The 56378-nt window shown below is 68.2% G+C and carries 52 protein-coding genes and 1 pseudogene (2 of these 53 cut by a window edge); 24 read left to right on the top strand and 29 right to left on the bottom strand.

All coding sequences use genetic code 11. The features are described from left to right. Positions 1–553 carry the 5' portion of a DNA primase gene (gene dnaG, locus M9945_RS15870; RefSeq protein ID WP_367945376.1) on the bottom strand. Its footprint begins 1397 nt before the window's first position, so 553 of the gene's 1950 nt are visible here — the first part of the coding sequence; it begins with the start codon at positions 551–553; its stop codon lies beyond the left edge, outside the window. Between the two features lie 297 nt (positions 554–850). On the opposite strand from dnaG, the gene M9945_RS15865 reads away from it, so the two are divergent. Then, positions 851–2515, top strand: coding sequence for a Na/Pi cotransporter family protein (locus tag M9945_RS15865; RefSeq protein ID WP_367945375.1), 1665 nt, complete (start codon positions 851–853; stop codon positions 2513–2515). A 149-nt stretch (positions 2516–2664) separates the two neighbouring features. On the opposite strand, the gene M9945_RS15860 is transcribed toward M9945_RS15865, so the two are convergent. Continuing rightward, entirely contained in the window at positions 2665–3117 is a 453-nt protein-coding gene (locus M9945_RS15860; RefSeq protein WP_367930673.1) for a GatB/YqeY domain-containing protein, read from the bottom strand. A gap of 187 nt (positions 3118–3304) precedes the next feature. Between M9945_RS15860 and carA the strand changes: the two genes are divergently transcribed. Further along, on the top strand, positions 3305–4513 hold the full coding sequence (carA, locus tag M9945_RS15855) for a glutamine-hydrolyzing carbamoyl-phosphate synthase small subunit (RefSeq protein ID WP_367945374.1): 1209 nt from the start codon (positions 3305–3307) through the stop codon (positions 4511–4513). A gap of 190 nt (positions 4514–4703) precedes the next feature. On the opposite strand, the gene M9945_RS15850 is transcribed toward carA, so the two are convergent. After that, positions 4704–5603 (bottom strand): neutral zinc metallopeptidase, encoded by a 900-nt coding sequence (locus tag M9945_RS15850; protein ID WP_367945373.1) that lies wholly within the window; start codon positions 5601–5603, stop codon positions 4704–4706. Positions 5604–5788: 185 nt separating this feature from the next. Between M9945_RS15850 and M9945_RS15845 the strand changes: the two genes are divergently transcribed. After that, entirely contained in the window at positions 5789–6055 is a 267-nt protein-coding gene (locus M9945_RS15845) for a hypothetical protein (protein ID WP_367945372.1), read from the top strand. 10 nt (positions 6056–6065) lie between these two features. Here M9945_RS15845 and M9945_RS15840 read toward each other — a convergent pair whose 3' ends face one another. The 4 genes from M9945_RS15840 to M9945_RS15825 all read right to left on the bottom strand — a co-directional run bounded on the left by M9945_RS15840 (position 6066) and on the right by M9945_RS15825 (position 10241). After that, positions 6066–6830 carry an enoyl-CoA hydratase/isomerase family protein gene (locus M9945_RS15840; protein WP_367930669.1) on the bottom strand — a complete coding sequence of 255 codons (765 nt, stop codon included), beginning with the start codon at positions 6828–6830 and terminating at the stop codon, positions 6066–6068. Beyond that, the gene (locus M9945_RS15835; protein WP_367945371.1) at positions 6827–8143 is read right to left on the bottom strand and encodes a phenylacetate--CoA ligase family protein; all 1317 of its coding nucleotides are present in this window, start codon (positions 8141–8143) and stop codon (positions 6827–6829) included. The genes M9945_RS15840 and M9945_RS15835 overlap by 4 nt, the downstream gene beginning before the upstream one ends. Next, positions 8140–8811 carry a TetR/AcrR family transcriptional regulator gene (locus M9945_RS15830; protein ID WP_367945370.1) on the bottom strand — a complete coding sequence of 224 codons (672 nt, stop codon included), beginning with the start codon at positions 8809–8811 and terminating at the stop codon, positions 8140–8142. The genes M9945_RS15835 and M9945_RS15830 overlap by 4 nt, the downstream gene beginning before the upstream one ends. 986 nt (positions 8812–9797) lie before the next feature. Beyond that, a complete protein-coding gene (locus tag M9945_RS15825) occupies positions 9798–10241 on the bottom strand; it encodes a MarR family winged helix-turn-helix transcriptional regulator (RefSeq protein ID WP_367945369.1) in 444 nt (147 codons plus the stop codon). Positions 10242–10311: 70 nt separating this feature from the next. Here M9945_RS15825 and M9945_RS15820 point away from each other — a divergent pair, with 70 nt between their 5' ends. The 3 genes from M9945_RS15820 to M9945_RS15810 all read left to right on the top strand — a co-directional run bounded on the left by M9945_RS15820 (position 10312) and on the right by M9945_RS15810 (position 14908). Then, entirely contained in the window at positions 10312–10851 is a 540-nt protein-coding gene (locus M9945_RS15820; RefSeq protein WP_367930664.1) for a cytochrome b, read from the top strand. Positions 10852–11078: 227 nt separating this feature from the next. Further along, positions 11079–14573, top strand: coding sequence for a carbamoyl-phosphate synthase large subunit (carB, locus tag M9945_RS15815; RefSeq protein WP_367945368.1), 3495 nt, complete (start codon positions 11079–11081; stop codon positions 14571–14573). Beyond that, the gene (locus M9945_RS15810) at positions 14570–14908 is read left to right on the top strand and encodes a hypothetical protein (protein WP_367945599.1); all 339 of its coding nucleotides are present in this window, start codon (positions 14570–14572) and stop codon (positions 14906–14908) included. Before carB ends, M9945_RS15810 begins: the two co-directional genes overlap by 4 nt. A gap of 20 nt (positions 14909–14928) precedes the next feature. On the opposite strand, the gene M9945_RS15805 is transcribed toward M9945_RS15810, so the two are convergent. Both M9945_RS15805 and M9945_RS15800 read right to left on the bottom strand, forming a co-directional pair. Beyond that, positions 14929–15309 carry a DoxX family protein gene (locus M9945_RS15805; RefSeq protein ID WP_367945367.1) on the bottom strand — a complete coding sequence of 127 codons (381 nt, stop codon included), beginning with the start codon at positions 15307–15309 and terminating at the stop codon, positions 14929–14931. Between the two features lie 40 nt (positions 15310–15349). Then, a complete protein-coding gene (locus M9945_RS15800) occupies positions 15350–16033 on the bottom strand; it encodes a transglycosylase SLT domain-containing protein (protein WP_367945366.1) in 684 nt (227 codons plus the stop codon). 262 nt (positions 16034–16295) lie between these two features. Here M9945_RS15800 and M9945_RS15795 point away from each other — a divergent pair, with 262 nt between their 5' ends. Further along, entirely contained in the window at positions 16296–16511 is a 216-nt protein-coding gene (locus tag M9945_RS15795) for a hypothetical protein (RefSeq protein WP_367945365.1), read from the top strand. A gap of 13 nt (positions 16512–16524) precedes the next feature. On the opposite strand, the gene M9945_RS15790 is transcribed toward M9945_RS15795, so the two are convergent. Next, entirely contained in the window at positions 16525–17460 is a 936-nt protein-coding gene (locus M9945_RS15790; RefSeq protein WP_367945364.1) for an EAL domain-containing protein, read from the bottom strand. A gap of 217 nt (positions 17461–17677) precedes the next feature. On the opposite strand from M9945_RS15790, the gene M9945_RS15785 reads away from it, so the two are divergent. From M9945_RS15785 to M9945_RS15775, 3 genes are all read left to right on the top strand, one after another. Beyond that, positions 17678–18880: a pyridoxal phosphate-dependent aminotransferase gene (locus M9945_RS15785; RefSeq protein WP_367945363.1), complete on the top strand. Its 1203-nt coding sequence runs from the start codon at positions 17678–17680 to the stop codon at positions 18878–18880. Between the two features lie 128 nt (positions 18881–19008). Further along, positions 19009–20535 carry a putative bifunctional diguanylate cyclase/phosphodiesterase gene (locus M9945_RS15780; RefSeq protein ID WP_367945362.1) on the top strand — a complete coding sequence of 509 codons (1527 nt, stop codon included), beginning with the start codon at positions 19009–19011 and terminating at the stop codon, positions 20533–20535. Positions 20536–20734: 199 nt separating this feature from the next. Next, positions 20735–22780 (top strand): elongation factor G, encoded by a 2046-nt coding sequence (locus tag M9945_RS15775; protein ID WP_367945361.1) that lies wholly within the window; start codon positions 20735–20737, stop codon positions 22778–22780. 401 nt (positions 22781–23181) lie between these two features. Here the strand turns inward: M9945_RS15775 and M9945_RS15770 are convergent, their stop codons facing one another. Both M9945_RS15770 and trxB read right to left on the bottom strand, forming a co-directional pair. Beyond that, entirely contained in the window at positions 23182–24078 is an 897-nt protein-coding gene (locus tag M9945_RS15770) for a LysR family transcriptional regulator (RefSeq protein ID WP_367945360.1), read from the bottom strand. Between the two features lie 146 nt (positions 24079–24224). Further along, positions 24225–25199, bottom strand: coding sequence for a thioredoxin-disulfide reductase (trxB, locus tag M9945_RS15765; protein WP_367945359.1), 975 nt, complete (start codon positions 25197–25199; stop codon positions 24225–24227). Positions 25200–25445: 246 nt separating this feature from the next. On the opposite strand from trxB, the gene M9945_RS15760 reads away from it, so the two are divergent. Beyond that, on the top strand, positions 25446–25916 hold the full coding sequence (locus M9945_RS15760) for an Lrp/AsnC family transcriptional regulator (RefSeq protein WP_367930653.1): 471 nt from the start codon (positions 25446–25448) through the stop codon (positions 25914–25916). 18 nt (positions 25917–25934) lie between these two features. Here M9945_RS15760 and M9945_RS15755 read toward each other — a convergent pair whose 3' ends face one another. Together M9945_RS15755 and M9945_RS15750 are read right to left on the bottom strand one after the other, a co-directional pair. Then, on the bottom strand, positions 25935–27512 hold the full coding sequence (locus M9945_RS15755) for an ABC-F family ATP-binding cassette domain-containing protein (RefSeq protein ID WP_367945358.1): 1578 nt from the start codon (positions 27510–27512) through the stop codon (positions 25935–25937). Positions 27513–27655: 143 nt separating this feature from the next. Next, positions 27656–28528, bottom strand: a complete 873-nt coding sequence (locus M9945_RS15750) for a helix-turn-helix transcriptional regulator (RefSeq protein WP_367930651.1) — start codon at positions 28526–28528, stop codon at positions 27656–27658. Between the two features lie 200 nt (positions 28529–28728). On the opposite strand from M9945_RS15750, the gene M9945_RS15745 reads away from it, so the two are divergent. The 7 genes from M9945_RS15745 to M9945_RS15715 all read left to right on the top strand — a co-directional run bounded on the left by M9945_RS15745 (position 28729) and on the right by M9945_RS15715 (position 34357). Then, positions 28729–29940, top strand: a complete 1212-nt coding sequence (locus tag M9945_RS15745) for an MFS transporter (RefSeq protein ID WP_367945357.1) — start codon at positions 28729–28731, stop codon at positions 29938–29940. A gap of 159 nt (positions 29941–30099) precedes the next feature. After that, positions 30100–30714 (top strand): 50S ribosomal protein L25/general stress protein Ctc, encoded by a 615-nt coding sequence (locus tag M9945_RS15740; protein ID WP_367945356.1) that lies wholly within the window; start codon positions 30100–30102, stop codon positions 30712–30714. Positions 30715–30739: 25 nt separating this feature from the next. After that, positions 30740–31462 carry an aminoacyl-tRNA hydrolase gene (pth, locus tag M9945_RS15735; RefSeq protein WP_367931090.1) on the top strand — a complete coding sequence of 241 codons (723 nt, stop codon included), beginning with the start codon at positions 30740–30742 and terminating at the stop codon, positions 31460–31462. Positions 31463–31544: 82 nt separating this feature from the next. Further along, positions 31545–32135: an exopolysaccharide biosynthesis protein gene (locus M9945_RS15730; RefSeq protein WP_367945355.1), complete on the top strand. Its 591-nt coding sequence runs from the start codon at positions 31545–31547 to the stop codon at positions 32133–32135. 78 nt (positions 32136–32213) lie between these two features. Beyond that, a complete protein-coding gene (ychF, locus tag M9945_RS15725) occupies positions 32214–33317 on the top strand; it encodes a redox-regulated ATPase YchF (protein WP_367945354.1) in 1104 nt (367 codons plus the stop codon). Between the two features lie 108 nt (positions 33318–33425). Then, entirely contained in the window at positions 33426–33887 is a 462-nt protein-coding gene (locus M9945_RS15720) for a MaoC family dehydratase (RefSeq protein ID WP_367945353.1), read from the top strand. Beyond that, the gene (locus M9945_RS15715) at positions 33884–34357 is read left to right on the top strand and encodes a MaoC family dehydratase (RefSeq protein ID WP_367945352.1); all 474 of its coding nucleotides are present in this window, start codon (positions 33884–33886) and stop codon (positions 34355–34357) included. Before M9945_RS15720 ends, M9945_RS15715 begins: the two co-directional genes overlap by 4 nt. 336 nt (positions 34358–34693) lie before the next feature. On the opposite strand, the gene M9945_RS15710 is transcribed toward M9945_RS15715, so the two are convergent. After that, positions 34694–34927: a DUF1289 domain-containing protein gene (locus tag M9945_RS15710; RefSeq protein WP_367945351.1), complete on the bottom strand. Its 234-nt coding sequence runs from the start codon at positions 34925–34927 to the stop codon at positions 34694–34696. A gap of 205 nt (positions 34928–35132) precedes the next feature. Here M9945_RS15710 and M9945_RS15705 point away from each other — a divergent pair, with 205 nt between their 5' ends. The 3 genes from M9945_RS15705 to M9945_RS15695 all read left to right on the top strand — a co-directional run bounded on the left by M9945_RS15705 (position 35133) and on the right by M9945_RS15695 (position 38056). Continuing rightward, positions 35133–36077 carry a nicotinate-nucleotide--dimethylbenzimidazole phosphoribosyltransferase gene (locus tag M9945_RS15705; protein ID WP_367945350.1) on the top strand — a complete coding sequence of 315 codons (945 nt, stop codon included), beginning with the start codon at positions 35133–35135 and terminating at the stop codon, positions 36075–36077. A 188-nt stretch (positions 36078–36265) separates the two neighbouring features. Then, positions 36266–37480: a mechanosensitive ion channel family protein gene (locus M9945_RS15700; protein WP_367945349.1), complete on the top strand. Its 1215-nt coding sequence runs from the start codon at positions 36266–36268 to the stop codon at positions 37478–37480. 102 nt (positions 37481–37582) lie between these two features. Beyond that, positions 37583–38056 carry an Lrp/AsnC family transcriptional regulator gene (locus M9945_RS15695; protein WP_367931098.1) on the top strand — a complete coding sequence of 158 codons (474 nt, stop codon included), beginning with the start codon at positions 37583–37585 and terminating at the stop codon, positions 38054–38056. Between the two features lie 171 nt (positions 38057–38227). On the opposite strand, the gene M9945_RS15690 is transcribed toward M9945_RS15695, so the two are convergent. The 9 genes from M9945_RS15690 to ilvA all read right to left on the bottom strand — a co-directional run bounded on the left by M9945_RS15690 (position 38228) and on the right by ilvA (position 47286). After that, entirely contained in the window at positions 38228–38707 is a 480-nt protein-coding gene (locus M9945_RS15690; RefSeq protein WP_367945598.1) for an OmpA family protein, read from the bottom strand. 270 nt (positions 38708–38977) lie between these two features. Beyond that, positions 38978–39538, bottom strand: a complete 561-nt coding sequence (locus M9945_RS15685; RefSeq protein ID WP_367931099.1) for a GNAT family N-acetyltransferase — start codon at positions 39536–39538, stop codon at positions 38978–38980. Beyond that, positions 39531–40382 (bottom strand): 3-mercaptopyruvate sulfurtransferase, encoded by an 852-nt coding sequence (gene sseA, locus M9945_RS15680; protein WP_367945348.1) that lies wholly within the window; start codon positions 40380–40382, stop codon positions 39531–39533. The genes M9945_RS15685 and sseA overlap by 8 nt, the downstream gene beginning before the upstream one ends. Continuing rightward, the gene (locus M9945_RS15675) at positions 40379–41134 is read right to left on the bottom strand and encodes an alanyl-tRNA editing protein (RefSeq protein WP_367945347.1); all 756 of its coding nucleotides are present in this window, start codon (positions 41132–41134) and stop codon (positions 40379–40381) included. The genes sseA and M9945_RS15675 overlap by 4 nt, the downstream gene beginning before the upstream one ends. After that, positions 41134–42168 (bottom strand): cysteine synthase A, encoded by a 1035-nt coding sequence (locus M9945_RS15670; protein ID WP_367945346.1) that lies wholly within the window; start codon positions 42166–42168, stop codon positions 41134–41136. Before M9945_RS15670 ends, M9945_RS15675 begins: the two co-directional genes overlap by 1 nt. Before the next feature lie 88 nt (positions 42169–42256). Further along, positions 42257–43453, bottom strand: a complete 1197-nt coding sequence (locus M9945_RS15665) for an MFS transporter (RefSeq protein ID WP_367945345.1) — start codon at positions 43451–43453, stop codon at positions 42257–42259. A gap of 279 nt (positions 43454–43732) precedes the next feature. Then, positions 43733–45175 carry a DEAD/DEAH box helicase gene (locus M9945_RS15660; protein WP_367945344.1) on the bottom strand — a complete coding sequence of 481 codons (1443 nt, stop codon included), beginning with the start codon at positions 45173–45175 and terminating at the stop codon, positions 43733–43735. Positions 45176–45449: 274 nt separating this feature from the next. Beyond that, positions 45450–45995 carry a DUF1697 domain-containing protein gene (locus M9945_RS15655; protein WP_367945343.1) on the bottom strand — a complete coding sequence of 182 codons (546 nt, stop codon included), beginning with the start codon at positions 45993–45995 and terminating at the stop codon, positions 45450–45452. 22 nt (positions 45996–46017) lie between these two features. Then, the gene (ilvA, locus tag M9945_RS15650) at positions 46018–47286 is read right to left on the bottom strand and encodes a threonine ammonia-lyase IlvA (protein WP_367945342.1); all 1269 of its coding nucleotides are present in this window, start codon (positions 47284–47286) and stop codon (positions 46018–46020) included. Positions 47287–47376: 90 nt separating this feature from the next. Here ilvA and M9945_RS15645 point away from each other — a divergent pair, with 90 nt between their 5' ends. Beyond that, complete coding sequence (locus M9945_RS15645) at positions 47377–48837, top strand: TrkH family potassium uptake protein (RefSeq protein ID WP_367945341.1); 1461 nt, start codon at positions 47377–47379, stop codon at positions 48835–48837. A gap of 126 nt (positions 48838–48963) precedes the next feature. Beyond that, on the top strand, positions 48964–50136 hold the full coding sequence (locus tag M9945_RS15640) for an alpha/beta hydrolase (protein WP_367945340.1): 1173 nt from the start codon (positions 48964–48966) through the stop codon (positions 50134–50136). Here M9945_RS15640 and ade read toward each other — a convergent pair whose 3' ends face one another. Continuing rightward, positions 50137–51954 carry an adenine deaminase gene (gene ade / locus M9945_RS15635; protein ID WP_367945339.1) on the bottom strand — a complete coding sequence of 606 codons (1818 nt, stop codon included), beginning with the start codon at positions 51952–51954 and terminating at the stop codon, positions 50137–50139. It abuts the gene before it with no gap. A gap of 59 nt (positions 51955–52013) precedes the next feature. Continuing rightward, complete coding sequence (locus tag M9945_RS15630; RefSeq protein WP_367945338.1) at positions 52014–52433, bottom strand: Lrp/AsnC family transcriptional regulator; 420 nt, start codon at positions 52431–52433, stop codon at positions 52014–52016. A gap of 129 nt (positions 52434–52562) precedes the next feature. Here M9945_RS15630 and M9945_RS15625 point away from each other — a divergent pair, with 129 nt between their 5' ends. Then, a complete protein-coding gene (locus M9945_RS15625; RefSeq protein WP_367945337.1) occupies positions 52563–53678 on the top strand; it encodes a saccharopine dehydrogenase C-terminal domain-containing protein in 1116 nt (371 codons plus the stop codon). 10 nt (positions 53679–53688) lie between these two features. Here the strand turns inward: M9945_RS15625 and M9945_RS15620 are convergent. From M9945_RS15620 to M9945_RS15610, 3 genes and pseudogenes are all read right to left on the bottom strand, one after another. Further along, a pseudogene (locus M9945_RS15620) lies at positions 53689–54940 on the bottom strand (TRAP transporter large permease). A gap of 60 nt (positions 54941–55000) precedes the next feature. After that, positions 55001–55519 carry a TRAP transporter small permease gene (locus tag M9945_RS15615; protein WP_367931114.1) on the bottom strand — a complete coding sequence of 173 codons (519 nt, stop codon included), beginning with the start codon at positions 55517–55519 and terminating at the stop codon, positions 55001–55003. 115 nt (positions 55520–55634) lie between these two features. Next, a protein-coding gene (locus M9945_RS15610; protein WP_367945336.1) for a TRAP transporter substrate-binding protein crosses the window boundary here: on the bottom strand, positions 55635–56378 show its 3' portion. Its footprint extends 252 nt past the window's final position; only the last 744 of its 996 coding nucleotides appear in the window; its start codon lies off the right edge, out of view; it ends in the stop codon at positions 55635–55637.

Genomic DNA, 56378 nt, shown 5'->3' with positions numbered 1-56378 from the left:
CCTCGATCTGGTCCTTGCCGACGCCCTTGGAGGCGAGGAACTCCTTCAGGATATTGCGCCCGTCCGGCGCGTAGCCGAGGCGGAACGCCTGCTGCGTCGGCGAGGACAGCCCGCGCTCGCGCAGGTAAGCGCGCGCCTTCGCCCCGTCCGCCGCCTGCAGCCGCTCCTGGAAGAAGCGCGTCGCCAGCTCCATCACGTCGGTCAGGCTGGCGCGCTGCTTCTCGCGCCGCTCGGCCGCCTCGTCGCGCGCCGGCATGGCGACCCCCGCCATCTCGGCCACGCGCTCGACCGCCTCGGGAAAGCTCAACCCGTCGAGCTCTGTCAGGAACTTGAAATGGTCGCCCGAGACCCCGCAGCCGAAGCAGTGATAGCGGCCCTTCCTGTCCTCGCAGTGGAAGGACGGCGTCTTCTCGCCATGGAACGGGCAGCAGCCCCAGAAATCGCCGCGCTGGGCGTTGGTCTTCTTCCTGTCCCACGCCACGCGCGTGCCGATGATCGCGGAAATCGGCACCCGGTCGCGGATCTCGTCAAGGAAGGAAGGGGAAAAGCGCATCGCCCGGTTTCGTCCCCGCTTTCATCCAGGGCCTTTCGTTGAGGCTCCTATATAGGAGCCCGCCCGCCCGCGCGCGACCGCAATCTATCTGCATGCCCGCAATTCACAGCCGGCGGAACCGGCAAGCCCGCCCGCCGTTGGGGAAAGGACCGCCGCCGCCGTTTGACCGCCACGATTATCCGGCTAATCTGTCCGAGTAGAAAACCGCCCTTTTTTCCGTGACTTGCGGACCGATTCGTCGACCATGAACCTCACTTCCCAGTCTTCCCGCCGCGCGCGGGTCCCGGTTCGCAGGCCATGACCGGCTCGCTCGTCCTGCTGCACCTTGCCGGGGCGGTGGCGCTGCTGCTGTGGGCCACCCACATGGTGCGCACCAGCGTCGAGGACGCGTGGGGCGACACGCTGCGGATGCGGCTGCGCCACACGCTGAAGAACCCGGTGCTGGCGGTTGCCGCCGGCGGCGCGCTCGCTGTCGCCTTCCAGAGCGCGACGGCCGTGTCGCTGCTCGTCGCCTCCTTCGCCGGCTCGGGCATCGTCTCGGGCACCGCGGGGCTGCTCGCCGTGCTCGGGGCCGATCTCGGCTCGGCCTTCGTCGTCAAGCTCCTGAGCCACGACCTGTCGGCGCTGGTCCCGGTCGCGGTCCTGACCGGCACGGTGATCTTCCTGTCGGCGGAGCGCGGCGCGTGGCGCAATTTCGGCTCGATCCTCGTCGGCATCGGCCTGATGATCCTGTCGCTGCGGCTGATCGGCGAGGCCTCGGAACCCTTGCGCGAAAGCCGCATCCTGCCGGTGATCATCAACTACCTGTCGGGCGACCCGATCACCGCCTTCCTCATCGCCGCCGTCACCACCTGGCTGTTCCATTCCTCCGTCGCCTTCATCCTGCTGATCGCCGCGCTGGCGGCGCGCGGCCTCGTGCCGGCAGAGCTCGGCGTCGTCATGGTGCTGGGCGCCAATCTCGGCGGCGGCCTCGTCGCGGCCGGCCTTGCGCGCGCCATGCCGCCGGCCAGCCGCGCCGTTCCCTTCGGCAACCTCGCCTTGCGCGGCGCGGGCGCGGTGCTGGCGCTCATCGGCCTGATCGTGGTCTCCCCGCCGCTCGACGCGCTGGGGCAGACCGCGGCGCTTCAGGTGGTCCACGCCCACATCGTCTTCAACGCCGCGCTCGTCGTCCTCGGCCTGCCGCTCGCCGGCGTCGTGAGCCGCGCCATTGAAAAACTCTTCGCCTCGGCGGGCGGGAAGCCGCGCCCGGCGCTGGAGGACAGGGAGGCGAGCGCGCTCGATCCCGACGCGCTCGGCAGCCCCTCGCGGGCGCTCGCCAATGTCAGCCGCGCCGTGGTCGGCATGTGCGAGACCGTCGAGGTGATGCTGAAGACGATCATGGAGCTCTACGAGGACGCGGACCCGGCGCGGATGGAGGCGCTCGCCGCGCTCGACGACCGGGTCGACCGCAAGCACGCGGCGATCAAGCTCTACCTCGCCAAGATCAGCACCAAGGGCATGAGCGACGACGAGGCGCGCCGCACGCAGGAGCTGCTGGACGGCTGCGTCAAGCTGGAGCAGGTCGGCGACATCGTCGTGCGCAACATGCTCGTCCATGTCCGCAAGAAGCTCGACCGGCACCTCACCTTCACGCCCGAGGGCTGGCGCGAATTGTCGGACCTCCACGCCATGGTGCTGGCCAATGCACGCCTCGCCTTCAACGTGCTGATCTCGCGCGACCCGGAGACCGCGTTCCAGCTCGTGCAGGAGAAGGACCGGCTGCGCGAGCTCGAGCGCCAGACCAGCCAGCGCCATTTCGAGCGCCTGCGCGAGGGCACGGCCAAGAGCATCGAGACGAGCGCGGTCCACCTCGACACGATCCGCGACCTGAAGCAGATCAACTCGCTCCTCGCCTCGATCGCCTATCCGGTGCTGGAAGAGCACGGCCTGATCGCCCGCACCCGCCTGCGCGCTGCCGAATAGGCGAAACCCAAGCGACACGGCAGTGGTGCGGCCCATAAGCGAAAAACAACAGCCGCAGGCTGCAAGCCCGACGGGCGTCGGGCCCTATGGCCCGCCCCCGCGGAGGGCCAGCCGCCGCAGGCGGCGGTGCGGCCCGTGAGCGAAAGAAACTACCCCAGCAGTTCCTTGACCAGCGCGCTGGCCTTGCCGAAGTCGAGGCGGCCGGGATAGCGCTCCTTCAGCACCGCCATGACGCGGCCCATGTCGCGCAGCCCCTGCGCGCCGGTCTCGGCGATCGCGCCTTGCGCGGCGGCGCGCACCTCGTCGGCGCCCATCTGCGCCGGCAGGAAGTCCTTGACGATGGCGATCTCGGCCCGTTCCTGCGCCGCGAGCTCGGGCCTTGCGCCATCCTCGAACGCCTTGGCCGATTCCTCGCGCTGCTTGACCATCTTGGTCAGGATCTGGAGGATCTCGTCGTCGTTGACCGGGTCCTTGCCCGCGCCCCGATTGGCGATGTCGCGGTCCTGGATCGCGGCGTTGACGAGCCGGAGCGTGCCGGTCCGCAGCTTGTCCTTGTTCTTCAGCGCTGTCTTCAGCGCCTCGGCAATGGTCTCGCGCATCATCTGGGCTTCTCCTTGCTTGACGGCGCACGGCAATCGTTGACCGCGGCCGCGCCTTCTTCTATGCACCGGACGATACTATATCCAGCATCTTGAGGCCGCTCATGGCCCCGCCCGTGTCACCGCCGCGCGATATGTCCTGCCGGCGGCGCGAAAGCAAGCGCGGACGGTTCGAAAACGGAGAGCCGCAATGGCCGATACGACGGACGCCGCCACCTCGCCCTGGACCGAGACGAAGCCGACCGCGCTTCTCGTCCTCGCCGACGGCACGGTGATCGAGGGCAAGGGGCTGGGCGCGACGGGCAGCGTCGCCGCCGAGGTCTGCTTCAACACCGCGCTGACCGGCTACCAGGAAATCCTGACCGACCCGTCCTATGCCGGGCAGATCGTCACCTTCACCTTCCCGCATATCGGCAATATCGGCACCAATGCCGAGGACGCCGAGGACCTGAACCCGGCCGCGCGCGCCGGCGCGGTCGGCGCGATCTTCAAGGCCGACGTCACCGCCCCGTCCAACTGGCGCTCCGCCGGCCACCTCACCGAGTGGCTGAAGAAGCGCGGCATCATCGCCATGACCGGCATCGACACCCGGGCGCTTACCGCGCTGATCCGCGACAAGGGCGCGCCCAACGCGGTGATCGCCCATTCGCCGGACGGCATCTTCGACGTCGAGGCGCTGAAGGAGAAGGCGCGCGCCTGGCACGGCCTCGTCGATCTCGACCTCGCCAAGGACGTCACCTCCGGCCAGTCCAGCGCCTGGGACGAGACGCCGTGGGTGTGGAACGAGGGCTTCGGCAACCAGGGCGAGACGTGGATGCATGTCGTGGCGGTCGATTTCGGCGTCAAGCGCAACATCCTACGCCTGCTCGCCGGCCTCGGGGCCAAGGTGACGGTGGTGCCGGCGAAAAGCTCGGCCGAGGACATCCTCGCGCTGAAGCCTGACGGCATCTTCCTCTCCAACGGCCCGGGCGACCCGGCCGCGACCGGCGAATACGCCGTGCCTGCGCTGAAGACGCTGCTTCAGACCGGCATCCCGATCTTCGGCATCTGCCTCGGCCACCAGATTCTTGCTCTGGCCCTCGGCGGCCAGACGGTGAAGATGCATCAGGGCCACCACGGCGCGAACCACCCGGTGAAGGACCACACCACCGGCAAGGTGGAGATCGTGTCGATGAACCACGGCTTCGCGGTCGACAGGAGCTCCCTGCCCCAAGGCGTTGAAGAGACTCACGTCTCGCTGTTCGACGGCTCGAATTGCGGCATCGCGCTCGCCGGCAAGCCGGTGTTCTCGGTCCAGTACCACCCCGAAGCCTCGCCCGGCCCGCAGGATTCGCACTACCTGTTCCGCCGCTTCGCCGACGCCATCCGCGCCCGCAAGGACGAGATTGTCCCGGCCTGAGCCGACCCGCGACCGCCGGCGCCGCCCCTCATCCGCCCTTCGGGCCCCTTCTCCCCGTGAACGGGGAGAAGGGGAAGCGGCAGTGAGCGGAACCTACGGCCGAAGGCCGCGAGCCCGACCGGGCGTCGCGCCGCGTGGCGCGCCCCCGCGGAGGGCCAGCCGCCGAAGGCGGCGGTGCGGCCCGTGAGCGCTAAACAGGATTACTAAACGTATCGCAGTCCGAGAGCCGGCCGTTGCGCAGGCCGTTGGTGAACCATGTGGCACGCTGCTCTGAGGTGCCATGGTTGAAGCTGTCGGGCACGACATAGCCCTGCGTGCGCTTCTGGAGCGTGTCGTCGCCGATCTGGTGCGCCGCGTTCAGCGCCTCCTCGATGTCGCCTTCCTCGAGCAGCCCCTTCTGCGCGGTATAATGCGCCCAGATGCCAGCGAAGCAGTCGGCCTGAAGCTCGACGCGGATCGACATCTGGTTGGCCTCGACCTGGCTCATGCTCTGGCGCATCTGGTTGAAGCGCGGCAGGACGCCGATCAGGTTCTGGACATGGTGGCCGACCTCGTGGGCCACGACATAGGCCTGCGCGAAATCGCCCGAGGCGCCGAAACGCTGCGACAGCTCGCGGAAGAAGGTCAGGTCGATATAGAGCTTGGAATCGCCGGGGCAATAGAACGGCCCCGAGGCCGACGAGGCGAAGCCGCAGGCCGAGCGCACCTGATCGGAGAACAGCACCAGCGCCGGCTCGCGATAGGTCTGGCCTTCCGCCTGGAAGATGCCGTTCCACACGTCTTCCGTTTCAGCGAGGACGACGGAGACGAACTGCGCCTCCTCGTCGCCCGGCCGACTTCCCGCGCCGTTCTCGGTGACTTGCGGGTTGGACGAACCGCCTTCCAGCATCTGCAAGGGATCGATGCCGCAGGCGCGCAGCGCGAAGAAGATGACGACGAGAATGATGATGCCCGACAGCCCGCCGCCGCCGGCGCCGCGGCCGATGGGAAGCGGGATACCGCGGCCCGCGCGGCCCATACCGCCGGGCATACCGCCCTGTCCGCGGCGATCCTCGACATTGCTGCTCTGGCGGCGGCCTCTCCAACGCATTTCTTCACATCCTCGTTCTCGATGCGACGCCGCGACGGGCGGTCTGCTTCTGCGCCAAACTAGCCGAGCCCCGGCACCGGGTCACGGTTATTCTTGCACGCGCGCGCGGTCAATCGTCGTTAATGGCGCGTTAAGCGGCAAGGCCTAGCGTCGATGAACGCCTGCCAATCCCGACGGGTTCCTTCATGCAAGTCCCCGCGCACGGCCTGACGCCGCTCATCGAACTGGCCAGCCACAAGAGCCTCGACCTGTTCTTCCGGGTCGGGCAGGGCTATGTCGCGCGCGCGGCGAACGACACCGGCTTTCGGCAGGTCGGCCATGGCTTCGGTGCGAGCCCGTTCGGCATCCAGTCGCGGGCGGAGGCGCGCATCGTCTCGACGCTCGGCCCGCTGCCGCATGACGGGAGGCTCTACGCCTGGCCCTCGGGCGGCGGGACGCAGAAGCGGCGCTGATCCCGCGCGGTCAGGCGAACGCCTTCAGCCGCCGCGTCGTCTCGGGATCGAGGAAGCCGGCGACCGTGGCGTCCGTCTCCAGCGCCAGCGCCCGGTGGATGTCGCTCGCGGCCGTGGCATTGAGCGTGCGCTTCATCGCCCGCACCGAAAGCGCCGGCAGCGCGGCGAGCCGGCGCGCCAGCGCCAGCGCCTCGTCCTGCAACGCCGCGTCGGGCACCACGCGCCAGGCGACGCCGAGCCGCAGCAGCTCCGCCGCGTCGTAGCGCTCGCCGAGGAACAGCATCTCGCGCGCCTTCAGCAGCCCGACCATCGCCGGCAGCAGCGACGTCACCGCGCCGGTGACGAAGATGTTGAGCGAGACCTCGGGAAAGAAGCCTTTCGCGCTTTCGGCCCAGATCGGGAAATCGCAGTTGACCGCCCATTCGAAGCCGCCGCCCACCGCCCAGCCGTTGATCGCGCCGACCACCGGCTTGGGGCCGAGCGAGATCGCGCGGGTGGCGCGCTGGATCGCCTCGACCAGGTCGCGCGCCTCCTCCTCGCTTTCAGGGTGGGCGTGCTCGTGCCGGTCGTCGCCGGCGCAGAACGCCCTGCCCTCGCCGGTGAAGACGATGGCGCGCGTCGCCGGATCGGCGTTGGCCTCGTCGAAGGCGCGGGCGACGTCGTCGAGCAGCGCCCGGTTCATCGCGTTGAGCTGCCCGGGCCGGTTGAGGACGATGCGGCGCACGCCGCCGTCCTCAGGCACGCTCCTGACGGTCGCATAGGTGAAATCGCTCATGGCTCGCTCCTGATCACGCGCTTCGTCTTGCCCTCGGTGACGGGAAAGCTGCCGGGCGGCAGCACCGTCACCTCGGCCGACGCGCCGAGTTTCTCCTTCATCGCCGCCGCCACCCGCGCGGCAAGGCCGGGCGAGTCGGGCGAGCCCTTCGCCCGCTCGACATGGAGCGGCAGCCGGTCATGGGGCGGCGGCGCGTCGAGGACGATGCGGTAGTCGCCGGAAAGCTCGCCGATCTCGCTCAGCACGGCCGACACCATGGTCGGGAAGAGGTTCAGGCCCCGCACCACCACCATGTCGTCGCTGCGCCCGACGACGCGGAAGCGGAAGCCGGTGCGGCCGCAGCGGCACGGCTCCGTCTCGTCGACAGCGACGATGTCGCCGGTGCGGAAGCGCACCAGCGGCTGGCAGTCGCGCACCAGATGCGTCAGCACCAGCTCGCCCTTCGCGCCCTTTTCCAGCGGCAGCGGCCGGGTCGTGTCGGGGTCGACCAGCTCCGGCCACAGCACGTCGGCGGCCATGAAGTGCAGCCGCGTGTCGTGCTCGCACTGGGCGGCGAAGTTGGAGAACACGTCGGAGACGCCGTAATTGGCGTTGCGCGGCTCCATGCCCCACGTTTCGCGGATGCGCGCCCGCAACGCCGCGTCGTCGAGCCCGGCCTCGCCGCCGAACAGGCCGAGCTTGAGGCCGAGATCGCGCGGCGCGAGGCCGGGGAATTTTTCGGCCAGCGTCCGCTCCAGCACCGCCGGATAGGACGGCGTGCAGGAGATGGCATTGATGCCGACCTCGCGGATGGTGCGGATCAGGAGCTCGGTGCCGCCGACGCCGAAGGGAACGACGAGCGCGCCCGTCGCCTCCAGCGTCATGTGGTCGGTGACGCCGCCCATCCACATCTGGTAGTTGAGGCAGTGGACGACGGTGTGCTGCGCCGTCAGCCCCGCCGCCGCATGGCCGCGCCCGCCCACCGCCTCGGTGATGCGGCAGTCGCGCGCCGAGAGCGCGAGGTTCATCGCCTGGCCCGTGGTGCCCGAGGTGCGGTGCAGCCGGCTGGCCATGGCGCGCGGCGCGGCGAGATAATCGCCGAAGGGCGGGTGCGCCGCCTGCGACAGGCGAAGCTGCGCCTTGTCGGAAAGCGGCAGCTCGGCGAGGCGCGCAAGCTCCGGCGGCGGCGCGGCATGGCCCCACAGCGCCCGGTAGAAGGCGGAGTTTTCCGCGACATGCCGCGCCTGCGCGCGCCACGCCGCCGCCTGGCGGGGGCGCAGCGCGGCCGGCGTCATGAATTCGGCTCGTTCGACAAGGCCACCGACAGGCGTCATGGTTCCATTCCCCGTTCCCAGATCAGGCTGAGCGTGGCGACCACCGCCTCGCGATCCCTCGATATCTCCGCCAAGGTCCCGTCGCGGCCGAAAAGCAGCGCGATCAGGTACTGGTCGACCATGCCGCCGAGCGCGTAGGCGCGCCGCATCAGCTCCTCGCGCGGCGGCGCGGCGCGGCCCTCGCGGGCGAGCTGGCGCAGCCGCGCCTCGACCACGGTCTGCGCCCAGTCGCGGTTCAGCATCTGGAAGGCCTGCGCCGCCTCGGGAAAATCGTCCTGCCGCGAGACGAGGCAGCGCATCAGCCCGGCATTGTCCTCGAACAGGCCGAAATAGGCGGTGTTGGAGGCGCGGATTCGGTCGCGCCCGCCGATGCGCGCGGCCCCGCGCATCGAGGCCTGCATGAAGGCGACGAAGGCGGTCAGCGTCTGCGCCATCAGGTGGCGCACGTCGCGGAAATAGATGTAGAAGGTGCCGTGCGCGAGCCCGGCCCCGGCGCAGATCTCGGCGACCTTCAGCTCGGTCGCCGCGCGATCCTCGAGCAGCCGGCAGGCGGCGGCCTGTATCCGCGCCTGTGTCCGCTCCGCCTTCCTCCCCTTTGCTGCCTCTGCCAGCAGCCGATCGGTGAAGCGGAAGCCGGATGCCTCGTGCCGTGCTGCGGCCTGTGCCATCCTGCGGTTCCTCCCGTTTCGTCTTCGGGCCCGCCTCGCCAGCGCAGCCGAAGCTGCCGAAGCTGCCGAAGCTGCCGAAGCTGCCGAAGCTGCCGAAGCTGCCGAAGCTGCCGAAGCTGCCGAAGCTGCCGAAGCTGCCGAAGCTGCCGAAGCTGCCGAAGCTGCCGAAAACCGGCCCATGCCGTGCCCGGCCAGACAATACCTGTTTTATGAATATGATATCAATATCATTTTTAACTTGGCAACAAACCCGTCAGGATGGGCAAGGCGAGGAAGCGCGTGCTCATCCTCGAGGGGGAGCAAGCTGAGTCGGCCTTTCCTGCCCTCGCAGCGGGTGATGGGCGCGTTTCCCCCCGGCGATGTCCCCGGAATGCCGCGAGGCCCGTCGCATGCTCCGCATGAGATCGAGCTCGGTTTCCCTATGCAGTGAGATGCCGTCACGATAGCCGCATACGGCTATTGAAGCCGCCAAAGCGTGTCGCGCCTTGTGCATCACCGGCGCCCACGGCGCTGCCCCTCATCCGGCTGCCGCCACCTTCTCCCCGTAGACGGGGAGAAGAAAGCTGCCGTCCTTGCTTTCGCCAATTGCAAGCGTGGCAAAGAGGATGCGGCGGTGGGGCCGCCATTCCTTCTCCCCGTTTACGAGGGTGAGGAGCGATCCGCGCAGCGGACGAAAAGCCAACGATTTGGCTTTTCGAGCGACGGAGGGCCGGAGCCGTAGCGCAGGGCCGGCCCGAAGGGTGGATGAGGGGCAGCGCAGGCGCTCAAAGATCGCGCTTCTTCGAACATGAGGAAGCAGCCGAGCGTTCCCGCGTGAAGGTGCGGAAGCCCGCCCCTCCCCGCAAGAGCGACAGCATGGCTCCTCGACTTCATCCGAACTGCCGGCATCCCTCCTCGTACGGATAACGTCCTGCCGTGAGCGCCGCCCGGCGGATATCCGCTGACGAACGCCTAGTCGGCGCACGGCGGCACACCGCCGCCGCCGCTCACCCCCGCTCGTCCTCGCCCAGCCCGGCGACCACGCGCGCCAGCATGCCGAGAAACGCATCCCTTTCCTGCGGCGCGAGCGCGGACAGCGCACGCGCGTTGACCGCGACCGCCGCCGCATGGACCGCGTCGGCCTTTTCCGCCGCCTGCGGCGTCAGCGAGAACAGCATCGCCCGGCGGTCGCCGGGGTCGGGGCGGCGCTGCACCAGCCCGTCGCGCTCCATGCGCGACAGGGTCGCGGCCATGGTCGGCTGCTCGATGGAAGCGGCCTGCGCCAGCGCCTTCTGCGACATTTCCCGCCCGTCGCCCAGCGCGAACATCACCGGCATATGGGCGCTGGAAAGGCCGAGCGGCTTCAGCCGCCGGTCGATGGCGCGGGCGAACAGCCTTGCCGCCCAGTTGGTCATGTAGCCTGCCGATCTGTCGCGCCCGATCCATACCATATAGCTTGCTATCCAATTACATTGCATGCTATATAAGCCAAAAGTCGTACCCGACACAAGGAGCGAGCCGATGCCAGCCAGAAGCACAGGAAACCGCTACGGCGCGGTCCCCATCGCCATCCACTGGATCACCGCGCTCGCCCTCCTCGGGCTGCTCCTGTCCGGCTTCCGCGCCGCCGGCATGGTGGACGACGTGGCCAAGGCCGGCATCCTGCGTATCCACACCGCCGTCGGCGTCGCGGTGCTGGCGCTCACCCTCGCCCGCATCCTGTGGTGGGTCGCCGTCGACCGGAAGCCGCCCTACCCGACGAGCCTGCCGCGCTGGCAGAAAGCAGCCTCCTCCGCCGTCCATGGCCTGCTTTACCTCGCGATCCTGCTGATGGCGGGAAGTGGAATCGCCATGATGGCCTTGTCCGGTGCCGCCGACATCGTCTGGGGCGCCGGCGCCGGCCCCCTGCCCGATTTCACGCGCTATCCGCCGCGCGCCGGCCACGGCCTCGGCGCGATGCTGCTCATCGCGCTCACGCTCGCCCATGTCGGCGCCGCGCTCTACCACCAGTTCGTGCTGCGCGACCGGCTGCTCGCGCGCATGGGGCTGGGCCGCTCCTGAAGGCCGTTTACGAGCCCGAAAACCCCTGCCGCCGAAGGCTTTGCCGGCAGGGGTGGATTCACGCCGTTTCGGGGTTCCCTCCCCCCGCCGCTTCCCCTATAAGGCGCGCTTAGCCTGTCATCAGAATTGCTGTGCGACGAGCCGGCCGGGCCTTCCGCGCGCGTAAGCGCATAAGGGAGGGGTCCGTCCCGGCGCTTCGCGCAAGCCCGAGAAAAGCGGAACCTCCCATGCCCAAGCGCACCGACATCAAGTCGATCCTGATCATCGGGGCCGGCCCCATCGTCATCGGCCAGGCCTGCGAGTTCGACTATTCGGGGACGCAGGCGTGCAAGGCGCTGCGCGAGGAAGGCTACCGCGTCATCCTGGTCAACTCCAACCCGGCCACGATCATGACCGACCCGGAGCTGGCCGACGCAACCTATATCGAGCCGATCACCCCGGAAGTGGTGGCGAAGATCATCGCCAAGGAGCGGCCTGACGCGCTGCTGCCCACCATGGGCGGCCAGACGGCATTGAACACCGCTCTGTCGCTGCGCCGAATGGGCGTGCTCGAACGCTACAATGTCGAGATGATCGGCGCCAACGCCGAGGCCATCGACAAGGCCGAGGACCGCGCCCTGTTCCGCGAGGCGATGAAGAAGATCGGGCTGGAGACGCCTCGCTCGGTGCTGGCCAACGCCACGGAAGTCAAGGACGGCGACCGCAAGGCGCACGAGGCGCGCCGCGCCGAGCTGAAGGCCAGTTTTGGCAAGGACGGAGGCCCTGCCGACCTCGACGCCGCGCTCGACGTGCTGGAGACCGAATGGAACCTCGGCGAAGGCGACCGCAAGCAGCGCTACATGGCCCACGCCATGGGCGTCGCCGCGCAGGCGCTCGACCAGGTCGGCCTGCCGGCCATCATCCGCCCCTCCTTCACCCTCGGCGGCACCGGCGGCGGCATTGCCTACAACCGCGCCGAGTTCTTCGACATCGTCCAGGCCGGCCTCGACGCCTCGCCGACGACCGAGGTGCTGATCGAGGAATCGGTGCTCGGCTGGAAGGAATACGAGATGGAGGTGATCCGCGACCGCGCGGACAACTGCATCATCATCTGCTCGATCGAGAACGTCGACCCGATGGGCGTCCACACCGGCGATTCGATCACCGTGGCGCCGGCGCTGACCCTGACCGACCGCGAATACCAGATCATGCGCTCGGCCTCGATCGCGGTGCTGCGCGAGATCGGCGTCGAGACCGGCGGGTCCAACGTCCAGTTCGCCGTCAACCCGGCGGACGGCCGCCTCGTCGTCATCGAGATGAACCCGCGCGTCTCGCGCTCCTCGGCGCTGGCGTCGAAGGCGACCGGCTTCCCCATCGCCAAGGTCGCGGCCAAACTTGCCGTCGGCTACACGCTCGACGAGCTCGACAACGACATCACCGGCGGCGCGACGCCGGCCTCGTTCGAGCCGTCCATCGACTATGTCGTCACCAAGATCCCGCGTTTCGCCTTCGAGAAATTCCCCGGCGCCGAGCCGGTGCTGACCACGGCGATGAAGTCGGTCGGCGAGGTCATGGCCATCGGCCGCACCTTTGCCGAATCGCTGCAAAAGGCGCTGCGCGGGCTGGAGACCGGGCTCACCGGCCTCGACGAGATCGAGATTCCGGGACTTGGGCAAGGCGACGACCGCAACGCCATCCGTGCCGCGCTCGGCACGCCGACGCCGGACCGGCTGCGCATGGTGGCGCAGGCGATCCGCACCGGCACCTCGCTGGAAGACGTCCACGAGATGTGCCGCATCGACCCGTGGTTCCTCGACCAGATCGCCGACATCCTCGCCATGGAGGAGAAAATCCGCGCCCACGGCCTGCCGGCCGACGCGCAGAACCTGCGCATGCTGAAGGGCATGGGCTTCTCCGACGCGCGCCTCGCCTCGCTGGTGAAGAAGGACGCGGAAGAGATTCAGAAGATTCGCGAAAAGCTCGGCGTCCACCCGGTCTTCAAGCGCATCGACACCTGCGCCGCCGAGTTCGCCTCGCCCACCGCCTACATGTACTCGACCTACGAGACGCCGTTCGCAGGCGCGCCGGCCGACGAGGCCGAGGTCTCGGACCGTAAGAAGGTCGTCATCCTCGGCGGCGGGCCCAACCGCATCGGCCAGGGCATCGAGTTCGACTATTGCTGCTGCCACGCCGCCTTCGCGCTGGCCGATGCCGGCTATGAATCGATCATGATCAACTGCAACCCGGAGACGGTCTCGACCGACTACGACACCTCCGACCGGCTCTATTTCGAGCCGCTGACGCCGGAGGACGTGCTGGAGATCCTGCGCGCCGAACAGCAGAAGGGCACGCTGCACGGCGTCATCGTCCAGTTCGGCGGCCAGACGCCGCTGAAGCTCGCCGAGGCGCTGGAGCGCGCCGGCATCCCGATCCTCGGCACCTCGCCCGACATGATCGACCTCGCCGAAGACCGCGACCGCTTCCAGAAGCTGCTGGTCAAGCTCGGTTTGAAGCAGCCGCGCAACGGCATCGCCTGGTCGGTCGAGCAGGCGCGCACCGTCGCCGGCGAGCTCGGCTTCCCGCTGGTCGTGCGCCCGTCCTACGTGCTCGGCGGCCGCGCCATGCAGATCATCCACGACGAGGGCATGCTCCAGACCTACCTGCTCGACACCGTTCCCGGCCTCGTGCCCGAGGACATCAAGCAGAAATACCCCAACGACAAGACCGGCCAGATCAACACCCTGCTCGGCAAGAACCCGCTGCTGTTCGACACCTATCTGTCGGAAGCCATTGAGGTCGACGTCGACGCGCTGTGCGACGGCAAGGACGTCCATGTCGCCGGCATCATGGAGCACATCGAGGAGGCCGGCATCCATTCCGGCGATTCGGCCTGCTCGCTGCCGGTGCGCTCGCTCGACGCGCAGACCGTGGCCGAGCTGGAGCGGCAGACCGCGGCGCTCGCCCGCGCGCTCCATGTCGGCGGCCTGATGAACGTCCAATACGCCATCAAGGACGGCGAGATATTCGTGCTGGAGGTCAACCCGCGCGCCTCGCGCACCGTGCCCTTCGTCGCCAAGACCATCGGCCGGCCCGTGGCCAAGATCGCCGCCCGCGTCATGGCCGGCGAGAGCCTCGACGGCGCCTTCGGCCATTACGGCGACCGGCCGGACCTCAAGACGCTTCGCCACATCGCGGTCAAGGAGGCGGTGTTCCCCTTCGCCCGCTTCCCCGGCGTCGACACGCTGCTGGGCCCCGAGATGAAGTCGACCGGCGAGGTCATGGGCCTTGACGCCGACTTCGCGCTCGCCTTCGCCAAGGCCCAGCTCGGCGCCGGCGTCGACCTGCCGCGTTCCGGCACGCTGTTCGTCTCGGTGCGCGACGAGGACAAGGCCAAGGTGCTGCCCTCGGTGAAGCGGCTGGCCGATCTCGGCTTCCGCGTGCTGGCGACCGGCGGCACCCAGCGTTTCCTGGTCGAGAACGGCGTCAAGGCCGAGAAGACCAACAAGGTGCTGGAAGGCCGCCCGCATATCGAGGACGCCATCCGCAACCGGCAGGTTCAGCTCGTCTTTAACACCACCGACAGCCAGAGCGCGGTGTCGGATTCGAAGTCGCTGCGCCGCGCGACCTTGATGCAGAAGGTGCCCTACTACACGACGATGGCCGGCGCCGCGGCCGCCGCCGAGGCGATCGCCGCGCTGAAGGCCGGCTCGCTCGAGGTGCGCCCGCTGCAGGCCTATTTCTGAAGCGGGTGGAAGAGGTCGACTTCACCCCGCCGGCCGCCGTCGCGGACAATGCCGCGCAGGGCCTCGCCTGGCGCGCGCGGTACGGGCGCGGCGGCACCGAGATCGGCGTCGCCCGCGCCCGCGAGCTGGTCGAGCGCAGGGCGCTGACGCCGGAGACCATCCGGCGAATGATCAGCTACTTCGCCCGCCACGAGGTCGACAGGCGCGGCCGCAACTTCTTCAACGACGACAACCCCTCGGCCGGGCGGATCGCATGGCTGCTGTGGGGCGGCGACGAGGGCCGCGCCTGGGCGCTGGACATCAAACGCAGGATCGGCCGCGGCGGCGCGGTCTGAGCCGCCGCCCGGCGGCCGGATCAGCCTTCCGGACGGAAGGCCGGCGTGCGGGCGGCGTTCTGCGTCAGGAACGAGACGACGACGCAGGCGAGCAGCCCGACCGCCAGCAGCGCGGCGCTCTCGCCGAGCTGGAAATGCGCGTTGGCGGCCAGCAGTAGGTGATAGAAGAAGCCGGCATAGGCGAGTTGCGCCAGCCAGAGCGGACGGCGCACCCACACCGCCAGCACGCCGAGCGGCTTCACCACGCTCATGATCCCGACGAGATAGGCCGGATAGCCGAGCCGCGCATATTCCGCGGCCCAGAAATCGTGCTGCGTCAGATAGCCGTAGACGCTGAAGAGATAGAAGCCGGTGAAGGCCAGAGTCGCGAGATAGTAGAGGACTTTCCGCACATCGCCCATGGAAACCGATCCGCCCGAAAAACAAGCCCCCCGGCCTGATTTAACCGTCGCGCCGCATCCTGCGCCGGTCCTTGCCCAGCCCGGTCGCCTCCAGGAGGCCCTTGCGCTTGGCGTCGTAATAGTAGCCGCGCGCGTAGTAGCGCACCGCGAGGTCGTGATCGCCTTCGGCGACGATATAGGCCCCGCGCAGGTAGCGCCCGGCATATTTCAGGTTGGTCTCGGCGTCGAGCAGCCCTTCGGGCGGGCCGTCATAGCCCATCGTGCGCGCCGTCTGCGGCAGGATCTGCATCAGGCCCCAATAGGGGCCGTTGCGCGCCGCCGGATTGAAGGTGCTTTCGCGCTTGACCACGCGCCGCAGCAGCTCGACCGGGATTTCATGATGGCCGGCATAGCGGGCGATCAGCGCGTCGAGCTCGGGGCTGCGCGCCGCGACCTTGCCGGCGGGCGCGGAGCTGACGGCGGCCAGCGCCGCAGCGCCGGCGGAAACGGGAGCCGAATAGGCCGCCGGCTCGGCGACCGCGACCATCTCGTCCTGCGCCTGCGCCAGCGAGAAAATGGAGGGCGTCACCGAAACGCTGTCGGGAAGGACCGGGTCGTCGCCCGCGACGGAGCCGGCGAGCGAAAGCTGCTGCCCCTCGAGGCCGAGCTCGCTCGTGGTGCAGCCGGCCAGCACGGCCGAAACCGCGACGGCGCACACCACGCAATGAAGACGATATCGCGGCAACGCGGATGTTTCCTGCTCGTCGATCCATTCCCCCGCCGATTGCGACGTATCACTTCCTGCCCCTGCCCCGCAAGTAACATCCGGTGCATGCGGGAAATGTTTGTGAGCCGCCGCTCATATGGCATAATCAAGTCGCGATTCGTCGTATCGTGGCTGTCCCCGTGGAGAGCGAAGTAATCGTCCTTCTGTTTCGAGTTCTGTGAAGGTTTCCGTTCGCGTTTTTGCGCGTCTCGATCACAAGAAACGATGACAGGGAACGAAGATGCTTCTACCGATGGACGGCGCGCCGAAGCGCCGACTGACCGAGCGCGAGGAACTTGTGGTCGCCGCGGAGTTCCTCATGGCCCGCGGCTTCGCCGAGGACGAGATCGCCGTCCAGCTCTCCCGCTTCTACTATGTCGACATCGACGCGCTGAACGACGTCGTCGCCATGCTGGCGGGTCATCACGGCTACCGGCAGCGTAGCCAGGCGCATTGAAGCAGCCGGCGCCCTACCCCTCGCCGCGGCGGCCGAACGGCCTGTGCGCCTGCGCCGTCCGCTGCGGAAGGTGGGCCGAGGCATCGTGATCGCCATCCCGATGGTCGGCCCGCGGGCGGGTTTCGCCCCGGCCGGCGCGCACGCCGGCATCGTCGCCGACATGGGCGAAGGCCGAGAAATCGACCGGCACCAGCGCCGGCCGCGCCAGCGCGAACCCCTGCACCATGTCCGCGCCCGCCTTTTCGGCCAGCTCGAGCTGGCGCCGGTCCTCGATGCCCTCGAAGACGATGCCGACGCCGCGTGAGGAGAATTCCCGCACCATCACCTTGAGCAGGGCGAAGCCCGGCCGCGTGTCCATCAATCGGCCGATCCATTTCGCGTCGAACTTGACGATATCGGGCCTGAGCGCGGCCACCCGCTCCATGTCCGATTCCTCGGCCCCGTAATCGTCGACGGCGATGCGGAAGCCGTGGCTGCGCAGCGCCGAGACGAAGGCGGCGAGCGCGGGCTCGGAGGCGGAGCGTTTCTCCGTCACCTCGCAGACCACGCGGCGCGGGTCGATGCCGGCCTCGTGCAGCGTCAGCCGCATGTCGCGCAGCGCCGTCTCCGCCAGCTCCCGGTCGAGGAACACCGAAGGATCGAAATTGACGAACAGCATCGCCGGCGGCTTCAGGAACGATCCGGCGTTGAGAAGGTGCAGCGTGCGCGTCAGCGTCTCGACCGCGAACCGCTCGCCCGCCGGAACGGAGTGGAAGAATTCGAGCGGCGGGACGCTTGCGCCGTCGCGGAACGGCCGGATCAACCCCTCGAAGGCGGCGATTTCGAGCTGTCCCCGGCTGAAGGCGAAGATGGGCTGGAAGGCGGATTGCAGCGCATAGCCGGCCCACGCGCCGCTGGCGGTGCGGTCGTCGTGCCGCACGATATGGGCAAGGACGGTGCTGCGCGCCACGCTGCCTCACGATGGGCAGCCGGTGCCGGCCGCCCGAACTGGCGTAATTGCCTAACCGCCGAGCTTCCCACCAAAGGTTTTACCGTCTGTTAACGCGCGGCTTGCCCGCATTTTGACGCCTCCGGCGCATGGCCGCGCTTGCGCGACGGGCGCAGATGCGGCATTGAGCGCGCGGGCCGCGAGCGGCGGCCTGACCCCGAACCGGAGATATTTCGTCATGGCCTTCCTTGCCGATGCCCTTTCCCGCGTGAAGCCTTCCGCAACCATAGCGGTGACGCAGAAAGCGCGCGAGCTGAAGGCGAAAGGCCGCGACGTGATCTCGCTCGGCGCGGGCGAGCCGGATTTCGACACTCCCGACAACGTCAAGAACGCGGCGATCGAGGCGATCAGGCGCGGCGAGACCAAGTATCCGCCGGTCTCCGGCATCGCGCCGCTGCGCGAGGCGATCGCGCAGAAGTTCAAGCGCGAGAACAATCTCGATTACAAGCCGGAGCAGACCATCGTCGGCACCGGCGGCAAGCAGATCCTGTTCAACGCCTTCATGGCGACGCTGAACCCCGGCGACGAGGTCGTCATCCCGCGCCCCTACTGGGTCAGCTACCCGGAAATGGTCGCGCTGTGCGGCGGCACCCCGGCCTTCGCCGAGACCTCGATCGAAAACGGCTTCAAGCTGACCGGCGCGGCGCTGGAGAAGGTCGTCACGGCGAAGACCAAGTGGCTCGTCCTCAACTCGCCGTCGAACCCGTCGGGCGCGGCCTACACCGAGGCCGAGCTGAAGGACATCGCCGCCGTCTTGATGAAGCACCCGCAGGTCTGGGTGCTGACCGACGACATGTACGAGCACCTGACCTATGGCGATTTCACCTTCCGCACCATCGCCGAGGTCGAGCCGGCGCTCTACGAGCGCACCCTGACCATGAACGGCGTCTCGAAGGCCTACGCCATGACCGGCTGGCGCATCGGCTACGCCGCCGGCCCGCTGCCGCTGATCAAGGCGATGGACATGATCCAGGGCCAGCAGACGTCGGGCGCCTGCACCATCGCCCAGTGGGCCTCCGTCGAGGCGCTGAACGGCCCGCAGGACTTCATCCACAAGAACAAGGCGATCTTCCAGAACCGGCGCGACCTCGTCGTGTCGATGCTCAACCAGGCGCGTGGCATCTCCTGCCCGACGCCGGAAGGCGCGTTCTACGTCTACCCCTCCTGCGCGGCGCTGATCGGCAAGAAGACGCAGGCCGGCAAGGTGATCGAGACCGACGAGGATTTCGTCGCCGAGCTTCTCGAGGCGGAAGGCGTTGCGGTGGTGCACGGCTCGGCCTTCGGCCTCGGCCCCAACTTCCGCATCTCCTATGCCACCTCCGAGGCGCTGCTGGAGGACGCCTGCACGCGCATCCAGCGCTTCACCGCCTCGCTGGTGTAGGCGCCGGCCAGCCTTCACGACACGCGGCGAACCCGCCGCGTGTCATGAAAGTTTCATATTCGCTCAACCGCTCCTTAAAGTCGTCCCGCTAGGGTCGCCGCCGACGGATTATCAGCGGGCGGGCGGCAATGAGCATCTTCACCACCATCAGGAACCACAGCAAGCGCGGCTATTACGTGCTCCAGGCGCTTTTCGCCGCCAGCGCGCTGACGCTCGCCTGGTCGCTCGCCGCCTTGGGCGATACCGGCATGCTGGCCTCGGCGCTCGCCTTCTGCCTCGCCGTCAGCCTCGCCGCCATCGTCATCCTCTATTACCTCCAGCGCACCATCGGCGAGCGGCTTCGCCGCGCCTCGATGGACGAGATCGAGACCGCGCGCATCATGAACACCGACGCGCTGACCGGGGCGATGATGCGCGGCGCGTTCCTCGATGAATTGCAGCGCGCGCTCGGCCGGCCGCTCGCGCCGCGGCAGGCGACGCTGGTCCTGGTCGATCTCGACCATTTCAAGCAGTTGAACGACAGCTTCGGCCATCCGTTCGGCGACGCGGCGCTCGCCCACCTCGTCAGGCTGATGGGCCAGTTGTTTCCCGACGTCATGATCGGCCGGCTCGGCGGCGACGAATTCGCCCTCCTGATCCGCGATTGCGACATCGCCGCCACCGAGGCCCGCTGCCGCCTGCTGATGGAGCAGCTTCGCGCCGGCATGGTCCATGACGGGCACACGGTCTCGCTCTCCGTCTCCATGGGCGCGGCGCTCGCCCCCGCCCATGCCGGCCAGCCGGCCAACCTGATGCTGCTGGCCGACCTCGCGCTCTACGAGAGCAAGGCCAATGGCCGCGGGCGCATGACCGTCTTCGACACCGACCTCTTGGCAGAGAAGCGCCACCGCCGCTTCATCGAGCGCGAGCTGCGCGCCGCCATCTACCTCAACGAGCTGGAGCTGCACTACCAGCCGGTCGTCAACGCCGACGGCTCGACCTATGCGGTCGAGGGGCTGGTGCGCTGGCGCCATCCGGTGCGCGGCCTGATCCCGCCCGGCGAGTTCATCCCCGTCGCCGAGGCGACGAGCCTGATCGACACGCTCGGCGCGTGGGTCTTCCGCCGCGCCTGCCTCGACAGCGCCGCCTTCCCCGGCTGCCGCATCAGCATCAACGTCTCCGGCGAGCAGCTGAAGCGCGACGAGTTCGTCGCCATGCTCGGGCGCGTGCTGGAGGAGACGGGCTGCGAGGCCGGCCGCTTCGTCCTCGAGATCACCGAAACCGCCGCCACCGCCGCGACGCCGGAGATCCTGCGCCGGCTGGAGGCCGCCCGCGCCATGGGCTTCCGCGTCGCGCTCGATGATTTCGGCACCGGCTTCTGCGGCTTCAACTATCTGAAGACCCTGCCGATAGACGCGATCAAGATCGACCGCTCTTACATCAAGAGCCTGTCGCATGACGAGGTGGCACGCGTCTTCGTCTCGGCGCTGGCGCAGATCGCCCATATCCAGCATCTCGTCATCGTCGCCGAGGGCATCGAGACCGAAGGCGACCTCGCGCTGGCGCGGGCTGCCGGCTGCAACCGCTTCCAGGGCTATCACATCGCCCGCCCGGCCCCGAAGGAGGCGCTCGCCGCATTCTTCCGCGGCCGGGAGCCGGTGGCGCTCGCCGGCTGACCGCGCTAAGGGAAGGCGGTGCGACGCCGCGCCCCGCCCTTCCCCCTCCCTGCCCCCTTGCCCTCGTCCGTTAGCCGTGTGACGATGCCTGCATGGCCTTGGCGGCCGCAGCGCCGCCGGGCGCCTGCGACGGCCGCAAGGCCATCACGGCCTTACCGCCCGCCGCTCACGACGCAACGCGCGCGAGGGAGTGAGGTACATGGGTAAAAGAGCCGGAGAACGACGCAAGGGACCGAAATGCGTGGCCATTGTCGGTCCCTTCTCAAGCGGAAAGACGACGCTTCTTGAGGCGCTTCTGGCCCGCACCCGGGCGATAGCGCGCCAGAACGCGGTTTCGTCCGGCAGCACGGTGGGCGACCATTCGCCCGAGGCCCGCGCCCATCTGATGAGCGTCGAGACCGCCGTCGCCACCACCGACTTCATGGGCGAGAGCATCACCTTCGTCGACTGCCCCGGCTCGATCGAGTTCGCCTCCGAGGCGAAGCCGGTTCTCGCGGCCTGCGACCTTGCCGTGGTCGTCGCCGAGCCGGACGAGAAGAAGTTTCCCGCGCTCCAGCTCATTATGCGCCAGCTCGACGAGATGGGCGTGCCGCGGCTCCTCTTCCTCAACAAGATCGACAAGGCGACGGCCGGCGTGCGCGAGACGCTGAAGCTGCTCCAGCCGGCCTCGACGACGCCGCTGCTGCTGCGCCAGATACCGCTGCGCAAGGACGGCATCGTCGTCGGCTCGATCGACCTCGCGCTGGAGCGCGCCTATGTCTGGCGCGAGCACGCCGAGAGCGAGGTCGCCGAGATTCCCGACGACGAGAAGGCGCGCGAGATCGAGGCCCGCTTCTCGATGCTGGAGGCGCTGGCCGACCATGACGACGCGCTGATGGAGCAATTGCTGGAGGAGATCGAGCCGCCGCGCGACGAGGTGTTCGACGACCTCGCCGCCGACCTGCGCGACGGTGCGATCACCCCGGTGCTGATCGGCTCGGCCGAGAAGGGCAACGGCATCATGCGCCTGCTGAAGGCCATCCGCCACGACGCGCCCGATGTCGAGGCGACGCGGGGGCGGCTCGGCGCCGAAGCCGGCAAGCCGCTGCTTCAGGTGATGAAGACGATCCACACGCCGCATGGCGGCAAGCTTTCGGTCGCCCGCGTGCTGGCCGGCCGCGTGGCCGACGCCACCGAAATCCATGCGTCGAGCGGCGGGACGGGGAAGATTTCCGGCATCTACCGCCTGCTCGGCAAGGACCAGACCAAGCTCTCCGCCGCCGAGGAAGGCGAGACGGTGGCGCTGGGCAAGCTCGACGACATCGCCACCGGCGACACGCTGTCGACGGCGCGGGGCGTCGCGCCGCTCGTCGCCTTCGATGCGCCGGCGCCGGTCTACACCCTCGCCCTGCGCCCGAAGGAGCGCAAGGACGACGTCAAGCTGTCCGCCAGCCTGCAGAAGCTGATCCAGGAAGACCCCTCGATCACCGTCGAGCAGAACCAGGACACCGGCGAGACGATCATCTCCGGCCATGGCGAGATGCATCTGCGCGTCACCGTCGAGCGGCTGGAGGGCAAGTACCAGATCGCCGTCGAAGCGCACCCGCCGCGCGTGCCCTATCGCGAGACCATCCGCAAACCGGTCACGCAGCGCGGCCGGCACAAGAAGCAGTCGGGCGGCCACGGCCAGTTCGGCGACGTAGTGCTCGACATCAAGCCACTACCGCGCGGCTCGGGATTCGAGTTCACCGACACCATCACCGGCGGCGTCGTGCCCAAGCAGTACATCCCCTCGGTCGAGGCCGGCATCCGCGACTACCTGAAATCCGGGCCGCTCGGCTTTCCGGTGGTGGACGTCGCGGTCAACCTCGCCGACGGCTCGTACCATACGGTCGATTCCTCCGACATGGCGTTCCAACAGGCCGCGCGCATCGGCATGAAGGAGGGCATGGCCGCCTGCTCGCCGGTGCTGCTGGAGCCGATCCTGAAGGTGCAGATCTTCACCCCCTCGGACGCCACCGCCAAGGTGACGGCGCTGGTGCCGCAGCGGCGCGGCCAGATCCTCGGCTTCGACGGCCGCCCGGGCTGGCCCGGCTGGGACGTGGTCGAGGCGCTGATGCCGCAGGCCGAGATCGGCAGCCTGATCGTCGAGCTGCGCTCGGCCACCGCGGGCGTCGCGTCCTACGCGGCCGAGTTCGACCACATGGCCGAGCTGACCGGCCGGCTCGCCGACGAGGTGATGAGCGCGCACGGCAAGGCGGCCTGACGGACTGCCCGATGCCAGAGCAATTCCAGGAAAAGTGGAAGCGGTTTTCCGTCCGGAATTGCGTCTAAACAAAAGATGGACCGCGCCGGCACCGCCCGGCGCGGTTTTCGTTTCGGGAGCAGCCTGCCGACTTATTGTGCAGGGCAGCATCGAAGCTGGTGTGAAGGCAAAAAAAAGCCGGATCGAAACGACCCGGCTTGAATATTGGAAGCGCCCGTAGGCAAAACCTCCAGAGGGGAACACTCGCGGGCGCCAATGGGAGGAGGAATGCGCCCGGGAGATGATTAGGATATGAGCTTTCGCCGCCTAAAATTCAAGCAATGTCTTTCGCATTGCACCCATGCAAGGCGCGCATAGCTTGCGGCGCGCCCATCTGCCCCCTCGCGGGGCAGGAAATGCCCTCAGAATGCCCAGCTCCGCGCTTTGGCGATGAGGAAGTCGCGGAAGACGTGCAGCTTGACCTGGTTCTTCATCGCGTCGGGATAGCAGAAATAGGTGTCGAAGGACGGCACCTCGGTCTCCGGCATGATCTGGACCAGCCCCGAATCCTTGTCGACCATGTAATCGGGCAGCATGGCGATGCCCGCGCCGCGCTGCACCGCCATCTTGATCGACATGATGTTGTTGATCTGAAGCGTGGCGAGGCGCTTGGAGCCTTCCGGCCGCCCGGCCGTCTCCAGCCAGTTCATGTCGGCGAGGTGATGCGGCACCTGCTCGCCGAAGGTGACGATGCGGTGCTTGTCCAGTTCCTCGATGGTGCGCGGCTTGCCATGCTTGTTGATGTAGGACGGCGCGGCGAAGAGGTGGAAGTGAACCGTGAACAGCTTGCGCTGGATCAGGTCCGGCTGCTGCGGCTGACGCAGCCGGATCGCGCAGTCGGCCTGGCGCATGGTCAGGTCGAGCTCCTCGTTGGCGAGGATGAGGTGGAGCTGGATTTCCGGGTAGAGGTCGAGGAATTCCTGTACGCGCTCGGTCAGCCAGCCGGAGCCGAGACCCACGGTGGTGGAGACGCGCAACGGGCCGGAGGGACGGTCCTTCGCCTCGGTCAGCCGCGCCTTGACCGTCTCCAGCTTCATCAGGACTTCATGCGCGGTCTTGTAGAGGATTTCCCCCTGCTCGGTGAGGACGAGGCCGCGCGCATGGCGATGGAACAGCGGCATGCCGACATCCTGCTCGAGCGCGCTCACCTGCCGCGAGATCGCCGACTGCGACAGCCTCAGCGTTTCGGCCGCGTGGGTGAACGAGCCGGCTTCCGCCGCCGCATGAAAGACCCGCAGCTTGTCCCAGTCCAGCGCCATGACGCCCGGTTCCCCTTTTCTTCTTGCCGGAGCATAGCATCGCTTCGGTGGAACGATGAGCCGCGCCGGTTTTCCAGTTCAGGCAAATGTCGACAGTTTCGTGCGCATCTATGCGGCGCGCACGACAAATTCATGGCAGCGGCGGATTATTGCGCCGCCTCGCGCGCCACGTCGAGCTCGGCGATGTACCGCTCGGCCTCAAGCGCCGCCATGCAGCCCATCCCGGCCGCCGTCACCGCCTGGCGGTAGACGTCGTCGGTGACGTCGCCGGCCGCGAACACGCCGGGCACGTCCGTCGCCGTCGAATCCGCCGCCGTCCACAGATAGCCGTTCGGCTTCTGCTTCAGCTTACCGACGAAGAGCTCGACCGCCGGTGCGTGGCCGATGGCGACGAACACGCCGTCGGTCGGCATCTCTCTTACCTCGCCGGTGCGCATGTTGCGCAGCCTGAGGCCCGTGACGGAGGGCGGCGTCGGCCCGTTGCGCGGCGCGCCGACGATCTCGTCGACGACATGGTCCCACAGCACCTTGATGTTGTCCTTGCGGAACAGGCGCTCCTGAAGGATGCGCTCGGCGCGGAACTCGCCGCGGCGGTGGATCACCGTCACGCTCTTTGCCAGATTGGACAGGTAAAGCGCCTCCTCGACCGCGCTGTTGCCGCCGCCGACCACGACGACGTCCTTGCCGCGATAGAAGAAGCCGTCGCAGGTGGCGCAGGCCGAGACGCCGAAGCCCATGAAGGTCTCCTCGGTCGGGATGCCGAGCCATTTCGCCTGCGCGCCGGTGGCGATGATCAGCGCGTCGCACGTATAGGTGGCGCCGGAATCGGTGGTGACGAGGAACGGGCTGCGGTCGAGCGTCACCTCGGTCACGAGATCGTGAACGATTTCGGCCCCGACATTGCGCGCCTGAAGCTCCATCTGCTCCATCAGCCACGGCCCCTGCACCGGCTCGGCGAAGCCGGGATAGTTCTCGACATCGGTGGTGATGGTAAGCTGGCCGCCCTGCTGCATGCCGGCGATGAGGATCGGGTTCAGCATCGCGCGCGCGGCGTAGATGGCGGCCGTATAGCCTGCCGGCCCCGAACCGACGATGAGGACGGGCGCGTGTCTGGCGGTCATGGTCTGGCCTTCCTGTCTGCCGCGCCCCGGCGGCGCGACCCCTCGATTGTCGCCCCGGCTGTCGGCCGGGCGAACCGCGCTAATCTAGGTGGCGTCCCCCCTGCCTTGCAAGGCGATGAAAGGCAGCGCCCGGCAAAGGCTGGGGATAGAAGCGCGATCGGCGATTGCCTTGGACAGGCGGGCGCAATATCCGCTAATTTCAAAGTGTGATCGTGAAAGATTCTCGCGCTGCGCCGGAGCCGCCCCATGCCTTTCAAGGCTGACCTCGACGCCATCGACTGGAAAATCCTCAAGGAGCTCCAGAGCAACGGCAGGATGACCAATGTCGAGCTGTCGCGGCGCGTCGGGATTTCGGCCCCGCCCTGCCTTCGCCGGGTCAAGCGGCTGGAGGACAGCGGCATCATCCACGGCTACCGCGCCCTGCTCGACACCCGGCAGCTGGGCTTCGACGTCGTCGCCTTCTGCCTGATCGGGCTTCACCACCAGTCGGACGCCGAGCTGAAGGCGTTCGCCGAGAAGACGCGTGGCTGGCCGATCGTGCGCGCCGCGTGGATGGTCTCCGGCGAATCCGACTTCATGCTCCACTGCGTCGCCAGCGACCTCGCCACCTTCCAGAGCTTCGTCATCGAGGAGCTGACCTCGGCGCCGAACGTCGACACGGTGCGCACCGCACTGACCATCCGGCAGGTCAAGGACGAAGGCCTCGTCGGCATCTGACCCCGGCATCTGATTGCCCTATCCGAGCGTGATCCTGCGCCCGGTCCCGATGGCGTCGAGAAACGCCTCGTCATGGCTGACGACCAGCAGCGCGCCGGCATAGTCGCGCAAGCCCGCCTCCACCTCGGCGATGGCGTCGAGGTCGAGATGGTTGGTCGGCTCGTCGAGGATCAGGAGCTCCGGCGCGTCCTCGCCCGCCGCAACGCAGGCGAGCCCGGCCCGCAGGCGCTCGCCGCCGGACAGCGTTCCCACGACCTGCAGGGCGGCGTCGGCGCGGAAGGCGTAGGTCGCCAGCGCCGAGCGGCATTCGAAGGCGCTCGCGCCGGGATTGAGCCGCTGATAGTTGTCGAGAATCGTGGCGTCATCGTCGAGCAGGCCGACATGCTGGTCGAAATAGGCGAGCTTTCCCGCGACACGCAGGGAGCCGCCGCGCGGCGGGATCAACCCCGCGATCGTCTTCAGCAGCGTCGACTTGCCGCTGCCGTTCGGCCCGGCGAGCGCCACGCGCTCCGGCCCGACGATGACGAGATCGACCCGCGCCAGCGGCGCCGCATCCTCGTGGCCGATGGCGAGATCGCGCGCCTCGACGAGCAGCTTGCCGGCGGGCACTGCGGCCGCCGCCATGCCGGCGGTGAACGGGACGGTGCGCTCCACGCCCTCGCGGCTGCGGGCGAGCGCACCTTGCGCCTCGGCCTCCATGCGTGCGGCGAGCCGGCTGGACCGCCCCCCCGTCGCCTCGGCGCGCTCCTGCCGCGCGTCGAGCAGGATCTTGGGGTCAGAGCTCGTCGCCCTGCCCCGGCGCGCCACGCCGTCGCGCCGCGCCTGCCGCTCGCGCGCCTGCTGCGCGGCGCGGACGGCCTGCCTCGCCTCGCGCTCGGCAGCACTCAGCGCCTGCGCGGCCGCGTCCTGTTCCGCGGCCTTCCTCTCCCGATAGGCGTCGAAGCCGCCACCATAGGTGCGCGCGCCGCGCGGCGACAGCTCGACGATTCGGTCCATCCGGTTCAGAAGCGCCCGGTCGTGGCTCACCACCACCGCCCCGCCCTTCCAGCCGTCGAGAAAGGCGTTGAGCATGGCGCGGCCTTCGGCGTCGAGATTGTTGCTCGGCTCGTCCATCAGGATCAGGTCGGGTGCGGAGAAGGCCAGCGCGGCGAGCGCCGCGCGCGTGCGCTGGCCGCCGCTCAGGGTCGACAGCGGCCGCGACGGCGCGATGCCTGCCAGCCCGGCCTCGGCGAGCGCCTTGTCGACGCGCACCGTAAGCGTCCAGTCGGCCTCGGCGATCTCGTCGGCCGCCGCCTCGCCCGCCTCGATGCGCGCGAGCAGGTCGAGCGCCTCCGTCGCGCCGAGAAGGTCGGCCACCGTCTCGCCCTCGGCCGTGTCCGCCATCTGGCGCATCAGCGCGATGCGGCCGTCACGCCGGACGGTGCCGGAAGACGGCAGCAAAGAGCCGACGAGGATCGCCAGCAGCGACGACTTGCCGACGCCGTTGCGCCCGACGAGGCCGGTGCGCTCGCGGCCGAAGGAAAGGTCGAGGCCTGAAAAGAGCGTGCGGCCGTCAGGCAGCCGGAAGGAAAGGTCGTGGATGGAAAGAACGGGCATGGGACACCATGAAAAACGATGCGTGGCAGGCAAAAAGCGCGCGTGCTGCATCGTTCATCGTGGGTCGCTCCCTCATGCATGTCCCCCGAACGTGGAACCCGGTTTCGGGACGAGGACATGCAAAAAAATGCCGGTTCAGCCAGCTATATAGGTTGCCCGCCCGCGAGAGGAAAGGGCCGGCCGCGCCCGCCCTGCCGCAGATAGGTGCGCGGCGCGACGCCGAGCATGCGGCGGAACATCGTCGTGAAGGCGGGCGCGCTTTCGTAGCCGAGGTCGAGCGCCACCTCCGTCACGCTCGCGCCCCGCGCCAGAAGCGGCAGGGCGGCGAGCAGGGTGGCCTGACGCCGCCACACCGAAAGGCTCACCCCGGTCTCGCGCTGGAAGGCGCGGGTGAACGAGCGCCGGCTCATTCCGGCTCTGTTCGCCCAATGGTCGATCCTCACCGCCGCCGAGGGCGCGGCCACGAACTCCCGGCACAGCCTGACAAGCCGCGGATCGGCCGGGAACGGCAGCGCGAACGGCCGCTCGTGGAGGCGCGGGATCTCGATGAGGATGAGCCGCATGATCGCCTCCCTCCTGTCGGGGTCATCGCCGCCCTGCTCTCCCTTGGCAGCCGGCTGTACCGCCTCGACGATCAGGCTGCGCATCAGCTCGCTCACCGCCAGCACTTGCAGGCTCTCCGGCAGGTCCCGCTTGATGCCGGCGCGGACATAGGCCGAGCGCATGCGCACGAGGCCGATCATCTCGACGGCGTGCTCGACGCCGGCCGGAATCCACATCGCATGGCCCGGCGGCACCATCCACCGCCCCTGCCCGGTCGAGATCATCACGCTGCCGCGAAACGGGTAAAGAAGCTGGGCGCGGCTATGGCTGTGCGCCGCGACCTCGTGCCCGTCCGGATAGTCGTTGGACACGGCGATGACGTCCGCCGAAGCCGCCTCGATGAAGTCGAGGTTGCGGCGCAACTCCGCCTCGTCGCCCGCCGCCGGCTGCGCCTGTGCCTCGAACTTGTGCATCTTCTGTCGAACCTTGGCCCACTTGCGAAGAAAATCGACCAAACCACAAAGGACGGCGGCCCTCAACCGGCCTAGAGCAAGTGCAGGAAAAGCGTGACGCATCTTTCCGTCCGCCATTGCGGAAAAGCAAAGAGACAGATCGTTCCGCGGTTTTCGCGAGACGATCCAGGCATCGGCCAACATCATCGAGGATCCCGACCTTGACCGACACGACCGCAGGCGCGGCGCGCCCGGCCGCCCAGGCGACCGTCTTCCCCATCATCCTCGCCGTGAGCCTGTGCCACATGCTCAACGACGTGCTGCAGTCGCTGATCTCGGCGATCTACCCGATGCTCAAGGAGGACCACGCGCTCGATTTCTGGCAGATCGGCCTCCTGACCTTCACCTTCCAGGTCACGGCCTCGCTGCTGCAGCCGGCCGTCGGCCTCTACACCGACAAGCGGCCGATGCCGCAATCGCTGCCCGTCGGCATGGCACTGAGCATGGCGGGCCTCTTCCTCCTCGCCTTCGCCGGCAGCTACGCCCTCCTCCTCGTCGGCGCGGGGCTGATCGGCATCGGCTCGGCCATCTTCCATCCCGAGGCGTCGCGCGTGGCGCGCATGGCGTCGGGCGGCCGCTACGGGCTGGCGCAGTCGCTGTTCCAGGTCGGCGGCAATTTCGGCTCGGCCATCGGCCCGCTGCTGGCCGCCTTCATCGTCGTGCCGCGCGGCCAGTCGAGCGTGGCGTGGTTCGCGGTGATCGCGCTTGCCGGCATGCTGATCCTGAACCGCGTCGGCGCCTGGTACGCCCGCGCCAGCGCCGCCAGTGCCGGGCGCGGCGGCGGCCCGCTCACCGTCGCCCTGCCGCGCGGCCGCATCGTCACCGCGCTTGTCGTGCTGGCGCTGCTGGTCTTCTCCAAGAACATCTACACGGCGAGCATTTCGAGCTACTACACCTTCTTCCTGATCGAGAAGTTCGGCGTCAGCGTCCAATACTCGCAGGTGATGCTGTTCCTGTTCCTCGGCGCGATGGCGCTCGGCACCGTGCTCGGCGGGCCGATCGGCGACCGCTTCGGCTCGCGCACCGTGATCTGGTTCTCGATCCTCGGCGTGCTGCCCTTCACGCTCCTCCTGCCCTATGCCGACCTGTTCTGGAGCGGCGTGCTTTCCTTCGTCATCGGCGTGGTCATGGCCTCCGCCTTCCCGGCCATCGTCGTCTTCGCGCAGGAGCTGGTGCCGGGCCGCGTCGGCATGATCGCCGGCATCTTCTTCGGCTTCGCCTTCGGCATGGGTGGCATCGCCGCCGCCGTGCTCGGCGTGCTCGCCGACATCAACGGCATCGAATGGGTCTATGCCGTCTGCTCGTTCCTGCCGGCCATCGGCCTGCTCACCATCCTGCTGCCGAGCCGCAAGGAATTGCGCCAGGCCCGGTAGGCACATGCGGTTGCGCGATCCGGCCGCTTCGGCTATAGGACCGCCACCCGCGTAGACACCCTTGGAGGCAACGCGGCGGGAAGCGGCTCATGAAGCCGCTTTCGACGTTTGCGGACCGGGTTCGCGAACGCTCCAGCAACTTGAACGAAAGGAAATGCCATGAGCCAGTCTTACGAGCTCAAGGCCGAGGCGCGCGACAGGGTCGGTAAGGGGTCCGCCCGCGAACTGCGCCGCAACGGCAAGGTGCCCGCCGTCATCTACGGCGACAAGCAGCCCCCGCTCGCCATCGCGCTGGGCTACAAGGACGTCTACTACAAGATCCACGGCGGCGGCTTCATGACCACCATCGCCACGATCGACGTCGACGGCAAGAAGATCCAGGTCCTGCCGAAGGAATACCAGCTCGACCCGGTCCGCGACTTCCCGGTCCATGTCGACTTCCTGCGCGTCAGCGCCAACACGCTGGTCACGGTCCAGATCCCGGTTCACTTCGTCAACGAGGAGAAGTCGGCCGGCATCAAGCGCGGCGGCGTGCTCAACGTCGTGCGCCACGAGATCGAGGCCCACGTCCCGGCCAACGCGATCCCCGATTTCATCGAGGTCGACCTCGCCGGCACCGATCTCGGCGATTCCATCCACATCTCGGCGGTCAAGCTGCCGAAGGATGTAAAGCCGACCATCACCGACCGCGACTTCACCATCGCCACCATCGCCGCACCGGCTGGCCTCAAGAGCGAGGAAAGCGAAGCGGCGGCGGAAGAAGGCGAGGAATAGTCGCGTCCGCCGGGAGCCGTCCGTCATGCTGCTGATCGCAGGCCTCGGCAATCCCGGCCCGAAATACGAGAACCACCGGCACAATGTCGGCTTCATGGCGGCGGACGCGATAGCCCGCCGCCATTCGTTTTCCCCCTGGTCGCGAAAGTTCCAGGGCCTGATCGCCGAAGGCCGCATCGGGGCCGAGAAGGCGCTGCTCATCAAGCCGCAGACCTTCATGAACCTGTCCGGCCAGTCGGTCGGCGAGGCGATGCGCTTCCACAAGCTCTCCCCTTCCGACCTGATCGTCCTCTACGACGAGCTCGACCTCGCGCCCGGCAAGGTGCGGGTGAAGACGGGTGGCGGCGCCGGTGGCCACAACGGCATCCGCTCCATCGACGCCCATTGCGGCAAGGACTACCGACGCGTACGCATCGGCATCGGCCATCCCGGCGTCAAGGAGATGGTGACGCATCATGTGCTGGGCGACTTCGCCAAGGCGGATCGCGAATGGCTCGAGCCGCTGCTCGAGGCGATCGCCGACAATGCCGACAAGCTCGTCGCCGGCGACGACAACGGCTTCATGAACAAGGTGAGCCTCGCCGTGCGCGGCCCGGACACGGCGGCATCGGAGCCGAAGCCGGAAAAGCCCGCGCCGAAGGGCCAGAGCCACATCCGCCAGGCCCGCCCGAAGACGCCGAAGGTCGAGATACCGGAAGGCGGGCCGATGGCCGCCATGCTGCGCAAGCTGCTCGGCGGCAAGGACTGAGATCGCCTCCCAACCGGGCCTGCAACCGGGTTTGATCTCCGGCGAGGGAACCAAACGCCCGCCGGAACGTCCATCCTTCGCCATGGACAAGGACTGCGAACCCGAGTCGGTGCAGGACGTGCTCGAATGTGTCGAGAACGCCGGCAACGGCGTGCGCCGGGCATCGGTGGCCGACATCGTCCACCGCATCGGCGACGGCGCCTTCCCGCCGCTGATGCTGGTGCCGGCGCTCGCCATCATCTCGCCGCTGAGCGCGATCTTCGGCGTGGCGACGCTCTGCGGCCTGATCATCGCGACGATCGCCCTGCAGATGGCGCTCGGCCGCGAGAGCCTGTGGCTGCCCGGCTTCATCCTGCGCCTCAGCATCTCCAGCCGCAACATCGACCGGACCGTCCGCTGGTTCGGCAAGCCGGCGCAGCTCATCGACCGGCTGACCGGCAAGCGCCTGACGCTCCTCGTCGAGCCGCCGCTGACGCGGCTGTGGGCCGCCTTGTGCCTCGCGCTGGCGCTGGTGATCCCGTTCTTCGAGCTGGTGCCGATGTCGGCCACGATCATCGCCTCGGCCATCGCGCTGTTCACGCTGGCGATGCTCGCCCGCGACGGATTGCTGGCCCTCGCCGGCCTCGGCGTGCTGGCCGGCGCGTCATGGCTCCTGTGGAGCGTCGTGACGTGAGCGTCGGGGGTTGACGATGGCGACCGCTATCGCCCATAGCCCTTGCCACGTTTCCCTTTCCCGACAGGACCATCCATCATGGGCTTCAAGTGCGGCATCGTTGGGCTTCCCAACGTCGGCAAATCCACGCTCTTCAACGCGCTGACGCGGACGGCCGCCGCGCAGGCGGCCAACTACCCGTTCTGCACCATAGAGCCGAACACCGGCGAGGTGGCGGTGCCCGACAGCCGCATGACCCGCATCGCGGCCATCGCCGGCTCGAAGGAGATCATCCCGACCCGCATCTCCTTCGTCGACATCGCCGGCCTCGTGCGCGGCGCCTCGAAGGGCGAAGGGCTGGGCAACCAGTTCCTCGCCAACATCCGCGAGGTCGACGCCATCGTCCACGTGCTGCGCTGCTTCGAGAACGACGACATCACCCATGTCGAGGGCCGCATCGACCCTGTGGCCGACGCCGAGACGGTCGAGACCGAGCTGATGCTGTCCGACCTCGAAAGCCTCGAGCGCCGCATCGTCCAGACGCGCAAGCGCGCCACCGGCAAGGACAAGGAATCGATGACCGTCCTGCCGGTGATGGAACAGGCGCTGGCGCTGCTCCAGGACGGCAAGCCCGTGCGCATGATGCTGGACGGCATCGCGGCCGAGGACCTGAAGCTCCTGAACGGCCTCAACCTCCTGACCTCGAAGCCGGTCCTCTACGTCTGCAACGTCGCCGAGGAGGACGCGGCCGAAGGCAACGAGCATACGAAGGCCGTCGAGACGATGGCGCGGTCGCAGGGCGCCGGCACCGTCGTCATCTCCGCAGCCATCGAGGCCGAGGTCGCACAGCTTCCCGACGAGGAGGCGAAGGAATATCTCGACGCCATGGGCCTGACCGAGCCCGGCCTCGACCGGCTGATCCGCGCCGGCTACACGCTCTTGAACCTCATCACCTATTTCACCGCCGGCCCCAAGGAAACTCGCGCCTGGACCATCGAGAAGGGCACCAAGGCCCCGCAGGCCGCCGGCGTCATCCACAGCGACTTCGAGCGCGGCTTCATCCGCGCCCAGACCATCGCCTTCGACGACTACGTGACTCTGGGCGGCGAGACCCCGGCCAAGGAGGCCGGCAAGGCCCGCGACGAAGGCAAGGAATATGTGGTTCAGGACGGCGACGTGCTGCTGTTCCGATTCAACACCTGACGCGCATTTGCTCCCAATGGCTGGACCATCCCTGCCCCGCAAGAAGGACGTTGCGCCGCCCGGCCGAACCCGGCACACTGGTTGTTCAAGATTGAACAGGATTGCCGCATGACCGCGAAGAAATGGGCGTTCGAGGACTTCCATCCCGGGATGACGATAGACCTCGGCGAGAAGCATGTGACGGCGGCCGAGATCGTCGAGTTCGCCCGCGAGTTCGACTTCCAGCCGATGCATCTCGACGAGGAGGCCGGCAAGGCCAGCCTGCTCGGCGGGCTGTCGGCGTCGGGCTGGCACACCTGCTCGATGCTGATGCGGATGATGTGCGACGCCTTCCTGCTCGATTCCACCTCGCAGGGCGCGCCGGGCATCGACTATCTGCGCTGGAAGAAGCCCGTCCTCGCCGGCGATACGCTGAAGGCCGCGAGCACGGTCGTCGCCACCCGCGCGTCCTCCTCGCGCCCCGGCCTCGGCTTCGTCACCGTGCGCTACAGTATCGTCAACCAGCGCGGCGAAACGGTGCTCGAGATGCAGAATTCCGGCATGTTCCTCGCGCGCGGAGCCGCCGCATGACCACGCTCGACGAGTTTTTCCGCATCGGCGAGACCATCACGCTCGGCGCGCACACCTTCGGGGCCGAGGAGATCAAGACCTACGCCCGCAAGTTCGATCCCCAGCCCTTCCATGTCGACGAGGAGGCGGCGAAGGGCACGCTGTTCGGCCGCCTGTGCGCCTCGGGCTGGCACACCGCCTCGACATGGATGAAATACAACCTCCAGCACCGCGAGGACGTCGGCGAGACGCCGTGGGACGGCCCCGGCCCGCGGCCGCAGTTCGGCCCCTCGCCCGGCTTCGAGAAGCTGCGCTGGCTGAAGCCGGTCTATGTCGACGAGACGGTCACCTTCACCCGGCGGGCCACCGGCCACCGCGCGCTGGCGACGCGGCCGGGCTGGCGCATCCTGACCATGGCCTGCGAGGCGTTCGACTCGACCGGCGACAAGGTGCTGGAGTTCGAAAGCGCGGTTCTGGTCAAGACCGGCTGAGCGCCGACGGCCGGCGCACACCCGCGCGAAGAAGGCCCGCGCAGCGCGCGGCACCGGCGATTTCCATTTCAGCGAAAGACCGCCTGACCGGGGGCCACCGGTCAGGCGGCAAGACTATGCGATCCCGAAACAAACCGCATTCGTGCAGCGTGATCCGACCGGAGGGGCGGATGCACAATGCTTTCTATTCATAGCTATCTATTCATTTTGCGCATACTCCCAAATGGGATGAGGCGGGCGCGTCGGCAGGCACAGCCGATGTGCAGGATATGATGCACGGGGATGCATGGCCCGCGAAGGGGTCGCTGCGCTCTGCCCTCGCCGCATCAGGCGGCCTCAGCTCTCGCCGGCGCGGGTGCGGGCGATCAGCCTTCGCCGCGTTTCGCGGCGCGGCTTGCGCTCGATGGTCGACAGCCGCGCCGGCAGCTCCTCCATCACCGCCCGCCGCGCCTGCGGCGTCATCCCGATCCACGCCGCGATCTCCTCGCGCGTGCGCCCGCAGCCGAAGCAGTAGCCGGTCTTGATGTCCATCGAGCAGACGAGGATGCAGGGGGATTCGATCGCCGTCATGGTTTCTTCGTCGTGCCGTTCTCCGGCGATGTCCGCCGCGTTCCGCCGGCAGTTGCCGGAGCGTCAATGTCGCGCCCAAGCCTTTCGCATTGTGCTTCATCTTTCAAGGCGCTATGGCGTCGAGGGTCGGTTTCCCGCCGGAATTCTCCCGACCGAGCCCGCCCTCCCCGGCCTGCCGTGCCGGACCTGCCACAGTGGATTTGCCATGACCACCGGCCTTCCCTTCGACGATTTCCGCAATCTGCTCAAGGCCCTGCCCGGCCCGAACGAGGCGGCGCGCACCCGCGCCGCCGAGCGCAGCGCGAAACTCTCGGCGCAGGGGCCGACGCTCGGCCGTCTCGGCGCCGTCGCCGAGTGGCTGGCGGCCTGGACCGGGCGCGACCCGCAGGTGCTGCGGCCGCTGGTCGCGCTGTTCGCCGGCACCCATCGCGGCATCGCCGGCTCGCGCGAGGAAACGCAGGCCATGGTCGAGCATGCGGCGGCGGGCGGCGCCATGGTCTGCCAGCTCTGCGCCGCCAACGATCTCGGCCTCAAGATCTTCGATCTCGCGCTGCACATGCCGGTCGGCAACATCGCCGAGGAACCGGCGCTCGACGAGCGCGGCTGCGCCGCCACCATGGCCTTCGGCATGGAAGCGGTCGCCGGCGGCATCGACCTCGTCTGCGTCGGCGCCATCGGCGTCGGCGGCGCGTTTTCGGCCGCAGCGCTGATGGCGGCGCTGCATGGCGGCCCCGCCTCCGACTGGACGGAGGCGCACGCGGCCGGGGTCGAGCGGGCGCTGGCCCATCATGGCGGCAACCTGAAGGACCCGCTCGAGGCGCTGCGCCGGCTCGGCGGGCGCGAGCTCGCCGCCATCGCCGGCGCGATCCTCGCCGCGCGGATGGAGAAGATCCCGGTCATCCTCGATGGCTATGCGAGCCTCGCGGCCGCCGCCGTGCTCAAGGCGGCCGAGCCCGCCGCCATCGACCATTGCCTGCTCGGCCACGTCTCGCGCGAGCCCGGCATGGCCAGGGCGGCCGCCGTTCTCGGCCTCCGGCCGCTCCTCGACCTTTCCCTCGGCGACGGCGAAGGCGCGGGCGCGGCCCTCGCCGCGGGCATCGTCAAGAACGCGGCCCTGACGCATTCCGGCATGGCGCTGCGCCCCGAATAGCGCGGGGTAACCCGCGACCTCCTTCACCGCCAAAGTCATTTTCACGTCCGGCAACGGTTGATCCCGCGCGCCCGAAAGGCCACATTCGGGGTCGGCGGGCCATTGCGCCTGTCTTCCCCCACCCGGCAATCAATATCGAAGAGGATGGAACGATCCCGACATTATCCGAACTTGCGACGCAGCACCCGATGATTGCGACCGTCGCGGCAACGGCCGCACTTGTTCTTGCCGCGCTGTTTGCCAATTTCGTCGTCAAGGCGCTTCTTCTGCGTGTCCTCAACAAGATGCTTGCCTATACGCCATACGGCCGCGACCCCGAACTGCGCCGCCACGGCTTCATCGAGCGCCTGGCCAATGTCGTGCCGGCGCTGGTCATCGCCACCGGCATCGCGCTCGTCCCCAACCTGCCGGCCTTCGTCGTCGTGGTGGTGAAGAACGTCGCCAACGCCTTCATGATCCTGACCGTGGCGATGGCGATCAGCGCCGCCTTCAACATCGTCGACACCATCTATCACCGGCGGCCGGAAGCGCGGCTGAAGCCGATCAAGGGCTATGTCCAGGTCGTCAAGATCGTGGTCTACGTCGTCGCCGCGCTGCTGATGATCGCGACGCTCATCGACCGCTCGCCGCTCATCCTCCTGTCCGGCCTCGGCGCGATGGCGGCGGTGCTGATCCTGGTGTTCCAGGACACGCTTCTGTCGCTCGTCGCCGGCATCCAGATCTCCTCGACCGACATGGTGCGCGTCGGCGACTGGATCGAGATGCCCGGCCAGAACGCCGACGGCGACGTGATCGAGATCGCGCTGCACACGGTCAAGGTGCAGAACTGGGACAAGACCGTGACCACGGTGCCGATCCGCAAGCTCGTGACGGAGCCGTTCAAGAACTGGCGCAGCATGCAGGAATCGGGCGGCCGGCGCATCAAGCGCGCGATCCTGCTCGACCAGAACAGCATCCGCTTCCTGACCCCGGAGGACCACGAGCGGCTGGGCGCGCTCGCCCCGCTCGAAACCTACCTGAAGAACAAGCGCACGGAGCTGGCCGCGTGGAACGACGGGCTCGGCGAACGGGCGAAGGTGCCGGCCAACACCCGCCGCACCACCAATATCGGCACGTTCCGCGCCTATGTCGAAAACTATGTGCGCAGCCATCCCGGCGTCCATCAGGGCATGACGATCATGGTCCGGCAACTGCCGCCCGGCCCGGACGGCCTGCCGCTGGAGATCTACTGCTTCACCAACACCACCGCCTGGGCGGCCTATGAAGGGATCCAGGCCGACATATTCGACCATCTCTACGCGATCCTGCCGGAATTCGACCTCAGCGTATTCCAGAACCCGGGCGGCGCCGACTGGCGTCAGGCCCTGTCCTCAGCGGTCTCTCCCGAAGCGGCACGAGCGTAGCCGGCGGCGATTTGCGGGAATGCTTGCACAAAACCCGCCATCCGGCTTCATAAACCGAACGTTCTTGCGTAGGTTTGCGTTTCGCAAAAGGAATCCTGACCCATGTCGCTTGACAGGATCGACATCGCCATCCTCGAGGCCCTTCAGAAGGACGGCCGCATCTCCAACGCGGCCCTCGCCGAGAAGGTCGGGCTTTCGCAGTCGGCGTGCTCGCGCCGGCTCGACAGCCTGGAGAAGGAGGGCGTGGTGCGCGGCTATCACGCGCGGCTGTCCAACGCCGCGCTCGGCCACGGCATGACCGCCATCGTCCACATCTCGCTGTCGGGCCAGTTCGGCAAGACGCTGGCCGATTTCGAGGCGGCGGTGAAACGCTGCCCGAACGTCCTGTCGTGCCACCTGATGTCGGGCGAGTACGACTACATCCTGCGCATCGCCGCGCGCGATCTCGAGGACTACGAGCGCATCCACAAGGAATGGCTGACCGCCATGCCGCACGTCATCAAGATCAACTCGTCCTTCGCGCTGCGCGAGGTGGTCGACCGCACCCATGTCGGCCTGAAGCCGGACATGGCCTGACGTCGGAAGCAAAAAAAGCGGCTAGAAACGCCACGACCCGCCGATTGGGGGGCAACCGGCGGGTCGGGAGGCCGCGCGAACGGAGGGGGGCTTTTGTCCGCGCAGGTGTCTGCCATTAGATTAGCACGTTCCGGGAAAGTTTGAAGTGGCAACCCCAAACTTTCCGTTGCGTCAACGAAGGAATTCGTCGACGCGACGCAGCGTGACGCGCCGGTTCTCCCAGCTTTCGTACTGCGTCGGCACGAGAAGATAGGCCTCGCCGTAGCCGACCGTCTCCAGCGCCCGCGAGGGGATGCCGAACTCGCGCACCAGGACGCGCTTCAGCGAGGCCGCCCGGCGCTCGGACAGCGCGAGGTTCGAGGCGTCCGAGCCGACCGCGTCGGTATGGCCCTCGATCAGAATGCGCGTGCCCGGGCGGCGCGAGATCAGGCGCTTCAGCGCATTGGCGATCTGCTCGACCTTGCGGTACTGCGAGTAGGGAATCTCGGCCGAGCCGAACTCGAAGTTGATCGACTGGATCTCGATCGACGGCGCGGCGCGGCGCAGGTCCGGCCGGCGCTTGAATTCCTGCACCGTCACCCGGCGCTGCGGCGCGATGCGGGTCGTCGGCGCGGCCTCGAGCTGGCGCAGGATGCGGTCCGACGACGGCATCTCGCGCGGCGCTTCGCGTCCCGGACGCCGCGGCTCCTGCCGCTCGATGACGCGATCGCGATTCTGCTCGCGCATCTGCGCCGAGGCGACGGTCGGCAGGAGGACGGAAAGGGCGGTGGTGGCGATGAGAAGATGGCGGAACATCGGGGGCGTCTCCTTCGGAAGAACTCAGGCTAACTCGTTGCGGCGACAATGGCATCGGCCGCCTGAAACCAGGCTGAACGGGCTGTTGTCCGGCGTTCATAATCCCTAATGCGCGGCGAACGGCCGCTACAGCCAGGGCGTCACCCATTCCTGCGACCACGCATAGGGCGAGAAGCCGATGCGCTGGTAGAGCTGGAGGGCGCGCGGATTGTCGAGCGTGCAGGTCTGGATCGTCAGCCGGTCCGGCGCATGGGCGAAGGCCGCGAACACCGCCTCCGACAGGAAGAACCGGGCCAGCCCCCTGCCCTGGAAATCCGGCGTCAGGCCGAAATAGCGGATCTCGGCCTCCGCCGGCAGACGGGCGAGATCGAGCTCGAAGAAGCCCGCCGGCGCGCCGTCGACGTAAAGAACGCGGATTTCGACGCTCTCGTCATGGACGATCGCCGACAGCGCCCTGTCGTCGAGATTGCGGTGCTTTTCCCAGTGGCTGGCCTTGCCGACCTCAGCGTAGAGATAGCGATAGAAGGCGAGCGGCATCTCCTTGACCCGCAGCACCGCAAGCGCGTGCCCGAGCGGCATCGGTACCCGCGCCGGCGGCGGCGCCAGCATTTCGAGATGGGTGGCGCGGGCGAGAAGCATCCCGTCCGGGCCGATCTCCACCCCGGCGCCGGCCGGTGTCTCAGTCATTGCCGGTGACGATGGGCGTGTCGGCGCGCGCGCCCCACTCGCTCCACGAGCCGTCGTAAAGCCGGTTGTCCTCGTGGCCGACCGAGGCGAGGGCCAGCGAGATCACCGCCGCCGTGACGCCAGAGCCGCAGGAGGTGACGACCGGCCGCGACAGGTCGAGCCCCGCCGCCTCCAGCGTGGCGCGAAGCTCATCGACCGGCAGCAGGCTGCCCTCGCGCGACAGCGAGGCGGCCGGCACGTTGCGCGCGCCGGGCATGTGGCCGCTGCGCATGCCGGGACGCGGCTCGGGGTCCGTGCCGGCGAAGCGGCCGGCCGGCCGCGCGTCGGCGATCTGGGCCGCGCCTTCGGCCACGATCTCCTGCATCTCGGCCAGGGAGACGACCTTGGCCGGATCGCAATCGGCCTCGAAGAAGCAGGAGGCGATCTTCGTCGTCTCGGCCGTCACCGGCCGGCCCTCGCGCCGCCAGCGGTCGAGCCCGCCGTCGAGCACATAGACCTTGTCCGCGCCCATCAGGCGGAACATCCACCACACGCGCGGCGCGGAGAAGAAGCCCGGCCCGTCATAGACGACGATCTCGTCCTTCTCGTCGATGCCCATGGACGAGGCGGACTGGGCGAACAGCCTCGGCGAAGGCAGCGTGTGCGGCAGGTTCGAGCCCGGCTCGACCACCTTGTCGTGGTCGAAGAACACCGCGCCGGGAATATGCGCCGCCTGATACTCGGCGCGCGCGTCGCGCCCCTGCGCCGGCAGATACCACGCGCCGTCGACGATCGACAGGCCGGGCTTGTCCAGCCGCTCCTGAAGCCAGTCGGCGGAAACCACGAAGGGGCTTGTCTGGCTCATGACGGGTTCTCCTGGCTCGAAGGCAGCGGGCCGAAACGGATGCGGAAGCGGCGGTTCTCGCGGCCCTTCTTCTCGATCTTGCCGATATGGATCTGCCCGATCTCGGCCGTCGAGGCGACATGCGTGCCGCCGCAGGGCTGGGTGTCGACCGCCCCCTCGTCGCCGATGCAGACGAGGCGGATGCGCCCCGAGCCCACCGGGGGGCGGACGTTCTTCGACTTGACCAGCGAGGGATTGGCCGCGAGGTCCTCGTCGGTGATCCATTTGGTGAAGATGGGATGGTCGGCGCGCACCAGCGCCATCAGCGCCTCGCTGACGCCCTCGCGCGTCACGCCGGCGTCGGGAATGTCGAAATCGACGCGCGATTCCTCCTCGCCCACCGCCGCGCCGGTGATCGGATAGGGGCAGGCGACGGTGAGCAGGTGGCAGGCCGCATGCATGCGCATCAGCTTCATCCGCCGCTCCCAGTCGATCTCGGCCGTCACCGTCTCGCCGACCTCGGGCCGCGCCGCGCCCTCGGCCGGCTTGTGGACGATCTCGTTCTTGGTCTCCCCCGTCACCGTGCCGGCAATGGCGATCCGCGATCCGTCGGCGCGCAGAAGAGTGCCCGTGTCGCCCGGCTGGCCGCCGGACGTGGCGTAGAAGACGGTCCGGTCGAGGAAAATTCCCCGCTCGTCGACGGCGATCACCGTCGCTTCGGCCGACTTCAGATAGGCGTTGTCGCGAAACAGCGCCTCCGTCGCGAACGCCATTATGCACTCTCCTCGTAGGGAACCGAAATCGTGTTCTCCGTCTCCAGCCATCCCGGCACCGGCAGGCCCTTGCCGCGCAGGAAGGACGGATTGAACAGCTTCGACTGGTAGCGGGTGCCGTAGTCGGCCAGAATGGTGACGATGGTGTGGCCGGGGCCGAGCTCGCGGGCGAGACGGATCGCGCCGGCGATGTTGATGCCGGTCGAGCCGCCGAGGCACAGCCCCTCCTCCTGCACAAGGTCGAAGATGATCGGCAGGGCCTCGGCGTCGGGGACTTGCCACGAGAAATCGGGCGTGAACCCTTCGAGATTGGCGGTGATGCGCCCCTGCCCGATGCCCTCGGTGATCGACTCGCCCTCGGCCTTCAGCTCTCCTTCAGTGTAATAGCTGTACAGCGCCGCGCCCAGCGGGTCGGCAAGGCCGATCTTGACGGCAGCATTGTGCTCGCGAAGGCCCGCGGCGATGCCGGCGAGCGTGCCGCCGGTGCCGACCGCGGAAACGAAGCCGTCTATCCTGCCGTCCGTCTGCCGCCAGATCTCCTGCGCGGTGGTGACGATGTGCCCGTCGCGATTGGCGACGTTGTCGAACTGGTTGGCCCAGATCGCGCCGGCGGCTTCCGTCCTCGCAAGCTGCTCGGCCAGCCGGCCGGACACCTTCACGTAGTTGTTGGGATTGCGGTAGGGAACCGCCGGGACCTCGATCAGCTCCGCGCCGAGGAGCCGGAGCGCGTCCTTCTTCTCCTGGCTCTGCGTCTGCGGGATCACGATCACCGTGCGGTAGCCCAGCGCCTTGGCCACCACCGTCAGGCCGATGCCGGTGTTGCCGGCCGTGCCCTCGACGATCACGCCGCCGGGCGCGAGCAGCCCCTTCTTCTCGGCGTCGCGGATGATGAACAGGCCCGCGCGGTCCTTGACCGACTGGCCGGGATTCATGAACTCGGCCTTGCCGAGGATCTCGCACCCCGTTTCCTCGGACGCGCGCCTGAGACGGATCAGCGGCGTGTTGCCGATGACATCGAGAACCGAAGCGGCCATGGGGCTGTTCCTTCTTTTGCCGAATGCGCGAAACTAGAAACCGCGGGTCCCGCTTTCAAGGACGGATTTTCCCTCACGCACCGTTATCTCAGCCCCTGTGTTCGGGCCTCGCGTCGCGCGCACACAGATAGATGACCAGCGAGAGCGCGAGCGCCGCCGCATAGAACCAGTAGAGCGCGGCATAGGCGGCCGCCGGATCGCCGGGCACCGTCGCCGTCGACACCACCGCGCCGGAGGCGAACTGCATCAGGCCGACCGCGCCGATGGAGAAGAAATTGAGCAGCGTGATGCCGCGCCCGGTCAGGTGCGGCGGGCAGAAGGCGCGCCCATGCGCCATCAGCAGGCCGAAGCTGGCGCCGGAGAGGCCGATGACGACAAGGAGCGTCGTCGAGATGCCGATGCCCGGCGCCGGGTCTAGCGCCAGCAGGACGAGCGCAGCACACAGCAGGGCGTTGCCGGCGAAGGCGACCCATTTGCGGGTGCGGAAGAAGGTGTCGAGCGGGCCGTAGACGAAGCTGCCGACGGACATGGCCAGCGCCATGAACAGCGTCGCCTGGCCGATGGCCAGCGCATCGGCGCCATAGACGTCGGCGAGATAGGGGCCGGCCCACAGGCCGCGTATGCCGCCCGACGGCACGTAATTCATCGCGACCAGCGGCAGGACCGGCCACAGAGCCTTGAGGCGCATCAGCTCGACATAGCCGGAAAAGCCGCTCGAGACGCCGCCGCCCTTCGCCTGCTCGGGATCGCGGACGAAGAACAGGATCGCCCCGGCGATCAGCAGCGTCACCACGCCGAGGCCGGCGATGACCGGCCGCCAGCCGAAAGCCTCTGCCGCCGCAGCCAGCGGCGACGCGCCGATGACGTTGCCGAGCGAGCCGAGTCCGATCAGCCACGAGGTCAGCACCGCGAGCCGCGCCGGCGACCACGTATGAGCGAAGATGAACATCGAGGCCATCAGCACCGGCGCGCAGCCGATGCCGATCAGCGCCATGGCGGCGACGATCATCCACGGCTGGGTGGCGAACGCGAACAGGAACGCGCCGCCGCCGCCGCAGATGCCGAGAAGCAGGCCCGCCGTGCGCTTCGGGCCGTGGCGGTCGAGCCAGATGCCGACGAGGAACTGCGACAGCGCGAAGGCGGCGAACCACGCGCCGGAGGCCATCGAGAGGTCGGTCTTTGCCGCGCCCAGATCGATGGCCAGCACCGGCGCGAGAACCGCGAGGAAGGCGCGGTAGAACTGCGACAGCATGTAGGCCAGAGTAAGCGCCGCCAGTCCGGCCATGATGACGTTTCCCGTCTCATTGTTCCATGGGCGGCCATGCGGTCGGGGTCGACGGCGACCCGGCGGCAGGGTGTTCCATGGCGCGGCGCGGGCCGCGCGGTTCCGTGAACGGCCGAGGCCGACCGGACGGGCTTAGACCATCGCGCCGCCCGCGGCAATTGGGCCAGCCCTGCTGTCCTTTGGAGCATTTGCGGCCGCTCGAACGCGGCCGGACCGAACGGCTGTCCGGACAGGAAAAAGGCCGCCTTCCTCGCGGAAGGCGGCCCGGTATGGTGGGCGTCAGGCGGCGGCCCGGCCGCGAGCCGGCCGGCGCTTGCTGCGGAACGGCCGCTTCTGCGCCGGCTTGGCGCCCGCGGGCTTCGCGCCGTCCTCCGCACCGAACGGCCTGCCGCCGCCGGGACGCTTCTGGAACGGCTTGCCCTGCCCCGGCTTGCCGTCGCGCTGGGGCTGCACCCCGCGCGGGGTCCTGCCCGGCATGTGGCGCGGCCTGCCGGCATCGCCCTCGGCATCGCGGGGCGCGGCGGCGCCCTTCGCCGGCGCGGGGTCCGGCTGGTCGAGCACGCTCGCCGCGACCGGCAGCTTCATGCGGATGATGCGCTCGACCTGGCGCAGCTTCGCGGCCTCGTCCGGTGCGCACAGCGTGACCGCGATGCCGTCGGCCCCGTTGCGCCCGGTGCGGCCGATCCGGTGGACGTAGCTCTCGGCCTCGTCCGGCAGGTCGAAATTGACGACATGGCTGATGCCCGGCACGTCGATGCCGCGCGCGGCGATGTCGGTGGCGACGAGGATGCGCACCTTGCCCTCGCGAAAGCCGTTCAGCGCCTTCTGGCGCGCGTTCTGCGACTTGTTGCCATGGATGACGGCGGCCTCGAAGCCGTCGCGCTCCAGATCGCGCGCGACGCGGTCGGCGCCGTGCTTGGTACGGGCGAAGACGATGACCGACGACATCGCCGGATCGGCAAGCATGTCGGACAGCACCTTCCGCTTCTGCTTCAGCCGCGCCATGACGAGGCTCTGGCGAATCTCGCCGGCGGTCGTGCCCTGCGGCGCGACCTCGACCCGCACCGGCTCCTTGAGGAGCTCGCGCGCCAGCTTCTCGATCTCGACCGGCATGGTCGCCGAGAACAGCGCCGTGCGGCGCTCGGGATGGGTGGCGCGGGCGATGCGGCGCACGTCGTTGATGAAGCCCATGTCGAGCATGCGGTCGGCCTCGTCGAGGACGAGCCAGCGTGTCTCGGCGAGCGTAAGGTCGCCCTCGCGCACGAGGTCGGTCAGCCGGCCGGGCGTGGCGATCAGGATGTCGACGCCGGGCGCGATGCGCCGGACCTGCGAGCCGCGCGACACGCCGCCGAGGACGATCGCGGTCGAGATGTGCAGCCCCTGCGCAAGCACCCGGATCGTCTCCTCGATCTGCACGGCGAGCTCACGCGTCGGGGCGAGGATCAGCGCCCGCGCCGTGCGCGGCTTGCGCTTGGTGCCGAGGCCGACGATGGCGGCGAGGATCGGCAGGCTGAAGGCCGCGGTCTTGCCGGAGCCGGTCTGGGCGATGCCGAGAATGTCGCGCCCCTCGAGCTGCGGCGGGATCGCCTGCACCTGGATCGGCTTCGGCTCGGTGAAGCCGGCGTTCTGCGTCGCCTTGAGCATCGCGCCCGAAAGCCCGAGCGCGGCGAAGCCGGACGACATGCCGGCAGTGGAATCGGTATTTTCAAAAGTCAAAGTCATGTCTTTCCTGCGAAGTCGCGCATGGCGCGTCCGCATCGTTGGCGCGGCGGGGCGCAACCCGCCGCATAAAATCTCTATTCTGACGACAAGGCGGTGGAACGCTCGGCGTTCCGCTCGGCTGCGCTGTCGCGCCCGCGCGCTTCATGCTGCGGGTGGACGCAACCAGTCCCTTCGGGAAAGCCGGACATGCCGGCCCATGCGCCTCATGCAGCCGCATATGGTACAGACGGCCGGCAAAAGCAACCTGAATTTGTGCGATGCAGTAAAGTTCGCGTCAAACGTCGGCCGCGGCGGCCAGTTCGTCGAGCTTCAGCACCGTGTTCCAATTGCGCGCGGTGTTGGCGACGCCGATGCCCTTGTCGAACTTCGCCGCCAGCTTCGACGTGCCGAAGCCGTGCGGCGTGTGGAGATAGGCGACCGTGCCGACGATCGCGATGTCCTCGCCGCCGGCGGCGAGCGCGCGCAGCGCCTCGACCCGCGCCGGCTCCGGTGCATCCGCCAGCAGGGCGGCGTGAAGAAAGGTCGGCGTCTCGACGGCCTCAGGGAACGGGTTGGCGGCGATCAGCGCCCGCCACTCGGCCCGGGTCGCCACGTGAACGTCCTTGTCGAAGGCGAAGTCGCGGGCGCACACCTCCGCGACGCGGGAAGCAACCTCGCCGCGCGACAGCGCGCTCTTCAGCACCGCGTTGCCGCTGTTGATATAGGTAGCGACATTGTCGAAGCCGGCCGCCGTCAGCGTCTCGCGCAGACGCGCGACGGGAAGCTGGGTCTTGCCGCCGACGCCGCGGAACAGGACGATATAGGCCGTGCCATCGCTCATCGCCCGAGCATACAGCCTCGGCTCAGATGATGAAACCAGCCAGCGTCTCGTTGTCGGTGATGTCCTGATAGGCCCAGCCCGCTTCCTCGAACCGCTTGCGCAGCACGTCGAAATTCCTTGCGTCCTTCGTCTCGATGCCGATCAGCACCGAGCCGAAATTGCGCGCCGATTTCTTCAAATATTCGAAGCGGGCGATGTCGTCGTCCGGCCCGAGCAGCGACAGGAAATCGCGCAGCGCGCCCGGCCGCTGCGGGAAGCGGAAGATGAAGTATTTCTTGAAGCCCTCGAAGCGCAGCGCCCGCTCCTTGACGTCGGGCAGGCGCTCGAAATCGAAATTGCCGCCGGAAATGACGAGCACCACGACCTTGCCCTTCAGCTCCTTGCGCGAAAAGTCCTTGAGCGCGTCGATGGCGAGCGCGCCGGCCGGCTCCAGCACGATGCCCTCGACGTTCAGCATCTCGATCATGGTGGCGCAGAGGCGGTTTTCGGGGATGAGCCGCACCTGCCCGGCCTCGAAATGTTTCAGCAGGCGGAAATTCTCCTTGCCGATCTCGGCGACGGCCGCCCCGTCGACGAAATTGTCGACCTTGTCGAGCCTGACCCGCCGGCCGGCCTCGAGGCTGCTTCTCAGGCTCGGCGCGCCGGACGGCTCGGCGAAGGCGAAGCGCGTCGCAGCCCCCGTCTCGGCGAGATAGCGCGTGACGCCGGCCGAGAGCCCGCCGCCGCCGACGGGAAGGATCATCAGGTCCGGCACGACGCCCTCGCGAAGCTGGGCCGCGATCTCGTGCGCGATCGTCGCCTGCCCCTCGACGATGTCCTTGTGGTCGAAGGGCGGCACCATCAGCCCGCCGCTCTGCGCGGCGAAATCGAGCGCGGCGCGGTAGCAATCGTCGAAGAAGTCGCCGACGAGGCGGATCTCGACCGCCTCGCCGCCGAACATCCGCGTCTTGTCGATCTTCTGCTGCGGCGTCGTCACCGGCATGAACACGACGCCCTTGCGGCCGAGCTGGCGGCAGACGAAGGCGAAGCCCTGCGCATGATTGCCCGCCGAGGCGCAGACGAAAACCTCCGCGCCTCCGTCCCCCTTGGCCCCGGAAGCCAGCGCCTTGCGGAAGAAGTTGAACGCGCCCCTGATCTTGTAGGAGCGCACCGGCGTCAGGTCCTCGCGCTTGAGGAACACCCGCGCGCCGGTCTTGCGCGAAAGGTAGTCGTTCTCCTGGAGCGGCGTCTCGGCGAACAGCGGGCGCATCGCCTCGGCCGCGCGCGCGACTTCGCGGGGAAATGCAGCCATCCTCGTCCTCTCCGCCGGTTTTCGCGAGGGCTATTGCACAAACTCGCCCGTGACGCCACTGTCGAGGCCGAGCGTGTCAGGATTCCCGCCGTGCAATATTCGACCGTCCGCGCCGCGGTTCACATCGCCTCGGTCTTCGCGATCTACCTTTCCTTCGCCATGCTCGCCCCGGCGGCGGTCGATCTCTATTACGGCAACGACGACTGGCGGGTGTTCGCGTTCTGCGCCTTCTTCACCGGCGGGCTGGCGCTCGGCGGCGCGCTGGCGACGCAAGGCCGGCCGCCGCCGATCTCGTCGCGATTCGGCTTCCTCGTCGTCAACCTTCTGTGGCTGACCACCAGCGCCGTCGGCGCCGTCCCGCTCTATGCCGCTGCCTCGCTCGACCTGACGCTGGCCGAGGCCGTGTTCGAGGCCGCCTCCGGCATCACCACAACCGGCGCGACGATCATCAACGGGCTGGACGGGCTGCCGCCCGGCATCCTCCTGTGGCGCTCGCTACTGCAATGGATGGGCGGCCTCGGCGTCATCGCCTTCTCCCTGTTCGTGCTGCCGTTCCTCAATGTCGGCGGCATCTCCTATTTCCGCATCGAGACGTCCGACATCACCGACAGGCCGTTCGAGCGCCTGTCAACCCACATCACCGCCCTGATCGGCATCTATTCCGCGACCACGGTCCTGTGCACCGTGCTCTACGCCGCTGCCGGCATGAGCGGCTTCGACGCGCTCAACCACGCGCTCACCACCATCTCGACCGCCGGCTTCTCGACCCACGACGCCTCGATGGGTGTCTATGGCGACAATTTCGCCATCCTGTGGATCGCCACGGTGTTCATGTTCCTCGGCGCGCTGCCGTTCTCCATCGTCATGCTGCTCGTGGTCTCGGGCCGGCTCGACACGCTGCGCGACCCGCAGATCCGCGTCTTCGCCGGCTACGTGCTGGCGTTCGTCGCCGCGGTCGCGCTCTATCTGCGCCTGACCGGCGACATGGAGTTCGGGCAGGCGCTGACCTATTCGGCGTTCAACTTCGTCTCGCTCATCACCACGACCGGCTTCGCCACCGGCGACTACACCGAGTGGGGGCCGTTCGTGGCCGGCTGCGCGCTGGTCGCCACCGTGCTCGGCGGCTGCTCCGGCTCGACCTCGGGCGGGGTGAAGGCCTACCGCTTCCTCATCCTGTTCAAGCTGCTCGCCAACGGCTTGAAGCGCTTCGTCTATCCCAACGCGGTGGTGACGGTTCACTATGGCGACCGGCCGGTGGACGACGCCATGCAGCGCGCGGTGGTGCTGTTCATCTCGGCCTTCCTGTCGATCTGGCTGATCCTGACGCTGCTTCTGACGGCGACGGGCATCGATATCCTCACCGCCCTGTCCGGCGCGCTGACGTGCCTGACCAATGTCGGCCCCGGCCTCGGCGAGATGATCGGCCCGGCCGGCAATTTCTCCGCCGTGCCCGACGCGGCGAAATGGCTGCTGGCGCTGGCGATGCTGCTCGGGCGGCTGGAAATCCTCGCCGTCCTCGTCGTCTTCACGCCGGTGTTCTGGCGGCGCTGAGACCTTGCCAAGCCCCGCCCGGCACGGTAGCGAAGGATGGGAGTGATCTTCGGCAGATTGTTTCAACGCAATTCCGGACGAAAAGCGCTTCGCACTTTTCGGGAATTGCTTCAGGAGTTTTTCGCGTTGAGCCGGGCACGCCATCTCGCCGCCGCCGCCGTGCTTGCCCCTGCCCTCGCCCTTTCGGGCTGCGCGGGCGGACCGACCACGCGCCTGCTCGACGCCGTGGCCGCCGAGCCGCAAGAGATCCTCGCCACCCACCGGATATTCGTCGCCACCACCCGTGCGACCGCGGACGACCGCAAGGAAGTGTTCAGCGGCGAGCGCAGCGTCGACGTGAACTATGCCCGCGTCGACGTAACCCTCCCCAAGGTCCACGAGCCGGGCAAGGTCGAGCACCCGCGCGCCGGCGCGCGGCGCGACCCGGCACGGCATTTCGCCGCCGGCGAGGTCGCGCTCTATCCCGCCCGGGAAGGCTTCCGCCGCGCGCTCGGCGAAAGCCTGAAGCGCACGCGCGGCCGCGCGCTGGTCTTCATCCACGGCTATCGCACGCCGTTCGACAATTCGGTCTACCGCGCCGCGCAGATCGTCCACGATTCCGGCTATCACGGCACGCCGGTCCTGTTCTCGTGGGCCTCGACCGGGCGCACCGTCGACTACATCTACGACAACAACTCGGCCACCGTCGCCCGCGACGGGCTGGAGGACACGCTGCGCCAGCTGCGCGCGGCCGGCGCGATCCGCATCGACATCGTCGCCCACTCGATGGGCAACTGGCTGACGATGGAGACGCTGCGCCAAATGGCGCTCTCGGGCAACCGCGACGTCCACAACAGCCTCGGCGACGTCATCCTCGCCTCGCCCGACATCGACGTCGACGTGTTCAAGAGCCAGTTGCGCCGCATCGGCAAGATCGACTGGCCGATCTTCGTCATCCTGTCGCGCGACGACCGGGCGCTGCTCGCCTCGTCGATCATCGCCGGCAACCGGCCGCGCGTCGGCGACTATGGCAACGACGCCGATCTCGCCAGCCTCGGCATCACGGTCGTGGACATCTCCGGCATCTCGTCCGGCGGCGACAGGCTGAACCACGCCAAGTTCGCCGAGAACCCGCTGATGGTGCAGCTTCTCGGCAGCCGGCTGAACGAGGATCAGATGCTCGACGGCAACAGCGACGACATCACGCGCCGCATCGACGGACTGGCGCAAGGCCTCGGCCAGACTCTCGGTTCCGCCGCCGAGATCATCGTCACCACGCCGTTCGAGGTCATCAACATCGCCGTCGGCGGCCGCCGCTGATTACAGGAAAAGGTCGACCTTCTCGAAGCGCGTCACGTCGACGATGCCGATGTCGGAGATGCGCAGTTCCGGGATCACCACCAGCGCCAGCAGCGAATGCTGCATGTAGGCGTTGTTGAGCGTGCAGCCCATCTCGCGCATCGCCGCCGTCAGCTTCGCCGCCTTCTGCGCCACGATCTCGGCCCGCTCGTCCGACATCAGCCCGGCGATGGGCATCTCGACGAGGGCGATCTCCCTGCCTTGCGAGAACAGCACCACGCCGCCGCCGACCTCGCCCAGCCGGTTGGCGGCCAGCGCCATGTCGCGCTTGTTGGTGCCGACGACGATCATGTGGTGCGAATCGTGCGCCACGGTCGAGGCGAGCGCGCAGTCGCGCGTATAGCCGAAGCCGGAGACGAAGCCGTTGACGACGCCGCCCGTGCCGCGGTGGCGCTCGACCAGCGCGATCTGGCACACGTCGTTCTCGCGGTCCATCTCGACCAGCCCGTCGGCGACGGCAAGGTCGGCCTCGAGCGCCCGCGTCGGCGCCTGGTTCTCGATCACGCCGATGACGCGCACCCGCGCCTCGTTGGCGCCCTCCGGCGCGACGATGTCGAAATCCGCCGCCTTGAGCATCCTGCCGAGCTTCACCGTCTTCTTGGCGCGGGCGGGATAGTCGTAAGGCGGAATGTCGACCTCCAGCCGGCCGCCCTTGGCCAGCCGCACGCCGCGCGCGAACACCTCGTCGATGCCGAGCGCGGCGAGATCGGAGACGATGAGGAAATCGGCGAGCCTGCCCGGCGCGATCGAGCCGATCTCGCGCTCCAGCCGGAAATGCTGGGCGGTGTTGAGCGTCGCCATCTGGATCGCCGTGACCGGCTTCAGCCCCTGCGCGATGGCGTGGCGCACCACGCGGTCCATGTGACCGTCATGGACCAGTGTTCCGGAATGGCTGTCGTCGGTGCACAGGATGAAGTTGCGCGGGTCGAGGCCCTTTTCCGTCACCGCCTTGATCTGGCTCGCCACGTCGTACCAGGCCGAACCGAGCCGAAGCATCGCCTTCATGCCCTGCCGGACGCGGGCGATCGCGTCCTCGACGCTCGTGCCCTCATGGTCGTCCTCCGGCCCGCCGGCGACATAGCCGTGGAACGGCAGGCCGAGGTCGCGCGAGGCGTAATGGCCGCCGACCGTCCTGCCCGCCTTCACCGTCGCCGCGATCTCGGCGACCATCAGCGGGTCGTTGGCGGCGACGCCGGGAAAGTTCATCACCTCGCCGAGGCCGATGATGTTCTCCCAGTTCATCGCCTCGGCGACGTCGTCGGCCGTCAGCTGCGCGCCGGCATTCTCCAGCCCCGCGGCCGACGGCACGCAGGACGGCACCTGCACCTTGACGTTGACCGGCATCGCCAGCGCCTCGTCATGCATCAGCCGCACCCCGTCGAGGCCGAGCACGTTGGCGATCTCGTGCGGGTCGACGAACATCGAGGTCGTGCCGTGCGGGATGACGGCGCGGCAGAACTCCGTCACCGTCACCATGCCGCTCTCGACATGCATGTGGCCGTCGCACAGGCCCGGGACCAGATAGCGCCCGCCGGCGTCCACCACCTTCGTCCCCTCGCCGATGGCGTGGCGCGCGTCCGGCCCGCAATAGGCGAAGCGGCCGGCGGCGATGGCGATGTCGGTCGCCGCGATCACCTCGCCCGAATGGACGTTGACCCAGCGCCCGTTGCGCACGACGAGGTCGGCCGGCTTCCTGCCCATGGCGACGTCGACGAGATGGGTCGCGACCTCCGTCCACGGCTTCGGCCGTGGGAAGGCGTGCTTGGTCCTGGCGGGCATGGCGCGGTCTCCGTTTCGCAGACTGTGCCACCGAGCGCATGGCAAGCGCAATGGCGCGCCTACCTGTCGAACTTGGTCGCCATGATCACCGAGGTCTGCGTCCGCTCGACCCCTTCGAGCGCGCCGATCCGGTCCACTACCGCATCGAGCGCCGCGACAGAGCCGGCGGCGACCACCGCCATCAGGTCGACCTCGCCGCTGATCGAGTGCAGCGTGCGCACCTCGCGGATGTCTTTCAACTCGGCGATGGTCTGGCCGGCATGCTTGGGCTTCACCGTGATCATGACGAAGGCGCGCACCAGCGCTCGCTCGGCTGCGGTGCTCAGGCGCACCGTGTAGCCGGCGATGGCGCCGCTGCGCTCCAGCCGCTCGATGCGCGCCTGGACGGTCGTGCGCGACAGGCCGAGCCGGCGCGCCAGCTCCGAGACCGGCATGCGCGCGTTCTCCGACAGCAGCGACAGGAGAAGCTCGTCCTTCATGTTTTCCTTCATAATGACGAAATCCTTCGTCATTTTGCATGATCAAACCAGAAATATCATAAGTTCACCGGTTTGAAATGCAAAGCCGTTCGTGGCCGTCTCGTCCGATCAGGAACGGAGGGCAAGCCCATGCAGGAAGCGAACAGGGACATCGTCGTCATCGGGGCCGGCAAGATCGGCACGACCATCGCGCTGATGCTGGCCGGGAGCGGCGACTACCGCGTCACCCTCGCCGACCGGGACCCCGCACAGCTGGAGGCGGCGGACCGGCATCCGGCGGTGGCGACGCAGGCGCTCGACATCGCCGATGGCGAGGCGCTGCGAGCCCTGCTCGCCGGCCGCTTCGCCGTGCTGAGCGCCGCCCCTTTCCACCTGACCGTTGCGATCGCCGAGGCCGCGGGCGCCGCCGGCATCCACTATCTCGACCTGACCGAGGACGTCGCCTCGACGAGGCGGGTCAAGGAGCTGGCGAAGGCGGCGAAAAGCGTCTTCATCCCGCAATGCGGCCTCGCGCCGGGCTTCGTTTCCATCGTCGCCCACGACCTCGCCAGCCGGTTCGAGCGGCTCGACACGGTGCGCCTGCGCGTCGGCGCGCTGCCGCAATACCCGTCGAACGCGCTCAACTACAACCTGACCTGGAGCACCGACGGCATCATCAACGAATATATCGAGCCGTGCGAGGCCATCGTCGACGGCCGGCTGATAGAAGTGCCGGCGATGGAGGAGCGCGAGGAGTTCTCGCTCGACGGCGTCACCTACGAGGCGTTCAACACCTCGGGTGGGCTCGGCACGCTGTGCGAGACGCTGGCCGGCAGGGTGCGCACGCTCAACTACCGCACCATCCGCTATCCCGGCCACGCCGCGATCATGAAGACGCTGCTCAACGACCTGAACCTGCGCAACCGGCGCGACCTGTTGAAGGACATCCTCGAGCAGGCACTGCCGGCGACCGGGCAGGACGTGGTCATCGTCTTCGTCACCGTCTCCGGCCTCAAGGGCGGGCGACTGATGCAGGAGACATACGCTCACAAGATCTACAGCGGCCTGATTGCCGGCCGGCCGCGCAGCGCCATCCAGATCACCACCGCCGCCGGCATCTGCACCGTCCTCGACATGCTGGTCGTAGGAAAGCTGCCGCAGACGGGCTTCGTGCGGCAGGAGGACATCGCCCTTGCCGACTTCCTCGCCAACCGCTTCGGCCGCCACTACGCCGCGGATGCCGCCGCCCGCGGGGCAGCCGCCTGATCCTCGTCCCTCAGAAACCCGAGACCCTTGGCAGCCAGGTTGAGAGTGCCGGGATGAAGGTGATGAGGGCGAGGACGATGATGTGGGCGATGAAGAAGGGGGGCATTTCGCGGATGATGTCTCCGACCCTGAGCTTGACGGCCGAGGAGACGACGAACAGCAGCGCCCCGACCGGCGGCGTGACCAGGCCGATGGTCAGGTTCAGGATCACCACCATGGCGAAGTGGATCGGGTCGATGCCGAGCGAGTGGGCGATGGGCGCGAGGATCGGCACCAGCACCATCACCCCCGGCAGCGGGTCCATGAACAGGCCGAAGACGAGGAGGAGCAGGTTGACCGCCAGCAGGAAGACGAGCGGGCTGAGCTGCCGAGACGATGGTCTCGGCGAGCTGCTGCGGCACGCTCTCGATGATCAGAACCCAGGCGAAGGCGCGGGCGGCGGCGAGGATGATCAGCACCGCGATCGAGATCAGCGCCGCGCGGAAGATGATCGCCGGGATGTCGCGCAGCTTGAGCGAGCGGTAGAGGAACATGCCGCAGGCGAGCGCGTAGAAGATCGCCACCACCGAGGCCTCGGTCGGCGTGAACACGCCGGCGCGGATGCCGCCGATGATGATGACGATCAAGAGCAGCGCCGGCAGGGCGTGGAACGTCGTCTTCACCATCTCGCGGCCGGACGGCCGCTCGGCCTCGCCGCGATAGTTGCGCTTGCGCAGGACGACGAAGTTGGCGGCCGAGAGGGCGAGCGCGATGACGATGCCCGGCACCATGCCGGCGATGAACAGCGCCCCGACGGACACCTGCTCGACCTGGAGCGCGTGGTGATCATGATGATCGAGGGCGGGATGATCGGCCCCATCACCGCCGCCGAGGCGGTCAGCGCCCGGCATAGGACTTGTCGTAGCCGGACTTCTCCATCATGCGGATCATCATCGCGCGGGGCCGGCCGCGTCGGCCAGCGCCGAGCCGGAAATCCCGGAGAACAGCGCCGCCGAGATGACGTTGGCATAGCCCAGCCCGCCGCGCAGGTGGCCGACGAACTGCGAGGCGAAGCGCAGGAGCACATGGGTCATCGCCCCGCCGGTCATCAGCTCGGCGGCGAGGATGAAGAACAGCACCGCCATCAGCGGGAACGAGTCGAGGCCGGAGAACATCTCGCTGACGACGACGAGATAGGGATAGGAGCTGCCGAGCGCGACCGCGACGAAGGCGGAGATCGCCAGCGTGAAGGCGACGGGAAAGCCCGCCGCCAGCAGGATCACGAAGGTGATGAAGAGTATCCAGGCCACGCGCGTCCCCTCGATGCGTTCTTACTCAAGCGCTCAGGCGCTCAGGCTGCCGGCGATGTCGCCGGGCACGTCGGCCGCTTCCTTGAAGCGGTTCTCCGCCACGTAGCCGCGCACGATCAACAGAAGGTGGATCGCCAGCAGCGCAAAGCCCACCGGGATCGCCGCGTAGATGTAGCTGAACGGTATCCGCGTCGCCGGCGTCAGCTGGAAGCGCATGCGCATCGCGTAATTGTAGCCGACCCAGATCATGACCGCGAAGAAGGCGAACAGCGAGAGCGCAATGACGGCTCTCAGGATGCGCTGGGCGCGCGGCGCCAGCCCGTCCATCACATTGGTGATGGCGACATGGCCGCCGTAGCGCAGCGTCAGGCCGGCGCCGAGGAAGGTCATCCACACCATCATGTAGCGCGCGACTTCCTCGGCCCACGGGATCGAGTAGTTCGTCGTGTAGCGCAGCGCCACATTGGTGAAGACGATGCACGACATCGCGCCGAGAAGCAGGATGAGCGCCCATTTGTTCAGCTCGACGAAGGCGTTCTCGACTTTGTTCATGATCCTATCCCCTGCCTTGCCTTTCAGGGCCCCTGCCTTGTCCCGTCAGGGAAAGAAGCCGGCAGGGGCTGGCCCCGCCGGCTCGTTCGGTCACCGGATTGTCCGGCGTCGCGGCTTATTCGGTCGCGATGATCTGGTCGATCAGATCCTTGCCGTAGGTGTTGTAGTACTGCTCGTAGGCCGGGGCGAGCGCCTCCTGGAAAGCGGCCTTCTGCTCGCTCGACAGCTCGCCCACATCCATGCCCGCGGCCTTGAGCTGCTCGACGCCGGAACTCTCGGCATTGTCGACGAAGCCGCGCATGGCGACGACCGCCTCGGCGGCCGCCTTCTTGAACACTTCCTTGTCCTCGTCGGACAGGCCGTTCCAGAAGTCCGGCGCGACGAGCAGCATCGCCGGCGAATAGACGTGGCCGGAAACGGTCAGGTACTTCTGCACCTCGGAGAGCTTGGCCGAGGTGATGACCGAGAGCGGGTTCTCCTGGCCGTCGATGGTGCCCTGCTCCAGCGCGCCGATCACTTCCGGCCACGCCATCGGCGTCGGCGCCGCGCCCAGCGTCTGGAAGGCGGTGATGTGGATCGGATTCTCCATCGTGCGCAGCTTCAGGCCGGCGACGTCGGCGGGCGCGGCGATGGCGTTGCGGTTGTTGGTGATATGGCGGAAGCCCTGCTCGCCCCAGGCCAGCGCGACGAGGCCGGCCGACTCGAACTTGGCGAGGATGTCCTGGCCGATCGGGCCGTCGAGCACGGTGCGGGCGTGCTTGAGGTCACGGAACAGGAAGGGGATGTCGAACACGCCGGTCTCCGGCACGAAGTTCGACAGCGTTCCCGAGGAGACGATGGTCGCCTCGACGGTGCCGAT

This window comes from Aquamicrobium sp. (assembly GCF_023954335.1).
GTDB lineage: Bacteria > Pseudomonadota > Alphaproteobacteria > Rhizobiales > Rhizobiaceae > Aerobium.
Note: the sequence above shows the minus strand (reverse complement) of the source record. Positions and strands in the feature narration are given on the sequence as shown.

Bases quoted from the DNA above. Each gene is read 5' to 3' on its own strand.
- M9945_RS15630 (WP_367945338.1), bottom strand. From the start codon at position 52,433: ATGAAGGACGAGCTTCTCCTGTCGCTGCTGTCGGAGAACGCGCGCATG.
- M9945_RS15850 (WP_367945373.1), bottom strand. From the start codon at position 5,603: ATGCGTTGGAGAGGCCGCCGCCAGAGCAGCAATGTCGAGGATCGCCGC.
- sseA (WP_367945348.1), bottom strand. From the start codon at position 40,382: ATGAGCCAGACAAGCCCCTTCGTGGTTTCCGCCGACTGGCTTCAGGAG.
- M9945_RS15845 (WP_367945372.1), top strand. From the start codon at position 5,789: ATGCAAGTCCCCGCGCACGGCCTGACGCCGCTCATCGAACTGGCCAGC.
- ade (WP_367945339.1), bottom strand. From the start codon at position 51,954: ATGCCCGCCAGGACCAAGCACGCCTTCCCACGGCCGAAGCCGTGGACG.
- M9945_RS15670 (WP_367945346.1), bottom strand. From the start codon at position 42,168: ATGGCCGCTTCGGTTCTCGATGTCATCGGCAACACGCCGCTGATCCGT.
- carA (WP_367945374.1), top strand. From the start codon at position 3,305: ATGGCCGATACGACGGACGCCGCCACCTCGCCCTGGACCGAGACGAAG.
- M9945_RS15710 (WP_367945351.1), bottom strand. From the start codon at position 34,927: ATGACGGCGATCGAATCCCCCTGCATCCTCGTCTGCTCGATGGACATC.
- carB (WP_367945368.1), top strand. From the start codon at position 11,079: ATGCCCAAGCGCACCGACATCAAGTCGATCCTGATCATCGGGGCCGGC.
- ilvA (WP_367945342.1), bottom strand. From the start codon at position 47,286: ATGGCTGCATTTCCCCGCGAAGTCGCGCGCGCGGCCGAGGCGATGCGC.
- M9945_RS15805 (WP_367945367.1), bottom strand. From the start codon at position 15,309: ATGGGCGATGTGCGGAAAGTCCTCTACTATCTCGCGACTCTGGCCTTC.
- M9945_RS15795 (WP_367945365.1), top strand. From the start codon at position 16,296: ATGCTTCTACCGATGGACGGCGCGCCGAAGCGCCGACTGACCGAGCGC.
- M9945_RS15760 (WP_367930653.1), top strand. From the start codon at position 25,446: ATGCCTTTCAAGGCTGACCTCGACGCCATCGACTGGAAAATCCTCAAG.
- M9945_RS15770 (WP_367945360.1), bottom strand. From the start codon at position 24,078: ATGGCGCTGGACTGGGACAAGCTGCGGGTCTTTCATGCGGCGGCGGAA.
- M9945_RS15660 (WP_367945344.1), bottom strand. From the start codon at position 45,175: ATGACTTTGACTTTTGAAAATACCGATTCCACTGCCGGCATGTCGTCC.
- M9945_RS15740 (WP_367945356.1), top strand. From the start codon at position 30,100: ATGAGCCAGTCTTACGAGCTCAAGGCCGAGGCGCGCGACAGGGTCGGT.
- M9945_RS15780 (WP_367945362.1), top strand. From the start codon at position 19,009: ATGAGCATCTTCACCACCATCAGGAACCACAGCAAGCGCGGCTATTAC.
- M9945_RS15840 (WP_367930669.1), bottom strand. From the start codon at position 6,830: ATGAGCGATTTCACCTATGCGACCGTCAGGAGCGTGCCTGAGGACGGC.
- M9945_RS15860 (WP_367930673.1), bottom strand. From the start codon at position 3,117: ATGATGCGCGAGACCATTGCCGAGGCGCTGAAGACAGCGCTGAAGAAC.
- M9945_RS15820 (WP_367930664.1), top strand. From the start codon at position 10,312: ATGCCAGCCAGAAGCACAGGAAACCGCTACGGCGCGGTCCCCATCGCC.
- M9945_RS15625 (WP_367945337.1), top strand. From the start codon at position 52,563: ATGCAGGAAGCGAACAGGGACATCGTCGTCATCGGGGCCGGCAAGATC.
- M9945_RS15755 (WP_367945358.1), bottom strand. From the start codon at position 27,512: ATGCCCGTTCTTTCCATCCACGACCTTTCCTTCCGGCTGCCTGACGGC.
- M9945_RS15695 (WP_367931098.1), top strand. From the start codon at position 37,583: ATGTCGCTTGACAGGATCGACATCGCCATCCTCGAGGCCCTTCAGAAG.
- M9945_RS15720 (WP_367945353.1), top strand. From the start codon at position 33,426: ATGACCGCGAAGAAATGGGCGTTCGAGGACTTCCATCCCGGGATGACG.
- M9945_RS15830 (WP_367945370.1), bottom strand. From the start codon at position 8,811: ATGGCACAGGCCGCAGCACGGCACGAGGCATCCGGCTTCCGCTTCACC.
- M9945_RS15690 (WP_367945598.1), bottom strand. From the start codon at position 38,707: ATGCCGTCGTCGGACCGCATCCTGCGCCAGCTCGAGGCCGCGCCGACG.
- M9945_RS15825 (WP_367945369.1), bottom strand. From the start codon at position 10,241: ATGGTATGGATCGGGCGCGACAGATCGGCAGGCTACATGACCAACTGG.
- M9945_RS15685 (WP_367931099.1), bottom strand. From the start codon at position 39,538: ATGACTGAGACACCGGCCGGCGCCGGGGTGGAGATCGGCCCGGACGGG.
- M9945_RS15655 (WP_367945343.1), bottom strand. From the start codon at position 45,995: ATGAGCGATGGCACGGCCTATATCGTCCTGTTCCGCGGCGTCGGCGGC.
- M9945_RS15750 (WP_367930651.1), bottom strand. From the start codon at position 28,528: ATGCACAAGTTCGAGGCACAGGCGCAGCCGGCGGCGGGCGACGAGGCG.
- M9945_RS15730 (WP_367945355.1), top strand. From the start codon at position 31,545: ATGGACAAGGACTGCGAACCCGAGTCGGTGCAGGACGTGCTCGAATGT.
- M9945_RS15700 (WP_367945349.1), top strand. From the start codon at position 36,266: ATGATTGCGACCGTCGCGGCAACGGCCGCACTTGTTCTTGCCGCGCTG.
- pth (WP_367931090.1), top strand. From the start codon at position 30,740: ATGCTGCTGATCGCAGGCCTCGGCAATCCCGGCCCGAAATACGAGAAC.
- M9945_RS15715 (WP_367945352.1), top strand. From the start codon at position 33,884: ATGACCACGCTCGACGAGTTTTTCCGCATCGGCGAGACCATCACGCTC.
- M9945_RS15615 (WP_367931114.1), bottom strand. From the start codon at position 55,519: ATGAACAAAGTCGAGAACGCCTTCGTCGAGCTGAACAAATGGGCGCTC.
- M9945_RS15775 (WP_367945361.1), top strand. From the start codon at position 20,735: ATGGGTAAAAGAGCCGGAGAACGACGCAAGGGACCGAAATGCGTGGCC.
- M9945_RS15665 (WP_367945345.1), bottom strand. From the start codon at position 43,453: ATGGCCGGACTGGCGGCGCTTACTCTGGCCTACATGCTGTCGCAGTTC.
- M9945_RS15835 (WP_367945371.1), bottom strand. From the start codon at position 8,143: ATGACGCCTGTCGGTGGCCTTGTCGAACGAGCCGAATTCATGACGCCG.
- M9945_RS15865 (WP_367945375.1), top strand. From the start codon at position 851: ATGACCGGCTCGCTCGTCCTGCTGCACCTTGCCGGGGCGGTGGCGCTG.
- trxB (WP_367945359.1), bottom strand. From the start codon at position 25,199: ATGACCGCCAGACACGCGCCCGTCCTCATCGTCGGTTCGGGGCCGGCA.
- ychF (WP_367945354.1), top strand. From the start codon at position 32,214: ATGGGCTTCAAGTGCGGCATCGTTGGGCTTCCCAACGTCGGCAAATCC.
- M9945_RS15785 (WP_367945363.1), top strand. From the start codon at position 17,678: ATGGCCTTCCTTGCCGATGCCCTTTCCCGCGTGAAGCCTTCCGCAACC.
- M9945_RS15675 (WP_367945347.1), bottom strand. From the start codon at position 41,134: ATGGCGTTCGCGACGGAGGCGCTGTTTCGCGACAACGCCTATCTGAAG.
- M9945_RS15705 (WP_367945350.1), top strand. From the start codon at position 35,133: ATGACCACCGGCCTTCCCTTCGACGATTTCCGCAATCTGCTCAAGGCC.